Below are 57,213 nucleotides of genomic sequence, written 5' to 3' on the forward strand. Positions count from 1 at the left end.
TCTTTGAGTAATACCGAACCGTCTTCCCGGTTCTTTCAGCATACTCAATTTCTTTTTTTGTGCTGCTCCCAATATAACCTTCGACATCAATGACAAAGATTTCATCGGACAAATCAATTTTTTTAAATGAAGATCGCCAAGCAGTTCTGCCTGTTCTGTCGTCAATTCGATTCCTTCACTTTGCTCAAAGAACGCTAGACTTAGCACAATATTTCCCTTAAGCGTTAAATAAGCGTTGACCTGTTCGAATTGCCTTTTGAATTTAGTAGACCCGCATAAAGTAATTACTCGCATCATTTCACCCTCTCAAACCCAAAGAGCAAGCTTTCTATTCGTCATCATACCATTTTAACCAGACTTCAAATAGACGCCCTTCAGATGCTGTGTTAGAATTCCTTCATGTGGAAAAAGAGGAGTGAAGCAACGTGCCAAAAGACCAGCTGCAGCAATTAATTGCTCTCCGTGAACAGGGGCGCGCCAACCAGGATCAAGAACTTCTGGCCGATGTGCGCGCCCGGCTGTTGGAGCTGCTGAACGAAGATCCGAATGATGCGCAGGTGAACTACCAGACCGCAATCGCCCATGACAACTCGGGATTGGGGAAAGAAGCCATCCCCTACTACGAACGCGCCCTGCAGCTCGGCCTTTCCGGTAACGATCTGGAGCGCTGTCTGCTCGGTCTGGGGAGCACCTACCGGTACTGGGGCCAATATGAGAAGTCGATCGCAACGCTCCGCAGGGGCGTTCAGGAGTTCCCTGACAACCGGGCACTCCGGGTTTTTCTGGCCATGGCGCTGTACAACGGCCAGCAGTATAAAGAAAGCGTCGAACTCCTGATTACCAATCTCATGGAATCGACTACGGATGAAAAGCTGCTTTATTTCAAGCGCGGCATTTTGGCCTATACGGAAGACTTGGACGAAACCGCAGAGTAGGCAGCTTTTTCGTAAAATCCGGGGCGGTTCAGCATCTAACCCTCGGCGTTCTCATGAATCTCGCACGTTAGCAGAACAGCCTGCCGGCTTAGGCCGACAGGCTGTTTCATTGCAGAAACCATGCGGATATTCTGTTTCTTTTTACTTTTTAGCAGCAAAGATAAAGGAATTGGCATGGAGCCCCGCCTGCTGGAATTCCCAGTCTCCGTATATATTCACCTGCTGAAAGCCTGCAGCAAGCAGATCCTGCCTGAGCGTCTCCCTCTCCCTAAAAATCAGCGTGTCGTCTTCGCTCCGAACCTCATGGGTATCCAAATTTTCATAAAAAGTATCGTATGCCACCAGGGGCAGATGAACCGAGGTCGTCTCATGCCAGGTTCTGATGTTCGCCTTCGTTGCCGGATCCACGACTTCACTAAGAGAGTGCTCCTTGGTCCAGCGTTCCCAAGCGCGTGCGAGAGGATTTCTGGTGTCGAACAGAAGATACCCTCCCGGCCTCAAGGACTGAGAAATGTTGTGCAGCGTGGCTGTCCATTCCGCGTCCGTCACAAAAACCTGTGCCACGTTGGACGTCATCATCACCACATCAAACCGCTCCGCCCCCAGTTTCTCGGACGTTCCAACCTCCCATAGTACGGCGTTCTCTGTGTCCTTCTGCTTGGCAATCCGAATCGACGCCTCGTCGGGATCCAAACCGGTCACGTGATAACCCTTACCCGCCAAATGCAGCGTCAGCCTTCCGGTTCCGCAGCCTAAATCGGCTATTCCGTCAGGCTTGATCCGCTCAATGATGCGCACGAAAAATGTGTCGTCCTTCCCCCATCGGTTCAATTGATCGTAAATCGATTCGAACATCTTTTCCCTCCCGATTCGCTTCCTGAATTTTCGCTATTCTGATCATAGTTCATTGGCCTTTAGGGGGATAGGGAAAGAAAAAATATAGCCGTTTAATATCCATGTAAGGGATGGAATGCATAGACGCAGACTGGAAGTTGCATCCTAATGATAAATGGATTTAAGACAAGGGAGGCATCGAAACGAAATGGAAAAGGATAACCACTTAGCCAACGAAGCGGAAGCGAAGGAACAAGCGGCCAAAGCAAACCGCAACAAGGGTCCGGAAGCCCCGGACACCGAATTCGCCGGAGAACTCAGCCGCAGCGATATCAAGTCCGCGTTCAAAAATCCGGTAACCGGCGAAGAACGGTTATATTAATTCCGCTTAACGTGAATCAACATTCGGTGCAAGAGCTCGGACAGTCGTAACCAAGTAACAAAAATAAGGTTAATCTTAAAGCGCAAGAAGCGCCCTTAAGGTTAACCTTATTGCATTTGGATTCCGGCTCTGCGGCTGTATCAACAGCAGGTCACGACCTCCCGCTTTCTTTAGATTACTTCTGTCCCGCCCATCTCACTGCGCTTTTTCAGGTGCTATACGGGTCAGCCAGAAAGTCGTTCACCGCTTGAGCATAACCGTTTAAATCATCGGAGTGGACACCGTGACCGCATTGTTCGAAAACGACAAGCTTGGTGCCCAGTCTTCTTGCCTGCATGCGTCTCGCCTGATCGGTATCCAGGATAAAGCTCTTGCCGCCATGAATCAAGAGGATCGGGCAGCTTGAGCCCAGCCAGTCGTCCCACCACACCCCGTTGGATTGGGGGACGGATACCTGCAGCCCTTTCAAATCCGTTCGAAAGCCCCAGCCCCGTTCATCCTCCAGCACGCTTTCGGCAAAGTAGTCGATCGCCCGGAGTCCTGCGCTTGCAAGCGATTCCCTCAGCTGCTTCAAAGAAGGAGACCGGAACGGAAGCTGTTCAGCAAAGGAAAAATCCGCGTTAATCTCCGCGCCAATATCCTCAACGATCAAGGAGCTCACCAGTTCAGGATAACGGGCCGCGAATTGATAAGCATTTAATCCACCCAAAGAATGCCCCAAAATCGTAACCGGCTGTCCCCCGAGCTCCGACTGGACCAGATTCCAAATATCCATTACGTAATCTTCCCTGGCGTATTCCTGTCCGGGAGGATGATCGCTCCATCCATGTCCCCGCTGGTCCAGAGCAATCACCCGCCAATCCTTGAATCGGGCCGCCAGCTCCGAGAAGGTCCTTGCATTAGCCATGTAACCATGCAGCATCACCAGCACCTGCCTGCTGTCTCCGCCAAAATCAAGATAGGACAACTGAAGATTTCCCGATTTAAAATATTTCCTTTGTGCCAATGGAGTATGCTCCGTCATTGTACTGTTCCTCCTTTTTATACGATTCAGGCGCCAAGATGCAGGTCGCGTGTTTTCGTTTTTCGCTGCTTCTGTCCATACAAGCCCGCCAACCCGGCGGAAATTCCCATAAAGATCGCGCCTGACGCCGCGCCGAATTGCAAACCGTACTGCTGCACTCCTACCCCGCCGACGATGGGTCCCATCATTTGTCCTGCCGCGAAAAAGGCGGTGGCGATGCTGAGGCATGCCGCATAGGCGCGATGTGGAACGTGGCGCCGAAGCAGCGAAGTCGTCATCAGCGGCGGAGTAATAAAAGAAACAAGTCCGATCATCACTGCTCCTAGTGCGGTAAAGAACAAATTCCCGGTCGTTATACCGAGCACCCCGACGGTTCCCAAGGACAGCCCCGCCGCCAGTGTATACCCGCTCGGCCACCGGTCGATAGCCCTGCCGCCGATCCAGCCGTTAAACATGCCCGCCAAGCCGATACCGGACCAGATCAACCCGGCGAAGAGGGCCGGTATGCCCCTGCTTACCAGACAAGGGATCAGATACGTGAAGTAAATAATGTATCCCGCACCAAAGAAAAAATAAGAACCGATTAGGAACAAGAGCTTCTCGGGGTGAAATAGAAGCCGGTATACTTCGACACGTTGTTGATCCGGGGTTTTCACTTCTGCCTGGGACGATGAACTTCCCTGTCTCCGCTTGCTCGTGACCACCGCAAAACCGAACGCCGCCGCGATGCCGAATACGCCCATGGCTGCCCAAGCATACCGCCACCCCTGCAGATGGGACGGGTCAATCGTAAGGGGAGCGGATAAACCCGTGAGCAGAATGCCGGCGGAGCCGCCCAGCCAAATCAAGCCCGAAGCCGCTCCCTGCTCAGCCGGCCGAACGGCGTCCATTGCAATAGACAAGACGAGCACCGTGGCGAGAGCTGATAGAAATCCTATGGCAAAACGCCATAAACCGAGTTGGGCCAAATGATCGCTGAATGCCGAGCCGATCATGGCCAATCCGAGCAAAAAGCATGTCGCTTGATTGATGGCATGCTTCCGGTCCGGAAACCGCGAGATCAATGGAGGCAGGCACAAGGTCCCCGCCAAGTAACCGATAAAATTGATCGTCCCCAACATACCCAATTGACTGTAGCTCCCCCCGATTTCCCGCTGAATTCCCGGCAGAAACATGCCATAAGAGAGCCGGGAAAAACCGAGGATCACGACAAATAACAGCGATGCCCACAAGGTGATCCCGTTCCATGCCGATTTTTGGCCCATCATTTGATTTCCCTTCCATTGTTTGGCTTGAAATTAGTTTAAAAGAGTGTGATTATTTTGTAAAATTGAATTATATGAATGAATTGTTTAATTATCTTAAACTAAGGAGGGGACGAAGATGGATTTGCGAGCCTTAAAAACGTTCGAAGCCTGCGTACGTCTCGGACACTTTCAGAAAGCTGCCGAGGAGCTTCAGTATGCACCCTCCACCGTAACCCTTCAGATCCAGCGTTTGGAGGCTGATTTGGGTGTTTCTTTATTTATTCGGGATGGCAAACGTGTGATCGCCACCGAGGCTGGCCGGTGGCTCCATCAAGAAGCCGGGATATTGCTGAAGTCCGTCCAATCCATAAGGCAGACCGTCTCCGAAATTGCTTCGGGAGAAGGAGGGACCGTCCGTTTTGCCGCAATCGAACCCATCGCAAGCCAAAGATTGGCGGCGGTCGTTGCCGATTTTTGCAGGCTGCATCCGAAAGTGCAGTTAACGATGGAAGTGAGCGGCAGCCAGCCGATTGCGGAAAGGGTTCGATCCGGCGAACTGGACTTTGGGATATGCTCGGTTCCCTCGGCGAAATTCATGCTGGATTTTGAACCGCTGTTCGAGGATCGACTCGGGGTGATGATGCATGTGGATCATCCGCTTGCCAAACGGGATGAGATTGCGGTAAGCGACCTCGCGGGACTTACGGTTCTGGTCAAAGAACCGACTTGTATCTATCGGAAGCTTTGGGAGAGGGCGGTGAGCCAGACGGAACCCCATCCTTTTTCCTGTATGGAGGTAGGAAGCTTCTTTGTCATTCAGCAAATGCTTAAGGAAGCATTCAGTGTGGGGGTCGTTCCGATGTACAGCGGACTCGAATTGGAGGGTTCTTTGATCATCCGTCCATTTTCCGACATCCACCCTATCGTTCCGCTAGGCATCGTTTATAAAGATAAACACCTCTTGGGCAAAGCGACGTTATTATTAATGGATGCGATTAGAACAAAGAGATGACATTTATAACTACATGGCAAAAAATTCCGATGATACGATAGGAGTGTGATCAAAAGAAAGCTGGTGAAGAAATGAAAAGTATTTTAAAGGTGGGCTTGGGCGTAGGAATTGTCACAGGGGTAGCGTGTTCGATGTTGTATTATATCTTGTGCGCCGTTCTGCATCTCCGCTTTGTCCTGCTGAACCCCGTTTCCATTATGGTAATGTCGGTGGCAGTCAACCTCATAGGTGCGGCGATTTATAATAAGCTTCTGCATACAACGACCAGACCCAGAATTTATTATGGTATGATAACCGTCGGAGCGGCACTCCTGCTGTCGCTATTTGACTGGGCTTACCCACCTGAACCCGATATTGCAGGCGTGGCGAATACACTTCATGCATTGGTGGCCGCACTGTCGATTGCGTGGGTCCCGGCATGGATCCGTAAGAGGCGCTATCCTAATTAAAAATGGCGGGAATGTGATATGAATCGTATGGCAACGAAATGGCTGACCTTCGCGCCATTGTTTCTACCAGCAGTCTACTTATTTTTCACACCGTTTCCTCAGGCATGGCTTGATATCGGTCTGTTTGTGCTGCTTGCTTTGTTTTATTGGAGGGGCATGCTTTGGCCAATGCACCGGGAAATGAAAATCGTTATTCAACTGGTTATCGTATCATTCTTCATCTTCCTTCATACCCCTTGGCATATGTGCTTCGGTTTTTACCCGGCCATCACGATGTCGCTGCTTGCTTCGTATCGCCGCATTTCCTGGATGGTCGGTTCGATGATCGGCTGTTTTGCCGCAGCGGTCACCCTGTCTGCCTACCTAGCAGCCGAACCTTTGAGGTTCGAATGGCTCCCTGTCTCCATTGCACTCATTGCCGTACCCTATGTGGCCAAAATGTACCAAGTCTCTTGCGAGGTACACGCAAAGCTTTCTGAAGCCCACGCTGAAATCATTAAAATCGGGGAGCGGGAGCGAATCGCCAGAGATTTGCACGATACGCTGGGCCAGACGTTGTCCATGATTACCGTTAAGAGCGAGCTGGCGGAGCGGTTAATCGAGCCCAGCCCCGATCAGGCGGTGCTGGAAGCCCGAGATGTCCAGCGGATATCCAGAATGGCTCTGCTGCAGATCCGGGAGCTGGTCAATGATATGCAGTCCATCGATATCCGGGAGGAGCTTCGCCGGGCCGAGCAAATCCTGGTAACAGCCGGCATTGAAGCCGAAACGTCTATGCGGATGAACGCGGGCAGGATGATGCCCATCGAACGGAATATTCTTGGCATGTGTCTGCGGGAATGCATAACCAATGTCGTCAAGCACAGCGGGGCCGGGAAATGTTCCATTCAAATCCTTGAAGACAAAGAGCAGTATGTACTGCTCGTGTGCGATAACGGGATCGGTATCACCAGAGGGCCTCTGCAGGCGCGTCAATATGGGGCGGGATTGTTAGGGATGAAGGAGAGATTATCGTTAATCCAAGGAACACTGAAGCTGGATACGGATCCGGAGAATCGAACGAAAGTGACGATAGCCATACCTCATCACCGAATGTAAGACCAAGGAGGAAGAACGGATGAAGATCGTCATTGCAGAAGATCAAGGGATGCTAAGAGGCGCTATCAGCCGGCTGCTCGGAATGGAGCCGGACATCGAAATCGTCGGGGAAGCGGATACCGGCGAGCAGGCACTGGAGCTGATCCGGAAGCAGTCGCCGGACATCGCTGTACTGGATATTGAAATGCCGTCACTAAGCGGACTTGATGTCGCTGAAGCGCTCAAGGCTGAGGGCAGCGCATGCCGCGTCGCAATCGTGACGACCTTTGCGAAGATCGGATATTACCAGCGTGCGGTCCAAGCCGGCGTGATGGGCTATTTGCTGAAAGATGCCCCGGTCTCGGAGCTTGCGGTGTCCTTGCGCAAAATCTACCAGGGCATACGCGTGTTCAGTCCCCATCTCACCTTTGCCATGAACAAGGAGATGAACCCGCTAACAGAGCGGGAATCGGAACTTCTGTCTTACCTAAAGGACGGTTACTCCGTGAGCGAAATCAGCAAGCTGCTGTATTTGTCGCCAGGTACGATCCGCAACTACATTTCGGAGATCCTGCAGAAACTCGAAGCCAAAAATCGAATCGACGCTGTTGCCATTGCCCTGAGCAAGGGCTGGATTTCGAATTAACGTTAGGTCACGTTACCAGATCCGACAGGTTTTGAAGGTTTCTGAGGCAAATCCATTCCTATATCATTAAAAGGTTAATCTTATAGCGCGGAAAGCGCCCCTTGAGATTAGCCTTTTGTTTTTGGATGCCCTCCCCGTGCCCGCGTTAACTTGCCTGCCCCAATAAACTTTGATATTATTTAGATGTCTAAATATTAATGTTCTAAACAAAAAGGCGGGTGTTCATTTCATATGGCAAGAGTAGAAGGAAAAGTTGCCCTTGTAACGGGAGGTGCTTCAGGAATTGGGTTGTCCTCCGCAAGACTGTTGGCTAAAGAGGGAGCCAAAGTGGTGATTGCGGATTTTAATGCGGAAGGAGCGCAGCAGGCAGCTGCTGAGATCAACGCACAAGGCGGAGAAGCCTACGGCCTGTTCCTCGATGCAGGCGACGAGAGCTCGATCCGGGAAGCTGTCGAGTTTACCGTCAAGCACTTTGGCACAATTACGGTGCTGTTCAATAATGTAGGCTTAACCAATCTTCAGAAGGATTTGGATGTTGTGAACATGGATCTGATGGAGTGGGACCGGCTCATGAATGTCAATCTGAAAAGCGTGCTGCTCGGCAGCCGCTTCGCAATCCCCCATATGATCGAGGCGGGCGGCGGATCCATCATCAATACGGCATCCATGGCAGGCTTTACGGGTGATTCCATTCGTTCGGCATACGGTGCTTCCAAAGCCGCGGTCGTGAATCTGACGAGATATATCGCCACCCAATACGGCGCCTCTGGCATCCGCTGCAATGCGGTTGCACCTGGCTTAATTCTCACTCCCGCCGCTAAAAATAACATGCCACCGCAAGTGCTGGACATTTTCGCCAAGTACAACAAGCTCCCGTACCACGGAGAACCGGACGATATCGGATACACCGTCCTATTCCTGGCTTCGGATGAATCGAAATTCATTACGGGCCAGACCATTCAGGTCGAAGGCGGGCACTATATCGCGAATCCGAGCATTCCCGATTTTGCTGACTTCATGCAATAAAAACCCAAACCTCCGAAGCGCATACTTTCATATATCTACAAAAAACGCCGGTCAAGACAACGTCTTGCCGGCGCTTTACGTTTGCAGGCTGAACAGCCTGTTCAATGATATTTCAAAATCTGTAAATAAATTGGACTACCTTAATCCCCCCGCCGGTAGGCATGAGGGGACGCCCCTACGATCGCCCTAAAATCTTTGCTGAAATGCGCTTGGTCAAAATAACCGAGCTCCAAGGCCACTGTGGCGATATCGGCTCCATTTTCAATCGCGTCGCTGGCCTCGTGCATGCGGTATCGCTGAATGACCCATTTGGGGCTTACCCCTAAGTACTGTTTAAACATGCGCTGCAGCGTGCGTTTGGATGCGTTGAACCGGTTCACCAACAAATCTACGCTGGTCAACGAACGATCCTCCATGATCGCCCTGACGATCTTGTTCAGCTCGTCCACTTTGTCATCCGGCTCCGGAATGTAACTGGACAGCAGTCCTTCAATAAAGGCAACCTTCTCTTCCAGACTGTTTGACGCAAATATCCCCTTCTCTGCAGCTTCCGCATCGAACGGAAAATACCTGGAGATATCCACCTTACGGTCCACCAGTTCCGACATAGGCTCTGAACTATATCCGTAAAAGGCCCCTGGCCGATAAAGAATTCCTACAATCATCCCCTTTCCCTGCAGCGTATAAGCCGCTTTCCTGCTTTCGATTCCGCAGACGTACGAGCTTCCTTGTTCAAACACGATGTTGACCCCGGGATGCTGCAATACTTCCTGTGTATACGGCGGCTGCCCCTCTAAATTCCATTCGACGAACCAGTAATGCTGGATCAAATGCCGAAGCTGTTCTGATGGCAGACGACGTGTAATTCTGACGTTCGTTTGTGCCGGGTCAAAATGCAAAATCCCTCGGTTAGGGTTCACCTGATGACGCATCGAATTCCCCCTAATGGCGCGTTTTTACAAGAAACCTGAAAGTCGGAAATGGTACGTTACATGTATACAACGTAAATATTTTTGTTTCAAGGAGGATTCGACATGCAGTTAGAGTACACCTTCTACATTGGAGCCAGCCCCGAAGAGGTTTGGGACGTGCTGTTCAACCCTGAGAAATCGTCCCGCGCTTTTATGGGAGGCGTCATTCAATCGAGTCTGCAGGCAGGCAACCCGATCCGGTTCGTCGGCCCTGGGCCTGACGGGGAAAACACGGTGCACATTTACGGAGAAATTTTGGCCTATGAAAAATACAAGGTACTCAGCTACACCGACCATCCCGGCCCCTCCCACTTCGCCGAACACGAGACGATGCAGAGCCGGGTGACGATCCGGTTAGAGCCGGTGGGATCGTGCACCAAGCTGCACCTCATCAATGATCAGTGGACCGACAGCAACCCTTTGTTCCTGAAAACCGAGAAGTTCTGGTGGATGATTCTAAGCAACATCAAGTCCATCGCCGAGACGGGCAGCTCCCTCGATTTCGGTTTTTAAACGCGCATCCAGCACCAAAAGACGATCGCCCATTAAAGGGGATGGTCGTCTTTTTTGGCTGTCCGATTGGTTCTCGCAAACGGATTATAAGCGTTCATTAATTTTGACCAGCAGTCCCTTTAACAGCTGCTTCTCCTCTTCGGTCAGGGTCTGAACGATTTCATCCTCAACCTTCTGAAAGGATTCGTTAAAGGCATCAATCAATTCAACGGCCTTTGGCAAAACATAGATGTTTTTCTGCCGTTCATTATTGGCCGGAATTTTCCGCTCAATATATCCCTTTTTCTCGAGGCCTTGGAGCATGCTTGTTATGCTGGCCCCCTGCAAATGAAACCGATCGGCTAAATCCCTTTGAATGATATCTTTATCCTGGTTTTTATGAATATAATCAAGGACTTTGCCTTGCTGCGCGTTTAATCCCAGCTCTTTAATGCTTTCATCTGCCTTTTTCTTCAACTTCAGGCCGATAATCTGAAACAAGTCCAGATAGAGTGTATCCTTGCGAGGTTTCATGATCGTTCCTCCTCAAAATGTTAGGAGACTAATTTTTAACATTTAAACTATACGGGGATTCCGGAAGCTTGTCAATTTAAATATTAGTTTATTGACTGTTAGAAAACTAACTGTTATACTCCGAATTGTTATCAAGCACATATCCAAGGAGGAATAACGAAATGAAGAATACGCTGGACAAGGTTACGGCCATTATAAATGCACGAATTTTCGACGGGGAACAAGTGATTGAGGCAAGAAATGTGCTCATTCAAGGGGAGACCATCATTGCCGTGGGCACTGACGTTCCGGAGGATGCAGTCATCGTGGATGCAAACCATGCGACATTATTGCCGGGCTTGATTGATGCCCATGTTCACACTTCCATTGGAGGATTACGGGATGCTGTAAAATTCGGTGTGACGACCGAACTCGAAATGAACGGAGATTTTACGGAAAGAGGACGGGCGATTCAGCTGAAAAATGTGGAAGGCGCCGCCGATGTCCGTTCCGCCGGAACCGCGATCACCGCTCCGGGTGGTCATCCGGATGAATTGCTGCCCGATGGGGACGAGATCCCCGAGTTCGTGTTAAAGGAATTGGAGAAGTTATCGAAGGAAGACCGGGAAGCGATGCTGGCGGCTTACGCCCACGATCACGAAGAAGTGCCCCAGGTGACGACAGTGGAAGAAGCGATCAAACACGTGCATACCCAGGTCGAGAATGGCGCGGACTATATTAAAATCATGATTGAAGAAGGCACGGTCATGGGTGCCCCCGGCCTGCCTGTGCTAAGCGACGAAATTCTTAAAGCTGCTGTGGAAGAGGCCCACAAGTTTGATAAAATCGTCATCGCCCATGTCCTGACGGCTCGTTCTTCGCAGACCGCCATCGCTCTCGGAGTGGACGGATTGGGCCACCTGTTTATCGACAGACCTGAACTCACGCCCGATTTGGTCCAATCTATTGTCGATTCTGGCGCGTTTGTAACGCCGTGCCTCGTATTGAACTCGTCCATCCTTGGAAATCCGGCATCCGATTTGGCCAATGATCCGCGGGTGCATTCCAAATTAAGCCCGGAGTGGATCGATATTCTGAACTCCAGCTTCAATACGTTCCCGCAAGGTGATATGGAGAACAGCTTTAAGAACGTGATGGATCTTCATCGGGCCGGCGTCGACATTCTGGTTGGAACGGATGTCTCCCCTGTTCCCGTTCCGAATCTCGGCGGCCTTGCGCACGGTGCCAGCGTCCATCATGAAATGCAGCTGCTCGTTCAAGCCGGGTTCACTCCGATCGAAGCGCTTCAGTCCGCCACCTCGAAACCGGCCCGCCGCTTCGGGCTTCACGATCGTGGACGGATTGCTGCAGGTTCGGGCGCAGACCTCATTCTGGTGAATGGCGACCCGACAAGTCATATCTCGGATACCCTGTCGATCGAAGCCGTGTGGCTCAGAGGCGCGCAGCAGCAAAGCTAACCTGAAGGAGCATACGATACCTGAAGCTTGTTATGCGCCGCGCTGACCCGTAGAAAAAAGGCTTCCCCTTATTGGGAGAAGCCTTTTTGGACTTACAACACTAAAAACTGCGTCCCAAAGCCCTTGCCGGAAACATAGGCTTTTTCCAGTTCTTCTGGATCGCCGTTGTCTAATATAACTACATTTTCGGGATACAGCTTACCAAGTAATGCCCACCGAACAAGCTCGTTTCCATCGGTTGGAATGAAGTGGATTCCGTCTGTACTTGTCACCAATCCGGAAAGCGCAAGGATATCCGCTGCCGAATGCAGGCTGACAGAGGTACGCTTCACAATAGCGACATCGTTGTTGTCGTTTCCTTCGGGCCGATACATAAAGCGGTGCCCCCTAAAGAGCTGACCGAGATCCACCGAAAATTCACGTCCGTCCACTTCCAAGCTCAATCGCAGGGTCGTTCGATCAGAAGCAGTAATCGGCAGTAAGCGCGCGACGTTCAGACCAGTGATCTCCCCTAAAGAGACAGGAAGCGTATCTTTATTCCCTGGTGTACCGCTTCCTGCTTCGGTGCGCGGTGCCGCATAATAATCCTCATATTCGTAATCGAACGAGATCGCAGCCAAATCCTGCGTTTCTTCTGCCTGTATCGTTTGTACCGGATGCCATTTCAGCAGGTACCGCGCCGCCGTCCCGGCCGGCTCTCCCAGCCCGGCAGGCAATACGGTGCCCAGACGATATTGGAATCCGTAACCGGCTGCGGACAGACCCGAGCTGACCACACTTTGCGCATACTGGACAATCGATTTGTGTGTCAACTTTTTCCCAAGCAGCTGAGTTAAAAAGACCTCCCGGGCCGGTTCCAGAAAACGGAGCCCTTTAAACTCCTTATGTTCCTTCACTTCAAACGGAACCTGCTCCCAATTGGCAAACGGAAGCAAGGCATCCCGCAGCAAAACCATTTGGTGCAGATATTCATTATAGATCTGCATGATTCTTGGGCCGCCGAACGGTCCCCAAACCTGTGCAACAGCGTCCGGAATCAGGGCATGACCATAGCAGTGGCTTCTAAATTCCAGCTGGCCAAGCGTTTCCGGCCCATATTTCGCGAGCGTCCTCTTCTCGGCATTCATTTCCCGCGCCCAGCTTACCAGCTGCTCGCCGATGCGTACCGCCTGGGCAGTCAGTTCGACGCCGGCTTTATCTTCTAAAGCCAGGGGACCAAGCGGCAGAGATGACACGCGTCCGGAAATCGCCAAGTTGGCCTGAAGGCTGTCCAGCAGCACCGCCGGATCGCCGTTTACCGGTTCGCCAAGCTGGACCAGCATCGCCTCAAGCAGGGGATCGAGCTCCCTGACGACCTCTTTTGCCCGATATATACCGGCAGGCAAGTTCCAGTCCAAGGCGCTGCCCGCCCCCTGCCGGAACGAGTCATTCGAAGAGTTTCCAATTCGCTGCTCCACATCGATCTCATTCCCCCATACGATACGGTTGTCTTTCAAAGCAAGTTGATATTCAGTCATATTTTCACACCTCATTTAAAAGTTTTGGTTGTATACGACAGCACAATGTTCTCTTTAAAGAATCCCTGCAGCATTCTTAAAGGTCAGGCATCCCCCCTTTCACGGTGAGTTCCAGAGGTTAATTGCTCAGTACCGATTCTTTTCTGCCTTTAAGCGAAAAAGAGTACAGCGCAGTGATCGCGCTAAGCAGAATGCTTACCGCTCCTACCCAACCCAGCTGCATCAGAGACGTCTGATTGGCCACCCATCCGCCTACCCCGGCGCCTACCGCCATTCCAAGCTGCAGCATGGAACTGTTCAATCCCAGCGCAAGACCCGAAGTCTTCGGGGAAAGGGAGATGAGGTAATACTGCTGAGCGGGAGTCGTCATCCAAGCCGCTCCGAACCAGACCGCCAGAATGATCAGCGCGCTCACCATCGTGGCTGCGGCAAACGGAAGTACGGCCAGTGCGGCTGCATGAAGAAGCAAGCTGACGAGCAGCGTTTTGCCAATTCCCCACTTATCCGCGCCGTACCCGCCAAGGCGTGATCCCATGACAGCGAACAGGCCGCATACGAAGAGCGCCGTGCTGATCATCGTCGTATTCATGCCCACGGCTGTCTCAAGAAAAGGCGCAATGTATGTAAACATCAACTGATACCCGGCAATCCAGAAAAAAGTGATCATCAAGCCGCTGACCATTCGGCGATCCTTCAGCGCAAGCAGCTGGTCCCGAATCGAAGTCGGCTTCTGTTCTTGTACCTTCGGCATCCACACGGCGATTCCGATCATGGCAAGCACACTCAATGCCGCAATGAGCATAAACACCGGACGCCATCCCCAATATTCGCCGATGATGGTTCCGAGCGGAGTGCCTGCAACCAAGGCAGTACTAAATCCCATATAAATGATGCCGATGGCATTCCCTTGCTTTTGGGGCTCCACCAGGCTGGAGCCGACCATGAGGGCCACCACCGTAAATACGCCTTGACTGGCTGCCAGAATCATTCTGGAAATCATCAGGACGGTAAAATCCGGACTAAAGAAGGCGACCAAATTACCAATGACAAACAAAGTAAAGGTCAGCAGCAGCAGCCTTTTTCTCTTCATTTTGCCGGTAAGCGATACAAGGATTGGGGTTCCGATCGCAAATACAACGGCATACAGCGTAACTAATTGCCCGGCTGTGCCTACGGATACGTTCAAATCATTCGAGATCATCCCCAAAATCCCCATGACGACCATTTCAGCCGTCCCCATGACAAAAGCTCCGAAAGCAAGCAAATAAACGAGTCCCATTTTATTCATTGAATCCTCTCCTTTTAGGTTATTAACATGAATTGCTTGATGTTTTTATATCTATCGAAATATTGATCATAAAAATACGTACATGTTAAACCACATCCTTCTTTCATTCTTATAGATTTAAAACTATCAATCTAATGATCAAAAAAGAAACTGCCGCTAATGACAGCACACTCATTTGGATCTTATCTTAATATATTTAAATTTATCGAAATATAGGACCGAAAAAAAATTAATCTGGCTGAAGCACAACATGACGATCTAATGTATCCTGATTGACCCGATAAAAATGATAGGTCCCTTCCTTGCGCGCCAGCCTCAACACCCCGCACTCCACCAGCTGTTTCAGATGATGCGACAGGGTGGAACCTTTATAATTCAGCTGCTCCTCAATCTGGCTGCAGCTTAATTCATCATGCTTGCATAAGAGTTTGACGATATGTAACCGGGTCGGCTCCCCGAGTGCTTTGTATATTTTTACAGCTTCCTGATGTGACTGCTCCTTGTTCATGGGGTTGCCCTCCTTCCATAGGTTTATAATTCTACATTTATCGATATACTAAGCGATGAAATTTCCTTTGTCAACAGCGATCTAGAATAAATATGATTCCTTCTGAACCAAATCCCTTTCCCTAGAACAAATGCCCCGCTGGCTGTGGTGTTTTTAAATGGAGCGACCGTTAAGTAAAAAAACAGCCGCAGCCGAAGAAGAGGACAAGCCTTGGACTGCTGCTGTATTTTCTGCTTTTTGGGCCTCAGAATACAGGTGGCAACGCTAACGGGCTAAACCAGGCTTAACTCGCTTTTCAACCGCTCCAGCTGCATAAAATGGTGCCGGTAATGCATCTCAACCAGTAAAAACCACTCCTTGGCGCTTAACGGCCCAAAACGTGGATGCGGGATCTTATATTGTTCAGGTTCCTGACTCAAAGCAGGCTCCGTCCGCTTCATCCGTTCCACTACACTCCGGAGCCCTTCGATAATCTGCTCCTTGCTCTCCGGCTGCTGCGGGGTGTACTGCGGCGAAGCCGGGACCCGGACCCGGACCGGCGGAAAGCTACCCAGCTCGTATACCTTCCTGCCAATCTCCGTCTTGTCCTCCGCGGTGGAGAGTGCCGGCCCGTTGCCGGCCAGACAGCTATCGACATGCTGAAGATGCATGAACTGCGCCGTTTGAATCAAATGGATATACATCTGCCCAATCGACCATTCTTCCTCGTTCGTTTTTATCAGCAACTGCTCCATATCAAAGTTCTTCAGTTCAATCAAATACCGTTCTACCGACGTCTCCAGATCCTGCAATGCGTTCGCTGTGCTTTTCAACATGGGAACAACTCCTCTTTATTTATGGATTTTCTCCCATTATAAAAAACCGCTCCTGACAACAGCGTGTCAGTAGCGGTTTAATATGTTTTTGGCCTCGATCTGAATTTGGCGGCGGAAGGATTCCGGCTCCAGCACGACAACCGCCCCGCCCCACCCGAGGATATAGGGGAGCAGCTCCTCCGGCTGACGCACTCGAAAGGTGACCCGCAGTCCGTCCTCCCGTTCTTCCATTTCCTCCATATAAAAATGCGTGGTCTCGGCGATTTTGTCGGCGATATCCGGATTCGCCCGAACCACCACCCGTAAGTTGCGGTCATCGGGCGGCTGGTAACGATTCAAATCGAATCCGGCCGGCATGGCAAAGCCCTCCTCGAGCACGGCAAGCTCCGTCATCCGCGACAACCGGAAATGGCGGATATCCTGCCGCAGGTCGCAGTGAGCGACCAATGTCCAATTCCCCTGAACGAGCGTCAGTCCGTATGGAGCCGCCTCCCTTATATTCATCCGGCTCCCGTCCGTTTCTGGGTATTTTTTTAAATACGCAAACCTGATTTTGCGGCGCTCCAGAATCGCACGCCGAATTTGTCCGAGATAGTCCTTTTCCTTCCGGCTGGTTACCGGCTCGCCGGCTTGGAGAAGGCGCATCGTTTCCCGCACTCGCATAGAATCAGCGCGTACCGGCTCCGGCAGAACCGCTTCAATTTTGCGTTTGGCCGCCTCCGCCACCGGGCTGTAGTCCGCATCCAGTCTTTGCTCGATAAAGTCCGCGCCCATCAGCAGGGCCACGGCCTCTTCCGCCGTGAAGCTGACCGGAGGCAGGAAATAGCCCTCCATCAGGGAATAGCCCTGCCCGGGAGCCCCGGCAATCGGAACCCCCGCTTCGCTTAGTGCCTGAATATCGCGGTAGATCGTCCGGACGCTCGTTTCGAACCGGGCCGCCAAATCCTCTGCTCTGACCAGCTTGTTTCGCTGCAGCTCCAGCGTAATGGCGAGCTGCCGTTCCGTTTTGTTCATGTTCTCTCCCCCGCTGCTTTCATCAGACGATTTGTATTCCTTGTCATCCGTTTTTTCGAGACAGGGCATCCCAGATGCTCATCAACTGAGTGATGGCTGCATCAATTTGTTTGAACGGGATACCGTCTCTCGCCTGCGTCGATATGCCAAGGAGAAAGGTGTCGAACAAAGTCACCAGCATGGGAACATCCACTGTATCGGGCAGCTCACCATTGGCAACTGCCCGTTCGATGCAGTCCTTAATCCCGTCCCGGTTTTTTTCCCGCTCCTTGGCCAGCATTTCTTGGATATGCTGGTTCTCGGGCGAACAGCTTATACCGGATAACACCACCAAACAACCCAGTGGATGAGAGACTTCGGTCTGCATACGCGCCGAGCGGCGCAGGCCTTGTTCGATGGCGGCTTTCGGTGCCAAACGCGGATCATGAAAGCTCTCCATCACCCGGCCGTAAGTTGCTTTATACCGCTCCACCGTCTCGCGGAACAGTGCCTCTTTCGATTCAAACGCAGCGTAAAAACTCGCGGCGGATATATGCCCCATCGCCGCGCGCAATTGGGCCAGCGAAGTGGATTCAAAGCCGTGCTCCCAGAACAGAAACATTGCGGCAAGTACAGCCTCGTCCCGATTAAACGCACGGGGGCGTCCTGTCCGTGGCATACGATTACCCCCTTCATGAATTTTATACTAATCGATCCAGAAGTTCTTGACAAGTCAGCCGGGCTGAACTTAATATATGGAATGATCGATCCGGAAATTATGTTGCCATTCGAAGGAGGTCACTCACTTGTCCCATATGTCATCTTCCACGGAAGTGGTCCAGCCGGCATCCGTCCCAGCCAGGCTTCCCTGGCTGGCGCTGCTGGCGCTTGCCATGACCGGTTTTATCTGTATTCTCACGGAAACCATTCCGGCCGGGCTGCTGCCGCACATCGTGGAAGGGCTGAATATTTCCAAAGGAATGGCGGGTCAGCTCGTCACCCTGTATGCCATCGGCTCGCTTGTTGCAGCCATTCCGTTTGCCATGTTTACCGCCGGTATGAGGCGGCGTCCGCTGCTGCTCGCCATTATTGCCGGTTTTTTGGTATTCAACACCATTACCGCTATTTCGAGCAGTTATGCCCTGACACTTGTAGCCCGTTTTTTTGCCGGTGTGGCCGCCGGTGCGGCGTGGGGCATGATCGCCGGGTACGCGCGGAGGATGGTACCGGATGCTTTAAAAGGCCGTGCTCTGGCAGTCGCCATGGTAGGGACGCCGATTGCTCTTACCTTCGGCGTACCGGCCGGAACCTTGCTCGGCGACCTGATCGGCTGGCGGGCCGTATTTGGGCTTATGTCCCTTCTGACCCTTGTTCTCATGGTTTGGGTGCTGTGGAAGGTGCCGGATTATACCGGGCAGCCCGCAGACGAGCGCATGACGATGGGTCAAGTGTTTGTATTGCCCGGCATCCGCCCCATTCTTATGGTGGTACTCACCTGGATGTTGGCCCATAATATCCTATATACGTATATTGCGCCGTTTCTCGAGCGTTCCGGGCTGGGCAGCCGCGTTGATCTGGTCCTTCTGATCTTTGGTCTCGCGGCGATTGTGTCTATCTGGATCGTCGGTTTGCTCATCGACCGCAAGCTGCGCCTGTTGACGCTGCTCAGTCTGCTTGGTTTTGCGCTGGTTTCGGTCGCATTGTGGGTTGGCGGCACATCGGTACCGGTCGTCTATGCCGCGTCGCATTGTGGGGACTTACCTTCGGCGGAGCAGCTACGCTGCTGCAAACCGCCCAAGCGAATGCAAGCGGCGAAGAAGGCGTGGACATCGTGATGCCCATCAATACGACCGTATGGAATCTGGCCATCGCCGGCGGGGGCATCGTCGGCGGGGCCTTGCTGGAGCTCATCGGCGTCCAGTCGTTTCCGGCCGTGCTGCTGATTCTGCTGCTGATCGCTTGGATCATCGCATGGAGCGCGAAGCGGCATGGCTTTCCAGGAAAAAGATAATCGTCTTTGTCCTATCCCACTGTTAAAGGAGAAATACACGATGAAAACTTTTCAGTTAAAAAACATAACGATCCCGGCTGTAGCCCTCGGTACCTGGTCCTGGGGGAACGGCGCCAACGGAGGAGATGCGGTTTTCGGGAATGACCTGACTGCCAAGGATCTGAAGCCCGTATTTGATGCGGCGATGGATGCCGGATTAAATCTATGGGACACAGCCGCAGTTTACGGCATGGGCGCTTCGGAGACGATTCTGGGCCAGTTCATCCGCGGGAGAGATGACGTCCTGATCTCAACAAAATTCACGCCCCGCGGCGAGCAGACAGACGAGGCTGTTGAAGAATTTCTCGCCGGGAGCTTGCAGCGGCTTGAAAGGGATCATACCGACGTGTATTGGATCCACAATCCGAAAGACGTCCAGCGGTGGACCTCTAAGCTGATCCCGTTGATGAAGAGCGGAAAAGTTAAATACGCAGGGGTTTCCAATCATAATTTGGAGGAAATCAAGCTCGCCGCGGACATTTTGGCTCAAGAGGGGCTTCAGCTCTCAGCCGTTCAAAACCATTACAGTCTGCTCTACCGTTCCTCGGAAGAAGCCGGCATTATTGAATACTGCAATGCCAATGATTTGATCTTCTTCTCCTATATGGTGCTGGAGCAAGGGGCGCTGACCGGGAAATATGATACAAAACATCCTTTTAAAGCAGGGACCCGCCGAGGAGATGCCTTCGATGAGAAGGTACTTGCCAAGCTGGAAGCTCTGATCGGGGTAATGAGAGAAATCAGCCTCCGTCACCATGTTGAACCTGCTGAAATCGCCATTGCCTGGGCAATCGCCAAAGGAACGGTGCCGATTATCGGCGTGACGAAACCGTCCCATATCGTCAGCGCCGTGTCGGCTATGGACGTCCAATTATCGGATGCTGAAATCGAAGAACTAGAACGGGCCGCCAAGTCAACCGGCGTGGAAATTCGGGGTGCATGGGAAAAGAGCATGATATAATTGATGGTCTAGACTCTACATGGCTGTTGTCGGCCTACTTGGAAACGCAAGGGTGGTGACGTACATGAAAATGAAAACAAATCGTTCTTCATCTCCATTGGGTGATTTCATCAAATCGCGCAGGGAACGGCTGCAGCCTTCTGAAGCGGGGATCCAGCCGCTGCCCGGAAGAAGGCGTACCCCAGGGCTTCGGCGGGAAGAGGTCTCGTATCTTGCCAATATGAGCGTGACTTACTACACCTGGCTGGAGCAAGGCAGAGAAGCTAATCCTTCGCCGGAAGTGCTGTTAAATATCAGCCATGCGCTGCAGCTCGACGAAGACGAGCAGAAGCATCTGTTCGATTTGGCCAATGTGGACCCGGCAAGCGCCGGCGCCGTTCCGATCAGCGAGGAACCGGATCCCGATGTGCTGCAGCAAATCGTCGATCAACTGTGGTACCCTTCGTTCATCACGGATGCGGGCACGGATGTGATCGCCTGGAACCGCGCCGCAGAACTGGTCATCGCCGACTTCGGCCGTATGCCGGAGAATGAAAGATATATGCTGAACATTATATTTTTCAAGGAGGATTACCGTAAACGGCTTGTGAACTGGGAAAGCTTCGCCCGTTACTCGGCGGCGGTGCTGCGGGCAAGCTTTGACCGAAGCCAAGACAACCCGTTGTATATGGAACGTTTCGAACGCTTGAGACGGGAAAGTGAGGAATTTGAGCACTTCTGGAACCTCTACGAAGTCAAGCAAAAGCGTGTAACCACCGCTTTGTTTCGCCTTCCGGACGGTCAGGAAATGGAGTTTATGCTCCATTCGGCGGCCGTCATAGACGGCGACCCGGACCTGCACTGGTGTTTCTTCGTGCCGGTACCCGGTTCAGGCACGGAGGAGAGGTTAATGTCTCTGCTGGAACAAGACTCGCTGCCTCAATAGAGCAGATCCTATCTCGTCTGGATTGCAGGTGGACATTCGGCTCATGATCGTAGACTGTTACTCCCGTTAATAGTATAAACATGCTGTGGCTAGCGCCCTTCCGCTGCTCGTATGATACAAAGGAATACAGCGATTGGAGGGCATTTCGCATGCAAACATGGTTTATTACAGGAGCGTCAGGAGGCTTGGCTTCGCGCATCACCCGCCGGTTGCTTGAAAGAGGCGACCGTGTAGCCGTAACGGTGCGCAAGCCGGGCGTGCTGGACGATCTGAAAGCTCAATATGGTTCCCGATTATGGCAGGCTCATTTGGATCTGACGAACCCGCAGCAAATTGTTGAGGTGATCGAACGGGCATGGGAGGAACTCGGCACGATCGATGTGTTTGTCAATAACGCAGCCTATGGATTGTACGGTGCAGTGGAGGAAGCAAGCGACGGGCAGATCGAGCATCTGTTCAAGACCAACGTCCTCGGATCACTGCGCGCAGCCCGTGCCGTCCTGCCTTTTTTCCGCAAACAGGGCAGCGGGCACATCGTGCAGATATCGAGCATGGCGGGGCATTATTCCACGCCGGGAATGGGGCTGTATTGTTCTTCCAAATGGGCGGTCGAGGGCGCCTTTGAAGCGCTGGCCAAGGAAGCCGCGCCGTTCAATATTAAGACGACTATCGTGGAGCCGGGCGGAATCCGTACGAATTTCATTACGAGCAATGCGGTATTCGGAGAACGGATGGACGTATATCGGGACAAGGAGGCAGGCCAATTCGTCAGCTTGATGAAAGGGGAACTGCCGGGCATCGATATGAGCATGTTTAATCAAATGGTTGTCGGCGATCCGGATAAAATGGCGCAGCAGATCATCCGCCGCGTCGATCAGGGAGACGGTCCGATCCGGATGGCTCTGGGCAGCGATGCCTATGAGCAAATCCGGGAAGCTCTGCTGGACAGATTGGCCGCGCTTGACGCGCAGAAAGAACTCGCTTATTCCACGGACGCGGATGATGTGGTACGGCAGACATAATGATGAAAGCCACTCCAGACCCTGGGGTGGCTTTCATGGTTTTATCTGTTATCCTACTCTCTCTGTTCCGCAGGAACATGCTTTTGGATTAATTCTTCGATGTTGATCCCATTGATGACCAATCCTGATATGTCGCAGTTTTGAAAATTGGCGTTCGTAAAATCACAGTCGGTGATCCGCCCGTTACGGAAGCTGCAGTCTGAAAAACGGACGCCCTCCTTGTTGTGTTCTGCATCAGGATTGCTTGGATCTCCGTAGCCGATGGATTGAAAAAGTGCGCCGCCCCATTGAGCACCGTCAATGGCGAGTTCGCTCAAATTCGCATCGGAAATATGCATTCCCGTCAAATTCACATCGTTCATGCTCATCCCGCTGCCATTGCAGCATTGAATTTCCGTTTCACTGAGGTCGCAGCAATTGAAGCTTGAATGGCTTAAATTTTGTTGTTCAAATTTCAAAATGCATACCTCTTTCCCACCTGGAATTTTTAACCATATGGGATATTCTACATGTTGTTTCCGAAACCCTTTTTATGTCTGCCAAAAAAAGCCGTTACGGGGTCACATGCTGCAGTTTATCCGGATTCGTGACCATAAACATACGGACAGGCCGTGAGTCGTTGTCAAACTGGAAGGACAGCACCGCAAAGAGCTCGTCGCCTCGGTTCAACCGCAGGCCGGGCTGCCCGTTGACGTCGATCAGCAGCTGATTCTCCGGCTTGATATTTCCCGGGGCAATCCCTTGAAGGAAGGCCAGGATGCGATTGCTGCCGATGATCGGGAAGATCGCCGAGCGAACCTTGCCGCCGCCATCCGTGTACAATCGGGCATCATCCGCAAGCATGCCGACAAATTCCCTGAAATCGCCGGAATTCGCCGCTGCCATAAAAGCGCGGGATAGCATTTCCGCATGCTTGGCCTGGTCGGAAGTGACGCGAGTGCTTTCTACAGGCACAGCAATCGGCGGCTCGGCGGCCGCTTTCTCCTCCCGCTCCGAAACCGGCGCGGTGCTGACCTTCTGCTTCGCCCGACTGTACAGCTTCCGGCAGTTCGCATCGCTTTTATCCAGCAGCTCGGCGATATCCCGGTAATCGTAATCGAGCGTTTCCCGGAGAATGAAGACGGCTCTCTCCACCGGCGACAGCTGTTCCAGAAGGACGAGCAGCGCGTAGGAGACCGATTCGGCTTGGATCGCTGCGGTTTCGGGAGTCTGACCTGCATCAGCCGTCTCAGGTTCCGGCAGCCAAGGGCCGGTATATACTTCGCGTGTTTTACGGGCCGACTTCAGCATATTGATGCTCCGATTGGTCACCATTTTAAGCAAATAGGCCTTCATGTTTAAAATATGATCGGTCTGCATCGTTTCCAGCTCAATGAAAATGTCCTGCACAATATCCTCGGCGTCCGTGAGCGACCCCAGCATTCGGTAGGCGATGCTGCTCAGCAGCGGCTTATACTCTACATATAAACTGGATGTATCTGTTGTCATCTATCCATCTCCGTCCCCGCTCTTTTCCGCTTATTGTAACATAGCCTACGTGAATCCGGGGCTGACGCCCTTACGATGAATTACTTGCTCCCTGCCTGATTGGACACTTGCATTCCCTGATGTGCCAAAGAGGCCGCCGCAGATTCGGCTTCTTGAAATGCCTTGGCCAGCACCTCATCCCTCTTCAAGGAATGATTGCCCTGTGCCCGGATGATTTGATAGTCGACGCCCATAAAATTAAACATCGATTTCAAATAACGATGGGAGTACTCAACCTCCGTGTACCAGTCCTGGTTCGTATAAATCCCGTCGCTTGCCTGAATGACGACAACGTTCCGGCCGTCGGTCAACAGACCGATCGATCCCTTGTCTGTATAGGCGAAGGTCTCTTTGGCAATCAGGATGTTATCCATATAATCTTTGAGCTTCGAAGGAATATTAAAGTTATGCAGCGGCATGGCGATGACGTACCTCTTGGCGCTCTTGAACTGCCGAAGGATATCCGACATCCGGGAAGTGAGCCGCTGCTCTTCTTCCGTTAAGTGCTCATTTTTTTGCATTTTTTCCTGTGCGCTGAAAAATAATCGATCAATGCAGGGCACATCTTCCGAATACAGATCAATTTGTTCGATAGGCCCCTCCGGATTTAGATTTCGATAAGCTTCTAAAAAGTGCCGGAGCACGGTCAAGCTTACGGATGAAGCGTCCTCCACTTTCGGATGCGCATTAATGACAAGCAGCTTTTCCATAAATTCTATCTCTCCCTCCTGGTTTCAACACTATTGAAGACAATTCACAATTTGATTTTGTGACAAGACGGAGAAATTATTCAAAAAAAAGCGGCCGGTCACAAAACCGGCTGTCTTCGCACTTTCAATATAGAGTTTCCATGAAACCGGTCACAGACCCAGCGCTTTCCCTTTTTCCAGACGCTGAATGTGCTTCTCCCCCTCATCGGACAAGGCACGGAACTGATTGATCGTATCCCGCATTTTCGGAAGCGCCGCCTGTTTGTAAGAGCTGATCGCTTCAAAGGCGGAGATGGCATCGGAGAAAGCCTGCTTGAGCGTGTCGACGGAGACGCTGGTTTCGATGGCCTGCTTCTGGATCGCTACGCCTTGGTCCTTTAACATCCGGGAGGTGCCGGCAATGATATTGTTCGTCGTTTGATTCAGCAGCTCGATCTTCTTGAGCACAATGCCTTGGTTGTACAGCGCACTGGCCACGGTCACTGCGATTTTCAGCGCCGAGATCGTGACGGTTTTGGCCCGGTCCACGCCCCGGATCAGCTCGCGGTTGTTGCGGATGACCACTTCATAGGCCATGATGCCCTGCTGGTTGACCACCAGCATCTGCTGAAGATCCATCACGCGCTGCCGCATCGGAAAGAGGACTTCCTCCGTAATAAAACGGACTTTTTCCGGATCTTCTCCCCTTTGCTTGGCCGCTTCGATTTGGGCCTCGATCGATTCGTCCATCATCGTCCCCAGCTGAATTTCTTTCTTCAGCGTCTTCGTCAGCTCACGGATCGTTTGCTGCTCCAGCTCCAGCGTCGTATTGTCGTTTTTGAGCGTCGTTTTCCCTTTGTCGAGAGATACGACAATGTCAGCAATGACGTCGTCTGCCTTCTCAAACTTCAAAAAGTATGCCCGCAGCGGGTTGAACAGCTTGCCGAGGAATCCCTTTTTGGCAAAGTCGATCAGACTGGGGTCCAGATCCTTCAGCTGCGTATGCAGTTCCGTCAGCCCTTTGGCAACGGCTCCCCCTTCGTCCCCGCCTTTGGAAAGATTGCCGACGGACACCTGCAGCAGGTTGTTCTTCTCGGAAGAAAGCTTCATCGTATCCAGCCCGAAGCTGTCGATCGATTGCAGAATCTTCTTGCGTTTGTCCAGCGACTCCACATCCAGCTCCATAATGGAAGCCACATTGGCATCAGCGATTTCTTTCAGCTTCGCTACCTCTTCCGGTACCGGCTTGACTTCCTCCTCGATCACAGCCTGGATCTGCTCCGCACTTGAGACACTCATCGTAAACGCCATATCTCATCCTCCCCCTTTGACTTCACCCTTACATTTGAACGTTGAACAGATTTCCGATCTTGTACACGACGTCATCGGTATCCGCATTGATGCTGGCGGCTTCGTTAATGCTGGAAATGCTTTGCAAAGCCTTAATGTTGGCGTTATAGCCAATGGTATAAATCGGAACTTTGTAGTTCTCAATCAGTCCTTTAATGTCGCTGAGCGAATTGCCTTTGTTCGTTTCACCGTCGCTTAGTACGAAAATAACGGGTTTCATGTTCGGATCGGCCGCCAGCTGATCCTTCAGCATCTTGAGCGCAACCACGATGCCGTCAAACGTCGCGGTCTGGCCGCTGGCCTGAAGGCTATTCACTGCGCCCACGAACATCGACTGCTGATTAACGTCGTATTTTCCGATCGGGAGCTGGATGGTCACGTCGTCGGAATAAGAAACCATGCCGATGCTGTTGTCTTTGCCCAAATATTTCTGGCCTTTGATCAGCGATTCCTTCAGGCGGTTCAGCGGCTCACCATCCATGCTGCCTGACGTATCCGCCACAAATACAGCCACAATCGGCTTGCTTCCGTTCTTCTTCTCTTTCCATACCTTCTGGGCGGATGTCAGCAGCTTCCCGTCAATCGGGGCCATCTCGGATTTGTAATCCTCCAGCCCGTTGAAGCCTTTGTCTTTCGCTGCTTTAACGTACTTATCCTGGGTTACGAATTCTGCGAACTTTTTCAAAATGGCCAGCTTCTCCGGCGTAGTATCGCCAAGCGCGTAGAGCGGGCTGTCGTGGCGCACGCCAAATGGAGTGAAGACATAGCCGCTTTTCAGGTCAGGTGCGTTGACGAACGTCTGGTACTCCAGAATGAACCCGTCGAGGGAGCCCGATGTGGCCGCATCCCGCATCTGGATCGTCGTCGAGGCAATGAACGGTACGTTGGCTTGGAATTTCTCAAACCCTTGAACCGCTTTATCGCTTAAAATATTGGAGCTGTCGAACGTATTCAGCGAGGTCACCAGGAAATTCAGGCCGGTCGAACTGGCAAAAGGATCCGTATAACCCATGACAAGCTCGTTGCTTGCGATCGCATCCGTTACCGTTTTGACATTGATGGAACCGTACTTTTCGACAAGTGCATCATATTTAGACTTCTTGATGACGATCCCTGGAACGTTGCCTACGAGGCGCTTAGACACCAATTGGGTTTTGACGCCGCTGGACTTAACCATCTCTCCCCATAATTCGTTGGAGGGCGTAAAGGCATCCGGTACGTATTTACCTGACATGATATAGTCCGCTGCCGTGCCGGAAGCGATGTTGCGGACCTTAACCGATACGGGAGTTCCGTTTACAGCCACATTCGCTTTATTGAACTCCGTCGCCGCCTCCGTGAGCCAGCCGTCCACGCCGGTTCCCGACTTCTCGGTCGATGAGAAGATCTCGACATAATGATCATTCGTGTTCGGCACCGTAATCGGAAATTTGCTGATATCCGGAAGGGATGAGGCCACATCCACCGGGTCCAGGTCAATTTGTCCTTTTACAGGCGTTGCCGTTGCGGGTGAAATCTTCGAATATAATTTATCCAGCCGTTTGGCTGCGTCTTCCGCGGTCACCTGGCCTTTCGATTTCCCGAGATTCGAGGTTACCGTAATTCCCCCGTACACGAGCGCAAATACAAAAATCAACACGATCACTGAAGTCAGAATAAACCTGCCCTTCTTCACATGAACACCTCTAATTCTTATAATATTTGGTTTGATTAATTAACAGATCGATTTCCTGCATGCAGGGCATCTTCTCGATGTCGCCGGCTTCGAAGCTGTCCAGGCGGGATATTTCCAGCAGGAGCTTATCCAGCTTGAGCAGGATCTCTTCATTAGTCGCCAGGGAGTTCTTGGTGAATGTTAAATACTCGTTGTAGATCTGCTTTCTTTCTTGGAGTAATTCTGGAGGTAGATGAGAGGCTTTAGATCCATTAAGACTTTTAAACTCGGATTCGTCGAATGCGCCCAGCCGGTTCAGGATGCTTTTGAGGTTGAGGTAAAATACGTTTTCTACCGCCTGGACCGTCGACATGAATTTTTTGTAGCTAAGCTCGCTCGGATCGAAACGCTGGGTCAACACGCCGACCAGTTTGTACTTCTTGCGTGCGATGCGGTCGAGCTGATTTAGAGCAATGGATATATCCGCTTCTAACGCTTTGACTTTCTTGTAGTACTGCAAGGCATTTACGTAGTCATCATGCGTCTGGATCTGTTTGACCGGTACGGCGGCCGGAGTCTTGGCGTTAACACTGTAAACCGAATAAATGAGGACCAGAACACTCGCCAGAAGGAAGGTAATCCCGAATGCCGTCGAAAAGGCGTTGCCGCCGATGTTAAGACCGATAAACCCCGGGGAGAACAGAACGATGTTCACGACGATGACCCCCAGAGTGATACCCAGCAGTTTTATGTATTTCATTCCCAATTAGGTTCGCACCTCCTTCATCACTAATCTCATCCTTTACCATATTCTACATGATGATGTTTTGGGATGTCATTTTTTGTAACGATTTATTTTTAATACGGTTTGTTCTCCGTTTTGGCTTCATTTATATAGATTCAACTAAAGTTTGCATTGAGCTTCCTTTTACAGCGGCTCACTAGAGGCCTATAACACGTTCATTTCTTTAGTTCATTCTATGTTAACGGGCTACTTATTTTCCTTATGCTCGGCAAGGTGGCAGTATGAACGAATGGAAGGAGATAGACTGGCGAAGAAAGCAGGGTCGGCATTTCGCTGGCCGCAAAAAGACAGCCGCTTAACAAGCCGGCTGCCTTTATTTTGGACGGAGCTATCGCACTTTCGCTAGATGCTGAATCGTTCAAGTGGATGATGGGGCAAGTACGTAAAATGTTCCTACGATCACTCTTGTTGAAAGCCAAGGCACATGCTTCCAGCTCTTCTCATGCAGCCCGGCGGCGCATTGTCAAAGAATACACGGCCGGGATCAGCGCAAGGGCGACCCCTATTCCACCCAGCCAGCCGGCTGCTGTCAGAGAGATGCTGTCCACAATAACGCCTCCGATAGCAGCCCCTGCAGCCATCCCCAACTGCACAATGGAGGTGTTCAAGCTTAAGATGATCCCCGAAGCCTGGGGAGCCATACCGATTAAGTACACTTGTTGAACCGGACCCATCGACCAAGCAAAGAAGGACCACAGCATCAGCAATGGGAGGACAAGCATAGAGTAATGGGAGAAGGCCGTCAGCAAAAATAAAATGCCCGAATGAAAGATCAGACCGCCTACCATCGTACGGGGGATCCCCCATTTGTCTGTACCATAGCCGCCAACTTGGGAGCCCAGGAGACTTGCCAGCCCAAATGCAAACAGCCCGATGCTTACCATCCGTTCGCTCATCCCCGTAATGGTCAGAAGAAACGGTGTGATATAGGTATACAGAATCGTATATCCCAATATCCAGAAAAAGCTGATGGACAACGCAACGAAGATCCGGGGCGATGTGAACAAGGCGAGCTGTTCCCGAATGGAAACAGGAGCCTCTCCCTCTGATTTGGGAATCGCCAGCAGAAGAACCAACATGGCGAGCAGGCTGAGCACCCCGATCCCCGTGAAAATGACCTTCCAGTCATACGAGCCCGCAACGACCCTTCCCAGAGGAACCCCCAGAATGAGCGCGAGATTAAAGCCCAAGAGAACGGTGGCGATCGAACCACCCTGCTTACCGGGACTTGCCATCTTGGCCGCTACGGTAAGGGCGACAACCATGAATACCCCGGTACTGATGGCCAAAATGATTCTTGCCCCCATCAGCGTGCCGTAACCGGTAGATGTGATGGTGATCAGGTTACCTATGAAAAACAAGCCCAAAGCCGACAGCATCAGCTTTTTCCGATCCATCCTTGCCGTGAGCGCAACCAGAATCGGAGTACCGATCGCATAGGCAAGCGAGTAGACGGTAATCAGCTGGCCGGCCGCCGCTACCGACACGCCAACGTCCTTTGCAAGCATATCCAGTATGCCGGCAATCACAAACTCAGAGGTTCCGACTAAAAAGCTGGCAATCGCCAATATATAAATTTTCCATCTCATATCGTATCTCTCCTAATCCAATCAATTTCATAGTTCTAAATCTGTAGAAATCATGGTTAAAAAAATAATATCTCTGCCCTTAGGCATCTAACGCCCCGATCGGGTCACTGCGCTCCATCATTACCGCTTGATGCTTGACGGTCGAGCTCTTGACGGACTATCGGTGCTACCTTGGTGCCGAGCAGCTCAATCGTTCGCAGCAACTCGCGATGAGGGAGCGTGCTGAAATCTACGTACATGAGGAATCGGGTCAGGCCCAGGTTTTTGTGCAGCAGTAAGATTTTCTCCGCTACATATTCAGGGTCCCCGACATAAAGAGCGCCATGAAGGCTGCAGGATGCATCGTATGAGTCACGTGTATAAGGAGACCAACCGCGTTCCCGTCCGATTCGGTTCATTTGGGCCGCCATCACAGGGTAATACCGCTCTGACGCCTCTTGTGTCGTATCGGATATAAAGCCATGCGAGTGCGTAGCAATCTGCAGCTGATTTGGATCATGCCCGGCTTTCACAGCCGCTTCCTTATAGAGCTCCACCAAGGGTGCGAATCGCTGCGGAAGTCCGCCAAGGATTGAGAAGACGATCGGAAGTCCCAGCAAGCCGGCCCGAATGGCCGATTCCGGGCTGCCGCCCGTGCCGATCCAGACCGGTAAAGGCTGCTGCACAGCACGAGGATAGATGCCCATATTGTCAATCGCAGGACGATGTCCGCCGCGCCATGTCACCCGCTCCGAAGCTCGGATCTTGAGCAGCAGTTCCAGCTTATCTTCGAACAATTCCTCGTAATCCTTCAGGTCATAGCCGAACAGCGGGAACGATTCGATGAACGAGCCTCGTCCGGCCATGATCTCAGCCCTCCCGTTCGACAGTCCGTCAAGCGTCGCAAAGCTCTGGTATACCCGCACCGGATCATCCGAAGACAACACCGTCACCGCGCTCGAGAGCCGGATGTTCTTTGTTGTCGCCGCAGCAGCAGCCAATATGACGGCTGGCGACGAGCTTGTATAGTCGATACGGTGATGCTCACCGATGGCAAAGACGTCAAGGCCGACTTGATCGGCCAATTGGATCTCTTCGATGGCTTGACGCAGACGCTCGGCATGTGAGACACCCCCTTTTTCGGGATCTGCGTGAAGAAACGTACTGATTCCAATCTCCATCGTATTTGCTTTGTCGCTCATAAGAGTGCACTCCTTCTTCATAGGGTATAGAGGATGACTTGTACAACCATCAATTCCTCAGTTCTAGAACTATCGAAATGTTGGTTAAAAAAATTACGCCATTAAATAAGGCGCAAATTTTTCCGCCACTTCCCGATTGACGTTATAGTGAATATACGATCCGCTTTTCCGTGAATCAATCAGACCGGAATCCGTCAGCTGCTTCAGATGATGCGACAGCGTCGAACCCGCAACTGAATCAAGCTTTTCACCGATGGCCGTGAAGCATAAATCGCTTTCTTTCGAGAGCAGCAAGGCGATCTTCAGCCGGGTTGGTTCCCCCAGAGCTTTATATACCTTAACGGCCTGCAGATCTGTTTGATGATCACCCATGATGATGCTCACCTCCTCCATCTATTCCGCAGTTCTATAACTATCGAAATCCAGTTTAGCATGATGCCGTTGGAAAGTAAAGGGCTCCACCTAGGAGCTGCAAATGGCCTGCTAGATCAATGAAAGGCAGCCGGTCCTTGGGCCGGCTGCTGCTTGGTTTTAGGTTTGGTTTTGCGTTTGGCGCATCCTTAGACACAAATAATAGAAGGTCGCGAATTGAGCCGCAATACCGTGATTTGCTCGTCTCCGATCACTTCACCACTGTCACGGAAGCCGAAGCTCTCATACAGCTTTTTGGCGGGCGTGTTATCAGCCTTGTAAGAAATCCAGCAGTATTGTGCAGGACCTGCCGGAAAAGTGCGGATAAACTCCAGCACTTTTTTCATGGCTTCCCGGCCGTAGCCTTTGTTTTGGTGCCGCTGATCCATCATCAGCCGCAGTATACAATAGCCGTCGTCTGCGATGGACGGGGTATCGTAACCGGTAATTTTATACGTAATCATCACAAAACCGACGGGCTGCTCATCCGCGTAAATGGCAAACGGAAAAGGATGCCCTCCATTGGTGGTAAGGACGTAACACGAAGCTACGCTGGACAAATTGGACGCAACGAAGCGGCGCTGATCTTCCGAAACTTCCAGTTTAAATATTTCGCGTCTGTTTTCGAGCGTGATTTTTCTGAGTGTAATCATGCAGGATTTCTCCCTTCCTTATCTTCGGCAAGATCACCGATTCGTTTTTGCGCCGCGGTCGCTTTAATAACATACAATCTATGCAAAAAAAGTAATAGACTTATATTGAATTTTTTTATAGACTATTATGTATCCATGGCATTTTTAGGAATATGTCTGTATGGCATTTAGGTTAACCGGCGCATCGTTGTGCCGGTTTTTTATTTTTATAACAATAATAAAAAATTAAAACCATTCATTATCCCCAGAATTAGCTTCTACGAACGGACTCATCATGTTTACGATTGAAACATTACATGGAGAAAGTATCGGTGGAATCAATTTAAACAGCATCGACGAGAGAAACGGAACGTTTAGTATCGGGATCGTGATCGATAAAGAGCACAAAAGCAAAACGAGAAACTCAACATATAAACGGAGAAGGGGCTGCCTAGCGCAGCTCTTTTTTTTTCTATAAATTCACCAAAGAAGAAAAGTACAGAGCCGTCGATTTTTCACAATACTCCTGATGGTGTTCTCTGTTATGATCTCGTTAGAACTTCCATAAATGAAGACACCTAAATACAAGTGATCTTGTATGTGTGAAGCTATTTCCAAAACCCGTTCTCGTTGAACACATGAGGAGGTGAGTTGCACGATGGAAATACCCGGTACTATTTATCCAAAACAGATGTCATTGCTTGATCAGAAGACTATGCCGCTCTATGTCCCACGTGATGGAATTTGGCTCCGCCTTGCCCTCACATTGGAAGGAACGGTACGCCGGAGTTCTTATGCCAAGCAAATCCTTTGCTCACAGCAATTTAACGCCGCACGAACGCGCTGGACTCTTGCCGATTTGACTTTTCTGCAATCAGCACTTGAGCTGCTTTACAATACACAGGGACAGATCCGTATGAGTACCCTTGCCGCTGAATGCGATCTTTCATTGCGCCAATTTGAGCGGCGATTTAAGCAGTGCATAGGCGTTTCGCCCAAGGTGTTCGCACGTCTCCTCCGCTTCGAGGCGCTGCTTATCTCATTGATACAAGGGCCAGCCACTTCTCTCGCTGACGTCTCTTCCCATCTTGGCTATCATGATCAAGCCCATGTCATCCATGAATTCAAGACATGGGCAGGCTGCACGCCAACGGCGTTTCTCGCACGGGCTAAACAGCGGATGATGCAAAAGCCTATTGTTCCCGACCCTCGTAGTGCCCCTATTCCCTTATATATCGTCTAGAAAAAGAAGGAGCTGATGTAGTATGTCTCACACAGAGCAATCTTTTCAAATTCCCTGGCAAGGTATTCATCACATTGCCTTGAATACAGCGGATCTGGACGCAACGATTCGCTTCTACCGGGATGTGTTGGGGATGCAAGCCAGTGATATCGCCCCGTCCCAAGAAGGGCGCGGCAGGCATTGTCTTATTTTGGTTAAACCCAACGACGACAACGTATGGGGCTTCCATTTCTTTGAACGAACGATAGCAAGGACAACGCTGGGCGCTTCAGATACCCATCCGCAGAGTTTCGTCCCCCATGTGGCCCTGCGGCTCCCGAACGGGAATGCAGTACAAGCCTTGCGCGAGCGTTTGAGCTATGCTCATGTTTCCGTTACAGAGATTCCCGAACTGGGGACATTTGTGTTTTTTGACAACAATGGTCTATGTTTAGAAGTCACTTGGCCCAAAGGCGAACATGTCTCTTCGTGATGAGGCTTTGTTCGTTTTTTCTGCCTTTTAAAAGCAAAAAAGTCACAGCCACGGATCGTGGCTGTGACTTTTCGCGCTAAAGATCAATAAGCACGCTTCGGCTGGCATTGTCCCACGCTACGGAGATGCCGAAGGCCGCAGTAAGCGCGCGGATCGGCACGTAGGTCAAGCCTCCGATCAGAATGGGCTGAAGCTCCGGGGAGGCCAGCTTGCCGTCGATCCACAGCTGCGGCCGCAGATACGAAGAAACCGACTTCTGGGGCGGTTTAGAGCGGATCAAGACGCTCCATGAGGAGGCATCCCAGACGACGGATTGACCTGCGAGCTTCGCCGCTGAACGAAGAGGAAGCATCGCACGGCCTTCCCTCAATAACGGCCGCAAATCCTCGCTAATGGACGGCACACCGTTCACTGACAGAAAAGGCTTGCTCGACGGCAGCAGCTCCATATGATCAAAGTGGCTGCCTCCTTCTCCCGGCCCGCCTGACACATGGAGACTTCCTTTGCTCCCCACAGGCTTCATGCTGCCGTCGGCTGCCTTTCCAAGGGCCGGCAAGAGGAACGAAACGTCGTAATAACCGAATTGCTGCTTGCCTTCATACAACAGCAGAGCCGAGTCAACAGGGTAAGATGGCGTCCTCGATGATATTGAAGGAGAGGATGTGTACGAGTCGCTCTCTGGAACCCAAAAAACATAAACGGAGTCTGAGAAAAACATAGGCTGATGGCCCTTTAGATGCACTTGCTCGCCAAAGCGGGGTGTCTCCGGAGCTATGGACAGAAATTCCGTTCGTTTGAAGAAAGAGTTGTAATCCTGTATCGCCTTCATGTCCGTCAACTTGAGAAACTGGTCTCCGCTCTCCCAATAAATAGCATCCAAATAAACAAAGACAGAAGCACTGCTGCCTTGGGCAAAGGTTAGACCCAGTCCGTAAAAGAATGCCTCTGGCGCAGGATTGAACGGTTTTACCGGCTTGCCTGCGGCCGCGAATTTCTTGACAATGCCGCAAATTTTGTTCAGGCGCGGACGGTCTTCCTTGCGAGCACCATATAGTGTGTCATACAGCATATCTCCACCGGCAATGATTGCACGAGTTAGCGTATCCGGGCCGCAAGAAGCTGCCAGCCGGGAAAAAGAATCCGAGGGCGAAGCGCTCGATTGCGGATTGGTGGAAGCCGAAGCGGGGGGCACGGCCAGCGTAAACAGCAGACTTGTAACAAACAGCAGGACGCAAGCCCTGCTGGTCAGGTGCTTTCTCCAGCCTAAAAATTTGCGGATCAAATCGTGTTTTCTCATCTGCTCCCCCCCTCAAGATCTGAAGTCATGTAATTCCTCCTTGTTTCTCCCAATGAAACTTCATTCCAGATATTCCATAGTTCCATTTTATGGGATTACTATCTGAGATTCCAGCACATCTTCGGCATCACCTAACATGATGCCGGCAATCGTCTGGAAATCCTCATAACCGATCTCAAATTGCCCATAGCGGAATGCATATCCCCAGTTGCGCTTCCCGCGGGTAAAGGTAAGCCGGTCCAATAGAGGGGCAATCTTCACTTCACGGCATGGAAGGTAACGGATATCCCGGCGAAAAGGCACAAAGGATTCGGACATCGGATACTCGTAGACCCTGTCACCGGTCACCTGCCCAATGGCGGTAAACGCTTGAAGCGGTTCCCCTTTCGACCTGTCGGTTCGTGGAGAGTAGTATATGAGCCAATCGCCGGGACTCATCCGGCGCAAAGGCGCTGCTTTTCCATGACAGAGCTGGGCAAAACCGCCTTGAACCCCTCGCTTCACATGAGAGGCAGATACAACACCGATCCAGTAGCGGCTGTTTTGCCGATTTGCGGTAACCGGCATGGTTTGATCTTCGAATTTCTTTTCCAATATGGGTGCCTCCTTAATAAATCATCTCCTATGACTATATAAAAACGCTGCTGACAACTGTCTGTCAGTAGCGTTTTAGCATTCGGGTACAAACCTTTGTTCTGGCGCACGAACCGGAATGACATATCGATCTAAGACATCAACCTATTGAGCAAGGGTCCAAACTCTAACTAGGAATCTAAAAAGGTAACAAATTGATATAGTTCCAAATACCCTATTGCTTTTGAACTATTTTCCATTATAATCTACTAAATAAAGGTATTTTAGACTAGGAGGTTTTTATTGAAAAAGCTTATATTTCTTATTAGCGCCATACTGCTCTTTGGTGCCCTAACAGGGTGTAGCAAAACTGATCCGGTAACAGAAGAATTACTATCTTACATTAATGAACAGATGTCTCCTTTGGGCAAAGAGGAGCATGAGTTAGTTAGTACCTATGAAAGTATAACCGGAGCTAATTATACAGATGACGAAACATCTTACAACATTTTGATAGACGAAGTAATACCTGGTTACAACCAGTTCATTAAGAAAGTAGAAGGAATCAATATTGAATCAAAAGAGTTGAGAGAAGTACATAATATTTATATAGACGCATTAAATCTTCAGAACTCAGCGTTCACAACGATAGCTTCTGCTATAGAACAACAGGATATGATGACTGTTACTGAAGCGAATGAAAAACTTTCAGAGGCTAGGAAGATGATGAGAGAATATCAAGCCGGATTAAAAGAACTAGCTGAAAAATATAATGTAAAACTAGAAAATAACGAAAATAACTCCTAACCTTTTGGGAGTTATTTTTTATTAAAAAGGAGCTGCGTTTTAGGTGAAATCATCCAGATTATTTATTCCTGACTAATCCTGAGAAAAACGAAAAAACTTGCTAAGCGGAATGGTGTGAACCTCCGGGTATCCCTTGGCTTGCAGCAAACAGCTTAAAGCATGATCATAATCCTCCTCTTGCTGAAAGAGTACCGTGATATGGCAGTGTGCTAGTGCCACATGATCCGTCAGATGTTCGGCGATGTGGTACAACATGCGTTCTTCGCTTTTCTCCAAACTTGTAGATGAAAATACATGCGCCGTGATATGGTTTTCTCTTTTGTCCTCTCCTATTCCATCCTTAAGCCATGGAAAATCCTCATCACGGCTTGGCCGCCCCTCATCCACAATGATAATCCGGCAATCTTTACCGTTCATGGCAACATCCCATGCTTCCAAATCTTTTAACCTCAGGATTCTTTGAAGTTGTCTTAAAAAATTGATGTTCATATTAGGCTCCTTTCAAAACGGAACTTACACCTGATTGACGACTACTTGATTCAGTCTATACCCTTCCTATCGTCACAGGTCCCTATGGTATACTTGTATCGTAAATCAGCCTCAATGATCATGCTGATACCTTGAACGAAACCCAATCCTACAGGTGGTGATCGACATTAATGACGGTACATAACAGCAGGGCGAAAACGATGGGAGCGTTCCTCAAATCGCGCAGGGAACGTCTCTCGCCAGAGGATGCGGGATTAAACTTCTCCAGCGGTCAGCGCAAAACACCCGGCCTTCGGCGGGAGGAGGTAGCCATCCTGGCAGGCGTAAGCGCCACTTATTATACGTGGCTGGAGCAAGGAAGAGAGCTATCCGCCTCCAGGGAAGTCATCGAGAGCATTGCCAATGCGCTTCAACTGTCTCCGGACGAGAGAGGCCATTTGCTTCAGCTGTGGAATCCTTATGGGCCCGATTCAAATTCTGCGAGTTCGGCGCCTCCCGTTGCCGTGGATCTACAGCTGCAGAAGATCATCGATCAAGTAGCCTACCCCTCATATATCACCAATAAGAGAACTGAAGTTCTCGCTTGGAACGAGGCGGCCAGCAGAATGTTAACCGATTTTGCTTCCATTCCAGCCGAGGAGCGTTCATTAATTCGGTTGGCTTTCGAAAATGAAGAATTGCGCCGACGGATCGTGAATATCGATGAATTCGCGAGTTATGGGGTCGCCGTGTTCAGAACCCATTATGATAAACACCGGGACGATCCTTGGTTTGAAACAACGGTAGAGCATCTGATCCAAAGCAGCGAGGAATTTAACCGCTTGTGGAAGCCGTATGAGATTCGACTCAAGAAATTAGACCGGGTTATTTTGCAGCCCTCGGCCTCTGATACCCCTGTGGCTTATGACATCCGGCCGCTCGCGAATCTGTCCGACAGCCCGGATCTGCACATCTGCGTCTATATGCCGGCTGCAGTGGATAAGAAAGACTGACGGGTAATATTTTTACTAGTAAAAACGCTGTGTGGTTGCCTCAAGTTGGTTCGCTTAGAATTAGTTCATATTCGAGCGATACTAACGCAGGAAACGAGGGAATCTCTATGGTACTGAAAAGAAAACTAGGCAAAGAACTTGAAGTGTCGGCCATCAGCCTTGGCACGATGACGATGCCGAATAACGAGGAATCCGTTCGCACAATCCAGGGAGCGTTGGATCTGGGCGTAACGATGTTCGATACGGCCGATTTTTACGGCGACCCGGAATTCCGCCGGTTCGGTGAGAACGAGAAGCTTGTCGGACGCGCCCTGAAAAGCCGACGCTACGAGGCGATTATCGCTACCAAATTCGGGATCACACACGGCCAAGGTCCGAAAGGCGACCCCGCCTATATTAAAAAATCCATCGATGCCAGCCTCTACAGCCTGGGCCTCGATTACATCGACCTCTATTACCAACACCGGCCCGATCCCAATTTCCCCATCGAAGAAACGGTCGGAACGCTGGCCGATCTCGTTCAGCAGGGAAAGATCCGTTACATCGGGTTATCGGAGGCGCCCGTGGACATCATCCGGCGAGCCCATGCCGTCCACCCTATCACTGCCGTCGAAACCGAATATTCGCTATGGAGCCGGGAAGTTGAGGATGAAGTCCTCCCTGTTCTTAAGGAGCTGGGTATTGGCCTTGTCCCTTACAGCCCGCTTGGCCGCGGCTTTCTAACCGGTCAGATCAAGAAACCTGATGACTTGCCGGAAGACGATTATAGGCACCATTACCCGCGGTTTCAAGGCGAGAATTTCGTCAAGAACGTCGAGGTTGCCTCCTTGGTCGAGAAGTTAGCCGCGCAAAAAGGCTGCACCCCCGCCCAACTAAGCCTGGCATGGCTCCTATCGCAGGGTGAGCAGATCGTTCCGATCCCCGGAACGAAACGGCTCGACCGTGTGCAGGAAAACCTTGGCGCGCTGAATGTAAAGCTAACGGCCGACGATTTGGCGGAGATCGAGCGAATCTCACCTAAGGGCATTGCCTCCGGCAGCCGCTTTCGTCAAGCCTGACTCATATAAAAACCGGTGAGATGTGATTCTTAAAGAGATGAAGGGCGCCCAACGGGGCTCATTCTTGCTCCCTCCCCTTCATTGAAAAGCGCATAACCCCTCCGCCTCCTCATTCTTTTCGAATGTGGAGGCTTTTTCCTTTGAACGATAATTCAGGCCAACAGATAACTATTTTATTTTTGTTATTATTTTATTAGTAAAATAGTATAACTTAATTATTGCCAGCCACATCCCGTTATGATAGTATATTGACTCGAAAAGGGATAAATAAAGCGGTTTCATACTTTTTAAATACGATATCCTGTTAGCTTAAAAACCGCTTTGTTAGCCCTTTATCTTCCATCAATCAAGGGGAGTTTTCATGAAAAAGTCATCCAAATGGCTGGGCACTACCTTATCAGCGGTATTGATCGCTTCACTATTGTCTCCTGCCTACGGATCGGCAGCTGTCCAAACGGACCGCAGCGGCATAACCGCCAAGGACCTTACAGGGCACTGGGCACAGGCCAGCGTGCAAAAATGGCTGAGCAGCGGGCTGATCCAGGGCTATCCGGATCACACCTTCCGCCCCAATGCAGAAATCACACGTGCAGAATTCGTATCTCTCTTAAATCATTTGTTCGGCTTTACGGCCCAGTCGAAGGAAGCTTATGCGGATGTCCCTGCCGACACCTGGTTTGCAAGCGCTTTCTCCATTGCCAGAGAAGCCGGCTACTACACCGGATATCCCGGCAACGCGGCCAAGCCCGGCGAACCGCTAACCCGTCAGGACGCTGCGGTGCTGCTGGCACGGGCGTTTGAATTCAGCGGAAACGGAACAGCCTCTTCCCTTAACTATCCAGACCAAGAGCACATCGGGGTGTACGCCCGCGAAGCGGTCCGGGCCCTCTCCGGTTACTTCCAAGGCTACCCGAACGGGACCTTCCGCCCCGAGGAACCTATTACCCGCGCGGAAATCGTTACCCTGATCGACAAGCTGGTCAGCGCATACTATCCGGCTGCGGGTACTTATACCGCCGGGAAGATTCAAGGCAGTGCCGTGGTGAACCACGGGGGTGTCGTCCTGAAGGACGCTGTCATCCAAGGCAATTTGTATCTAACGCCAGGGATCGGCGACGGCGAGGTCACCTTGGATCATGTCACGGTTCAGGGCACCACTTTCATCGAAGGCGGCGGCGCCCACACGGTCATCGTGAAGGACTCCGACCTCGGCAGCGTTCTCGTCAACCGCCGCGACGGCCAGGTGCATGTACAGCTGTCCGGTACGACCCATATCGGGCAGCTGGCGGCAAACAGTCCGTCCAAGCTGGACGCGGGCGACAGCTCGATCATCGACAGTGCCGAGTTCAACCAGCCGGTGCAGCTGGGCCTCGGCGCCGGCGCCTCCATCGCTTCCCTGAACGTGAAACCGTCGGCCGCAGGCACCGCAATCACGGGCACGGGCAGCATCAAGCAGGCGGTGATCCAGGGCAGCGGCGTCACGCTGAACGGCAAGGCGCTTCCGCCTGGAACGACCAGCATCTCAGGTGGAGCAGTCAATGCAAGCCCTGCGCCTTCCGGAAGCACAGGCACCACAGGCGCAGGCGGCAGCCCTTCGGGCAGCACAGGCGGCGGTTCCAGTTCCGGCGGGAACGGAAACGGCAGCGGCGGTGGCAACGGCGGCGGTCCGGTGGAAAACGTCACGACCGTCAACCTGACGGACGCAGCGGCAACCGACCGCACCAAATCGCTGTTCGTCTATTTGAACCAGCTCCGCGGCAAGAACATCCTGTTCGGCCAGCAGCATGCCACGACCGAAGGAATGTCCATCACGGCTAAGGACGGAACCCAGTCCGACACCTTCAACAGCGTCGGTGCCTATCCGGGGCTGTTCGGCTGGGATACGCTGAGCCTGGAAGGTAAGGAAAAGCCGGGCGTGGCCGGCAATGCCGAGCAGAGCCGCGATAACCTCGTCGCCGTCATGAAGAAAGCATACGCCGACGGCGGCATGCTGACGCTCAGTTCCCATATGCCGAACTTCGTCACCGGCGGGGATTTTTACGACACCAAGGGCAACGTCGTGTCCCACATCCTGCCTGGCGGGGACAAGAACGCAGCGTATAATGCTTTTCTCGATCAGATCGCCGACTTCGCCCTGCACCTCAAAACCGATGACGGCAGGCCGATTCCGGTCATCTTCCGGCCGTTCCATGAGCAGAGCGGAAGCTGGTTCTGGTGGGGGGCCGCTTTTACAACGACCGACGAATATAAGGAAATCTACCGCTACACGGTCGAGTATCTCCGCGACAAGAAAGGCGTCCACAACTTCCTGTACGCCTACTCGCCTGGCGGCGGGTTTGGCGACTCCGCGGATACCTACTTAAAAACCTACCCGGGCGACGACTACGTCGACATCCTCGGGTTCGACAGCTATTACAACGGCGAGGGCGACTCCTGGTTTAACGGCGTCAAGACGGAAGCCAAAACCGTGTCCAACATCGCGGACAGCCGCGGCAAGGTCGCTGCCTTTACCGAGTTCGGCTACCAGAAAATGAAGGTCACTGGCAATACGACGCCCAACTTCTACACGAAGCTGGCGGACACGCTCAAATCCGATCCGGACGCGAAAAAGATGGCGTTCATGCTGACCTGGGCCAACTTTGGACCGGACTCCATCTACGTCCCTTACCCAACCGGCAATCCAAATCAGGAGCATGAAATGCTGCCGGATTTTAAAAAGTACTACCAGGATGCGTACACGCTGTTCAGCGATGGGGTCATTGGCGCCTATAATAAAAAGGTCAACACCGCCTCCGAACAAGGCTTCATGCATATCGCCTCTCCGACGGGCCAAAGCACCATCAAGGAGGCTTCAACGACCATTCGTGTCCGCGTCCTGAACGAAACGCCAGGCCGCGTCGTCTACAGCGTGCAGGGCACGGATACTGAGTATCCGATGGGCCTGAACCCGGACAGCGGCTACTACGAGGCGCAGTGGACGCCAGCGGCGGAGCAGAACGGCAAAACCGCGGACATCACCGTCAAAGTGTATGGCAGCAGCGGGGCCGTGCTGCATGAGCAGACAAACACGGTGTTCGTGAAGATCGGCGAGGTGCTGGCTGGTGTCTACACTTTCGATACCGCCGCTGACGCGGAAGGCATCCAATACAACGGCGAATATACCAGTTCTTCGGAAGGAACGAATGACGGAAGCGCGGCGTACAGCGATTTTAACGGCGGATCCCTGAAGATCAGTGCGCCGCATTTGAACGGAACCGATTCATGGCAGGAGCTGAAGCTGGAGCTGAAGAACGCCAAGGCTAAAGCCGGCGCCGGCTCGCTCGCGGGTATCCAACGGGTCAAAATGGACGTATGGGTCCCCGCTGCAGCCGGGGCATCCAGCGAACAGGCCAGCTTGCGCGCCGTAGGGCAGCTCCCACCCGACTGGACTAATAAGTACGGCATGGACACGACGTATTCGTCGTTTGCGTCCCTGCCCAAAGAAACGATCGATGGCGTGGAGTACGTTAAGTTCAGCCCAACGATCGATTTTACGAACGCAGAGGCGCTGGCGGCCGCTGACGACATCGCCTTGTCCATCGTGGGCAGCGCGCTGCAATCGGACGGAGATACGCTTCCGGTCTACGTCGATAACATCCGGCTCTACAGCGCCTATGCCGAATCGGCGGGCGACCCGGCCGTCGTCGACGACTTCGAGAGCTACCTGGGCAGCAGCGAGGCCCTGGCCAGCAAGTTCGTGCACGCCGGCGGCGACCCGGCCGGCGCTGCGCTGGACGGCACGCACAAGCACGGCGGCAGCTACGGGCTGAAGTACACGTACACGCTGGCAAGCAGCGGCTACGCCGGCATCACCAAGGCGATGAACGGCGCGGATTGGTCCGGCTATAACGCCCTGCAATTCTGGTACCAGCCGGACGGCCAAGGCCAGAAGCTGGTGATGCAGATCAACGCGGACGGCAAGACGTACGAGTACTACCCGGACACCAAGACGACCGAGCCGGCGCTCATCACCGCTCCGTTCAACGAGTTCAAGCCCGCCAACTGGGCGACCGGCACGTTGACGAAGACGAACCTGAAGAACATCCAGGCGTTCTCCATCTATACGAACGCGGTGCCGGACGGCAACCGGCTGACGTCGTCGATGTATTTTGACGACATCCATGCCTTGCTCGATCCGAACGCTGGCACCGTGCCAAGCGGCAGTGCAGGCGGCGGCACCGCACCCGGCGTGCTGTTCGACTTCAACAGCTCCATCACCGGCTGGTCGCTGAACGACGACACGCTCGGAGCCGGCAACCTCGCCAATCCGGAGGATGGCGGCAGCAAAGTGCTCAGCGCGGACTTTCCGTCTGCGGGCGCAGCCGACAAGCATTTTGAGCTCGCCTACATGGGCGACCAGGACTTCAGCCAAGGCAGCACCCTGATGGTCCGCGCCCGAGTGGCCGGCGGCGCGGCCAAGGCGAAGCTGTTCATCAAGACCGGATCGAACTGGGCCTGGGCTTCCACTGACGAAGTGGAGCTGAACGGCGAATACCAGTGGATCAGGCTGAATTTGAACGGCAAAGACTCCAACGGCGCCACTATCGACAAGACACTGATCAAGGCCATCGGGCTGCAGATCGCTTCACCAAGCGGTGAAGGAACAATGACCGTGTATGTGGATGACGTGACGCTGGATGAGAAAACGCTGGATGCCGTGGTCAATGGCGATGCTGAGGTCAGTGGGGATGGCGCTGACAGCGACACAGGAAGTGACGTCGCCGGTTCCAACGAAGCCGGTAACGCCACTGGTGAAGGCACTAACAGTCAAGGTACTGCGAGTGAAGGTGGTGAGCATGAGGGAACGATGGATGAAAGCCTGTAACCATCTTCATTACTAAATTCTCCTTAATCAACGATACAAAAAGGACCCTCCGCTGAGGGTCCTTTTATGCGAGTTATAGAAATCGTATTGAATACTCGATTGTTACAAGGTGGCTATCAGGCCCCAACCACCGTCAACAGCATCGTCGATGCTTGAAAGCGGCCGCTTTCCGGAACGACGCAGACGATTTGCTGCCCCGCGGAGAGGCGTCCGGAATACAGCAGCTCCTCCAGCATGATGTAAATCGAAGCCGCCGCCGTATTTCCTTTGGTGTACAGATTCGTAAACCATTTTTCCTCAGGGATCGTCACACCGCCCTGCTCCAGCAGCTGGAAGATCTCTTCCCTGAACACATGCGACGAATAATGGACCACCATCCAATCGACCGCTTCCGGGTCAATCCGCCCTTCTTCCACCAGCTCCAAAAACCGCCGCGTCCCGACCTTCGTAATTTCATTGACCAGCCGGACATCCTGCTTCAAATTCAGCGCGCCGCGATCGGCCGCTTCATGAATCGAGGCGTAGTCCAGCCACGAACGGCCGCCATCCTCCTTGCTCATGCCGGAATACATGCAGGTCTCGTACTCATTGGCGTACGACTTGTTGTCGATCCACTCGATGCGCAGGGAGAGCCCCTGTGCGGAGGGTTCATTTTGCAATAGGGCTGCCCCCGCTCCGTCCGACAGCATGAACCGCAGAAAATCCGTGTCGAACGGCACCCGGCCATTGCTGTAAATGCCCTGTGCCTCGAACTTCGTATGTTTAAACTCGCGGCTCAGAAACTCGCTGGAACAAGCGATGGCCGTCCGGTGTTCTCCTGACTTGATATGTAAAAAAGCGTTCTTCAGCGCATGCATCCCGCTCGCGCATAATCCCGAGTGCGAAGAAATCTCCATCACCGGCAGTCCCGTCTCGGCATGCACCATACTCGCAAAACCCGGCAGCAGCAAATCCGCTCGTGTCGTACCGGTCGCCAAGAACTCGACGTCCTCCGGACGGATATCGGCGCTGCGCTCCAACGTCTCACGTATGGCCAGGGCCGCCATCTCCGCGTTGGTGTACAAGCTCTTCTGCTCCTTGTCCATCGCGTAATAGCGCTGCTTGATCTGATTCTTTTCCAAAATGATACGCTTCGTCTTGGAGGATCTGCCTCCGATTTTGCCAAGGTAATCTTCCATTTCCTCATTGCCCACCGGGGCGCCGGGAAGGAACTTCCCCATGCTCGTGATATAAACGGATTTCATATAACACCTCACTAAAGATATGATTACTAATTATGATATTAATCCCACTAATTGTAAAGTAGATGAAAAATTAGTAGATTCAATGCTCTTCAGGCGTGTTTTCAAACAACAAAAAAACCGCTTTATTCAGGCAGCGGCAGCCTCTGCGATCCACTCTTTTACCGTTGCAGTCACGGGATGAAGGAAGCCGGTTCGAATGCAGCGCAGACAATGGAGATAATCCAGAAAAGGCTCAATCAAGAATGGCATACCATATCTTATTGGAAAAGCGTCCATGCGTGTTGGGTAAAAGCGGGATTTAATAAAGTTGGTTGTATGCTGGATCGGAAAAAGAAGGGACGATCGGTGTATTTGCTTTATTTCAAGCATCATGTTATAGTCATAAATCTGCCTAGATATTTATTTACATAATCATGCTTACGAGGAAGGAATAGGACACGCATATTCAGTTGATAAGTACGATTCGTGTTCGATTAGGGAGCAAAGCTCTCGATTACTATATTCATAACAAACCGGTAGGAGTGATGAATGATGAATCAACACGAGTTTGATATTGTGGTCAAACCAGCCGAGGATTCTCAATTGGATTTGCTTGAGGAAGTGTTCAGCCCCGGGAATCTGACGTATCCCCAGCATCGCCGATTCGAAGTACAGAGGAAAGGTGAGGGCGTATTTCTGATCGCATGGCATACAAATCATCCAATTGGACATTTCTTACTGCGATGGAGTGGCCCTGAGGATCCTCGTGTAACTCAATATATCGATGTGACTCACAGTGCCTTTCTGGAGGGAGGACTCACGAAAGAGGGCTACCGCAAAAAAGGTGTAGCGACGGCGATCATTCGTGAGGCTGAGAAATTAGCAAGCGAAAGAGGCTGCACTCATATCGGTTTGGAAGTGAGCAGCAAAGACAATCCCGAGGCAAGAAGGCTATATGAACACCTTGGTTATATCGACTGGGGTTACGGTGAATTTCAGATCAGTTGGGAATACCATGATAAGCACGGAACAAGCACCCGCTCCGATATTGTTATTTTTATGCAAAAACCACTAGTCTATTGATCAGACGAAAAGTCCCCCCCATTCCAGCCAAGGATGTGGGGGGCTTTTCTATAGACTGATCTCATAACCTATCAAATTGTGCCTGTTTGTCCAGTCAAATCTATTCATAAAAGCATAGATTGTTAATATAGGAGGTGATCATTATGTGTTGTAATCGAAAAAAAGTAATCGTCGTCAAGCTGCACCCCGGTCAAAAAGCTGTAGTCATCTGTAAGAAAAAGAAAAAACATCGGCATGATCATTGGAAGTTCTATTAATTCTCTCTGAAAGAACGCTCTTCGAGCGTTCTTTTTTTGTTTCTCTCTCCCTTCGATGTTCCCTATGTACTGCTTAAGTACTCTTTGATGCCATCAACAATCGCTTGAGCTGCCTTATACTGGACGGTGTCCGAAAGCATGGCTTGTTCATCCGAGACATTGCTTAGAAATCCAACCTCTAATAGAACCGCAGCCATATCGGTTTCACGAATCACCTGCAGGCTGGTGTTTTTAACGCCCCGGTCTTTCAGACCCATCGCTTGAACTAAACGCTTGTGGATCGCGTCGGCCAGCTGTTTGCTGCTGCTCCGCTGATAATAATGCGTCTCTGTACCCGTGGCTTGCGGAGATTCCAGTACGCTGTTGCCATGGATCGATACAAAAACGTCCGCATTTAATGAATTGGCCAGCTGCACGCGTTCTGTCCGGGTAGGGTACACGTCGCTGTCACGGGTCATGATGACTTCAATTTCGGGTTCCTTAAGAAGAAGCTCCTGCACTTTCAGAGCAAGCGCGAGGTTAAAATCTTTTTCATGTTTGTTGCTGATGCTCGTCGTTCCCGGATCGCTGCCCCCGTGTCCCGCATCAATGACCACGATTTTTCTTTCATTCTCGTTGCCTGAAGACACGGGAGTCTGGGGATCGCTGCCCGTCCCAGATAGATCTATAATGAGCTGATCGCCGATAACCTCCTGATGGTAGGAAGCCGGGTTATCCTGGCTTAACTCTACCACGACCCGGACTTGCTCAGGGTCCCTGCTAAATAGAGAATATCTGACTTCGGATACATCCGGCTGCCCGCTCACGTCCAATTTCCCCGTCATGGCCGAATCCAGCGGCTGAGTCAGAGCCCCGAAGGTCGTATTGGGTAAGTCAACAACGATTCGGGCGGGGTTGGCTAAAGTTAAAATCTTGGGCGTCACTTGGCCATCCATACTAATGACGAGCTGTTGGTTTAAATAATTGATCTGACTCACATGCGTCAACGGCTCCGTATTGTCTGCTTCGGACTCGGAGATCGGATCTTTGCTTTGATCCGGGTTTTGAGGCGGGCTTGTCAGGTATACCGTTTTATTGCGGTTGTCCCAATTGACAGCCAGTCCCATTTGTTCGGTGACGAACCGGATCGGAACGACCACGCTTTGATTCATATTCCGGGGAGCCGTATCCAGCCGTACGAGCTGATCCGAGACCTTCGCCTCTTTTTTGCCGACGGTTAACAACATGGCTTTGGCGTTTTGCTGGATTGTAACGCTGTGGGACCGTTGATCCCAGTTCACCTGAAACTTTAAATTTTCCGCCACCACCCGAAGTGGAATCATCATGGATTGATCAATGATCGAGACCTTCACATCAGCCGGCAGGACCAGTTCCTGGCCGTCTAATACAATCTTGGATGGCTTAGATGCGGCACTGATTGAATTGGGGAGCAGGATCAGCAGGAATAAAGACAGGAACAGCAGAGACAAAAATTTCTTCATTATGCACCTCTGTTATGATTTGAACTTTCTATCGGATTCTAGTAAAAGCGACAAAATACCATTTACAATATATAACAATAAAAACGGAAAATAGTTGCGCTTGAAGTGAAAATGAAGTGAGTTCCTTCTATAGATAAAAAAGAGATGACCCTCGAGAGAGTCATCTACCTGTAAATCTATTTAAAAACTCTAGCAACCGTAATGATATCTACTTCTGAACAAACTATTCCTTAATAAACACAATCTTCACGCCAACTACCTGATTGTCCGCATTTACAGCCTTGTACACTCCATATGCCCCGTCACCCATGCCTGTCCGTGATACGACGCCGCCATCCAGGACGCCTGCTTCCTCCCCGCTCTCGGTGAGATCGCAGCAGGCGAAATACCATTCGGTATCTTGGTCCTGTTTACCGTCAGGCGCATCCGCATCCGGAATCCGGTGCTTGTCGATATCAAAAATCCCGGCCTGCCCGCTGTCCACTCCCGCCACAAAAGAGCACTTGATCCATTCCAGCGACGCTGCCTGTTCCGCCACGGAATGGTGGTAAGCTGTCAGCTTGGCGTTGGCTTCGCCCCAGTCGCGGACCTCGATCTTCTCTACTTCTCCTACCCATGTGCCAGCTAAGGCGGATTCCAATACGCCCATAATAATCGTATCCCGATCCAAATCGTAACAAGGATCCGCTACGACCAATTGCCCGGAATTCACTTCAAAATTGCCTAGTTGAATGACCACTGAGGATACCTCCAATAAGTGTGATGATTTGGGTTTATTGTAACATGTGTGGTGGAAAAAGCGTCTGTACTGATAGGATTTGTCCAAATGAAGCGTCCTATTTGATGCTATTAAACTTAAAAAAGGAGATGGTATTTGATGAAACGCCGTTCTTTTCTATTCCTTGCTGTGCTGACTGTTTACATCTTAGTCTTTGGTGCACAAACTGTGCTTGCTTCAGCGGGCCCGGATTCCCGCGGAGTATACCGTCCTACGATATACATTAATGGGGAAAAACAAGCCTTAACAGCGGCAATCCCTCCGAGTGGATCAACCTTAGTTCCTTTCAGGGCATTTTTCTCGGCGTTAAAGATGGACGCTCAGTTTGATAATCAACCCAAAACCGTTACGGCTAAAAATAATGATACAACGGTTACTTTAACTGCTGGAAAAAAGATTGCTACTCTAAATGGCAAGGAAGTACAGCTTTTACAAGGTCCAGAACTTGTTGATGATGGTCTTATATACGTAAATCTTCGCTTCATCGCTGAAGCTTTTGGTGGAAAGGTACAATTTGATAAGGCCAACCTAACGATACAAATCGATTTCCAGAATAAATGAACTCGTGGGCAAGACCTCTGAATGAAAAACTAATCGTTTCCCTACCAAAAAAGTCTTGGCCTGTTCCCAATACTTCCATGAAAGAGGTACTGAGTCACAAGCCAAGACATATTTACTCTATGTTACCGTCAGACGATTTCATTGGTTAACCTTTAAAAAACCTCTTCATTCACCCAATCCATCAATTTTAGTGGTTGAAGTAGTGCCCCTGTTCCAGATCCGCGATCAAACCAGGGTTCACGGGCTGCCATCCTAAGCGTTCCTGGGTCAGTGCGCTCGATGCCAGATTGTCGGTCGACGCGGCGAAGGCGAGCCAACCGAAGTAAGCCTCTGCCTCTTCGCGGGGAATGCTGCGCACCGGTAGGTTCAGGTGGCGGCCGATGACCTCAGCGATCTCCCGGAAGGGCACGCCCTCATCGCCGACCCCGTGATACACGGCACCTGCAGCCCCTTTTTCCAACGCCAGTCTGAACAGGCGCGCCGCATCAAGCTGGTGAACCGCCGGCCAGTGGTTAAGCCCCTCATCCACGTACGCCGCAAAACCTTTCTCCCGCGCGATACCGATCAGAGTCGGAACAAAGCCCTGCTCGCCCGGGCCATGCACGGACGGTGACAGGCGGACGACCGAAGCTCTCACTCCGCGTCCAGCCAGCGCGAGCGCAGCCTCCTCGGAGCGGCGCGGCGTAGACTGTGTCGACGCCTCTTCTTCCGTCCCGAGCCGCCCCGGCGTAAGCATCAGCGTTCCCGAGGTCGCTACGAATGGCTTTCCAGTACCCTCAAGTGCCGCCCCGATCGCCTCGATCGCCTTGCTATCCGCCTCAGCGGCTGCCGCAAAATCCGCGAAGTCGTGTTTAAAAGCCAGGTGAATCACGCCGTCCGCTGCGGCGGCGCCTTCCTTCAGGCTGTTAAGGTCGTCCAGGGAACCGCGCTGCACCTCAGCCCCGGCAGCTGTCAGTGATGCGGCAGACTTATCCGAGCGGGCGAGCCCGACGACTTGATGCCCCGCGGCAATGAGTTCGCGAACAACAGCGGAACCGACGAACCCCGTTGCTCCTGTTACAAAGACGCGCATATTTTTTGCATTTTCCATTGATGACATATGGATCCGCTTCCCTTCCTTGGTTCATTTATAACATATTGGTTGGCCAGCTAACCACGGGTTTAGACGGAACTTAGATTTGCGAGCCGCCGCCGTCAACAGGGAACTCTGCTCCGGTTGTGTAAGTCGCTTCGAACGCAAGGAATGCGACGGCTTTGGCCACCTCGCTGGGCTCACCGAAACGCAGCATCGGGTTCTCTTGTCTCATCTGCGCCTTGGTCTGTTCCGCGGCTTCGGCCGGCATCGATCTGTCCAGAATGCCTGTGTCGATCGGACCGGGACTGACTGCGTTCACACGGATTTTCCGAGGCAGCAGCTCGCGGGCGAGACTGCGCGTCATGGAGCGGAGCGCTGCCTTGCTGGCAGCGTACGCGCTGATCATCGGAATTCCAAGCACGTTCGCGACCGAAGTCGTCAGAACCACGCCGCTCCCCTCGTTAAGCAGCGGGACGAGCTTCTGCACGGTAAAATAAGGCCCCTTGGCATTGATGGCGAGAACTTCGTCGTACTCCTCTTCGGTAACGGACTCAAAAGGAACGAAGCGCGTCACGCCAGCGTTTACGAACAAGGCGTCGATCGTACCAAACTCCGCCTTCACCCGGGTTGCCAGGGCTTCAATATCACGCAACGACGAGGCGTCACTCACGACAGCAACGGCATTGTACCCCAGTTGTTTCAGAGCCGAATCGAGCGTGGACTGGGTGCGGCCGGTAATCAATACACGCGCTCCTCCATCCACCAGCATCTTCGCCGTCTCCAGGCCGAAACCGCTGCTTCCTCCTGTAATGACGACCCGCTTGCCTTCGTATTTCCCTTTTTCCACAGTACTCATCTTTTATTTCCTCCCTTGGCTTAGAAGCTCATTTATTTTTGCAAGACCGATTATAACTCCACAAATTAATAAAGTAAACAAAATTAATAAAAATAGTTAATTTATTAATTTTCGTAAAAAACGTTTGTGATCACATCGAATTCGTTATAATATGTTGTATAAGCACAAAGGAGGCTTCATTTCGTGAGAAAAGCCGTAAGCGCCGATCATTATATCGAGAAAATAAAACCGGTCATCCGAAAGAACAAGTTCAGCCAACTCAAAATAGACGATATCGCCAGATATATGGACATCAGCAAGGTGACGCTGTATAAGCATTTTTCATCCAAAGATGACATCATTCAGCAGGTTGTAGAGTATGAGATGAACTACTTGCAGCAGGCCGATGCCGTGGTGAACGACGAAACCGTCTCTTATATCAAGCGTTTTCAGCAAACGTTCCTGCAATCGCTGATCTGCGTCATTTATATATCCGATTTGTTCCTGGAGGATCTCAAGGAATTCTATCCGCGGTTATTTGAAAGTCTGGTTATTGCCCAGCAGAATCGGAATAAAAATCTGGAGAGCTTTTTTGAAGCCGGGATGGATCAGGGAATTTTTAACCGGATGAATGCAGTGCTGTCTTTGGTTCAAGACGACGCTACGCTGCGACGGATCATGGAACCGACGTTCAGCATCCAGTGGTACGACCTCACCTTGAAACAAGCCGTTATGGAGTTTTACCGTATGAAAAAATATCAAATGATTCGCCCTGAGCATTGGGACAAGGTTGATGAATCCCAGATTGAGGATGAGGTCGTTAGAATTTTGCAAACCATATAATTAATCATTTTGTTCATCGTTCCAGCACGGCCTGATCCATGAACGCCAAAAACCCCGCTGGCTCGCGCCGGCAGGGTCTTTTTCACATATGCTGCTCTTCAATTATTCCTCAATAAACTTAACGACGATCGCGGGGATGCATAATCGTTTGGACGGTTAGCTGCGCCTATCATGGCGTGCCCGGCTCATTACCTAGCGGATCGAGTGCCGGTAGGTGCCTCAGCTTCTCCGGATTTCCTAAAGCGTAAATCGATTGGATCTTATCATCTTTAAAAGAAAAAGAATACACGAACTGATCCCCGTTATCGATCGCAAGCCGGAAGCCCGGTATACCGTTGACGGAAACAAAGGAATACGTATATTTCCCCTCATACATTTTGAGCAGATTAAGCAGCAGCTGGATGACCCGCTCGAATCCAAGGACAGGCACCCGTGCCGCCGTAACCTTGCCGCCGCCGTCGGAGATCATGGCCGCGCCATCGCTGACCAGCTCCAGAAGCCGGCTTGTATTCCCTTGCAGCAGGGAACTGACGAAATCCTTCAGCTTCTCTTCGGCAATGTGAGCCGGGAGAGTCTGCTCGGGATCGGCCTGGATGCTCTTTTTGGCCCGGTGGAAAATTTGCCGGCAGTTCGCAGTGCTTTTGCCAACCATCCCGGCAATCTCGTCGAACGAATAATGAAAAATTTCGCGGAGGAGAAAAACGGCCCTTTCGACGGCACTAAGCTGCTGCAGGAGCAAGAGGTACGCCGTCGATATGGATTCGCGCCGCAAGTAAATCTCGGACGGATCGGCTTCGGCAGCATCCAGCGAACCGATCAGCGGCTCAGGAAGCCAGGGACCGACGTAGAGCTCCCGTTTCTTCGCCGAAGAACGGAGCAGATCCAGGCAGCGGTTGGTGACGATTTTGTACAAAAAGGATCGCTCATTCCGTATCGCATCAGGCTCCTCCAGCCGTCCATAGCTTATAAAGGCCTCCTGCACGATATCCTCCGCATCCATAACGCTGCCCAGCATCCGGTAGGCATAGGATATCAACGGTTTTCTATAGGTTTCATACAATTCTTCTATGCTGCTCATGGTTCCCCCTTCCCTCACTCTCCAGGGAGAGAATATGCCGCACAGCCCTTTTCGCGCTCGCCGTCGCGGCGTCGGCTAGTAATTCCCCGTGCGAAGCCCAGTCTCCTGCCACGTACAGCCCTTTAATTTCCGGGACGGCAGGCCCCGGGTTCTCCAGACGGTTCAGGTGCATAAAATCGTGGCACACCGTAATTTTCGGCAGATACTGCCGGACGACCAGCTCATCCCTCCAGCCCGGCTGCACCAGATCCAGCGTTTGTTCAAGGTCCTGCAAATCCTGATTCGGATCGCTTTCCGGCCCCTTATATTTGATTACGGTGACGACCTGCGATCCATCGTCGCTAAGATATGCGGCGCGCGATTGGTTGGACAGAAAGACGGTCCGGTCGATGCCGTACACGAATTGCTGATCCGGCTTCGGCAGACGGCGGAGGGCGACATCCAGGCACGCAGCCGTAATTTCGACCGCCTGCTCCTTCCAGGTATGAAGGGCGGTCGTTTCAGCCCCGGGCACCAGTTGATGAGCGACCGCGGGCGAGGCGGCGACGATGACGGCATTCGCCTTGATCGTCGTTCCATCTTCGCAGAGTACATGCCGTACGGAGCCTTCAGCGTGCCCAACGGACACGGCTTTGCTCTTCGAGAGCAGCTTCACGCCGACATCTTCAGCCAGCTTGCCTAACTCGTCGACCATCACGCCCCAGCCCCGGTCCAAATACAGCACGCCCTTCAAGGAATTCTGCAGCTGCCGCAGCACCGGACCCGCCGCCTGCAGATCCGGCGCCACTACGTAGCTCGCCGTACGCAGAAGCGAATAAAATAAATGCCGCAGCATGGGGTCCTTGACATTCCCCTCCAGCCATTCCCGGAGACTGACCCGCTCGTAACGAAGCGTATCCATTTTGCCCAGCTTCGCCAGCCAGGAGGCGAGCTCCACCTTCCCTTTCCAGGACAGCAGCGGCGTGGTGAAGAGCGATTTGACCCCCATCGGCATGGTCACCAGCTTCCCGTTCCAAATGCCGAGTGCATCGGTGGAAGGCTGACCTCCCTGCAAACTTAGCCCCAGCTCGCGGAAGGTCGCAAACGCATCTCCGTGATACAGGGCGTGCCCGCCCAGATTGAAGTATGCTCCCTTCTTTTTCACCGTGATCGCTCGCCCACCGAGGCGCTCCTGCTTCTCGATCAGAATCGTCCGCTTCCCCGCCTTTGCCGCATACACCGCCGCCGTCAGACCTGCTATGCCCCCGCCAACTACCGCTACATCGTAATCGTATTCCATCTCCATCTCGATCATCCCTTTCGGTGATTTTACCCGTATGACGGGGAGTGAGGATGGGATGTGACAACATCGGCCGGGAAATTTCTTTAAATATTTTTTGGCTGTACTGGCATACTCCAAATCCTATATCACATTAAAAAAACGCGCCCTGGCGGGCGCGCTGGGATGAACTCCTATTTTAATTGGTCCGTACGGGATATGACCTCCAATTTCACGCTTTCAAAGACATATTTACAGCCTCGCAAGCATGGATGTAGGTTGTGTCAAACAGAGGAACTTCAGCGTCTTCCGGCTTCACCAATAGTCCAATTTCTGTACAGCCTAATATTATCCCTTCGGCTCCTGATTCGATCAAGCCTTGAATAACCTTCTTATAATAATCTCTGGATTCCTGATGAATCTTGCCCAAGCATAGCTCTTCGTAGATGATCTTGTTTACGGCCTCTCTCTCATCCCGATCTGGAACGATCACCTGAATCCCGTTCAGCTCCAGGCGTGATTTATAAAAGTCCTGTTCCATGGTGTACTTCGTGCCAAGCAGCCCAACTGTCTGAACCTGGCTTTCTTTGATTTGGGCTGCTGTAGCATCCGCTATATGCAAAATAGGGATGTTGATCTGGGACTGAATATCATCGACAACTTTGTGCATCGTATTGGTGCAAATGACGATAAAGTCAGCGCCCCCTTTTTCCAAAGCGCGTGCGGTTTGGCCTAGCACTTCTCCCGCCTTTTCCCAGGCTCCTTCCGCTTGGTAACGTTCAATTTCTTCAAAATCAACACTATATAACAGGCATTTCGCAGAGTGCAGCCCGCCTAACCTACTTCTTACTTCTTCATTGACCATTCGATAGTACAAAGCAGAAGATTCCCAGCTCATTCCGCCAATAAGACCGATTACTTTCATTTTATGCTCATCTCCATTGTCCTTGGTTTGTCTTTAAAAATCAGCTCCGATTAACCTTCAATTCTGTAAAGTGAATGTGGAAAAACGGCGGTCATCCCGCCGTTTTCAGTATACATTAGGCTGACTAAGGACAATAGGAATTTTTCCATTCGTTCTGTGTTCCTTACTCCTGCTCTAACCGCAAGGATTCGCCAGCCTTATTTCGCGGCGGCCGTCTTGGTTACCTCCACCGTGCGTGTCCCGGCGTTCCATTTCACCTGCACACCCAGCAGATCGCCGAAGTCCTTGATCGGCACGTAGAGCGAGCCGTTCAGCGTCGCCGGGGAGTAAGACAGTGCGGCTTGCTTCCCGTCTGTGAGAGCAAAAGGGGAGCCGTCGGCGATCGAGAAAACGCGCGTTCCGTAGGTCACGGTCGTCCGCTTCGTCTTGGCGTCGTAGGTGACCTTGGCTCCGAGCGCTTCCGTCAGCGACCGGAACGGGATGAACATCCGATTGTCTGCCGACATGACGCCCGCTCCAACCCGCAGCGGAAGTGCCTTCCCATCCAGCGTGACCTTGGCATCCGACTTTGCAAAGGCTCCCGCCGTACTGCCCCCAGCAGCGGGCTTCGCCAATTCGGAAGGCAGCGGGTACGCATACAGCTGGCTCTCCGCCTGGACGAGCAGCATGCTGCCCTCAACCTGAAAAGCTCCGTAACTGCGCGCCTTCGTCTGCGCACGGAACAAAGCCTTACCCGTCGAGACGTTCAGCGCATAGACGGTACCGTCACTCTGCCCGACGTACAAGCCGGATTGGATCATATCGACGCGGCTGGCCGGATTATCGGGGCCGTTATAATTCACATACGAACGATCCACGATTTTACGCGCATGAATCCCGCGGCTGTCCTCGTCCAGGAAAAACAGCTTGCCGTTATAGGGGCCCGCGATAAACTCCCCCCGATCCGGTATCAATTCCGGCTTCACAACAGCGGGATCGGCGTCGTAATTGAAGCGGAAGATACCCTCGCCGGCAACGGCCGCATAGATGTCATTCCCTTCCATCACCACTTTGGATGTGGGATAGACCGGACTGCCATCAGCCTTTAAGGCAACAAACTTCTTGCTTGCCGTAATCTTGCCGGTCTTCACATCCACCTCGTCGATGTTCGCCGCAGTCTCTACATAATCGGAATCCGGCCATTGGTCCTGGAAGTAAAGCTTATTCCCTTCCGACTTGAGAAGACCTGAATGGTCACCCGACAGCCGCCACAGCGTCTTGCCCGTGGCGGGATCAATCGCGTAAGTCGTATTGACGGTAATCGCTCCCGACTCCACGGCGCCCGAGAGCAGCGTCCCGTTGACGCGCTGAGGCAGGGACTTACCGTCCTGATTCCGCCATTTCACCTTGCCTGTAGCCATATCGACCGAGATGAGCGAACCGCCGGCAAAGACGTACAAGGTCCCACCGTCCACGGATATATCAGGCGCCTGCCCCGACGGAGCCCGGTAGATGCGTGCGCCTTTGCCGGTCGCCTTATCGACCCGGTAGACCGAGCCGTCTTTGGCGCCGACATAGAGTTTCGTTTCGTCGGTACTCGTGAGGGTTGCATGGCCAAGTCCCGTTCCGAATGACCACAGTGTCTTCCCGGTGGCAGCCTCCTTCGCGATCAGCTTGCCACCCGCGATGTAGCAGACCTTCCCCTGCCCCGCTATAACTACGGAAGGATTGGAGGCGGACGAGTCCTTCGGCGCATCGAGCGCCGCCGTCCATTTCGGCTTGACGAGCGGTATCGGATTGGTTAAATAAAATTCCGAGCCCGAGCTCGAATAACTTGCGTTCGGTCCGGAGGTTTGAGCCCACGCGGACGGGCCTGTCCAGGCACTCCCGAGCGTCCCGGCGAGCAGCAGCCCGGCAGCGGCCATAGTCCATTTTCGCATAATCGATATCCTCCCAGCTTTTAACGAAATTTACCTACTGTCTTATGGACGCTTCCAGCCGCGGCAAAGTTACAAGGTTGTAGAATTGAAAAAAGGCTG

Annotated in this window: 54 protein-coding genes and 2 pseudogenes (1 of these 56 only partly in view); 22 read left to right on the top strand and 34 right to left on the bottom strand. The window is 51.8% G+C overall.

The features are described 5' to 3' along the window. A pseudogene (locus GCU45_RS11405) lies at positions 1 to 294 on the bottom strand (hypothetical protein) (it extends 20 nt beyond the left edge of the window). Between the two features lie 131 nt (positions 295 to 425). Between GCU45_RS11405 and GCU45_RS11410 the strand changes: the two are divergent. Beyond that, on the top strand, positions 426 to 935 hold the full coding sequence (locus tag GCU45_RS11410; protein ID WP_145164789.1) for a tetratricopeptide repeat protein: 510 nt from the start codon (positions 426 to 428) through the stop codon (positions 933 to 935). Between the two features lie 141 nt (positions 936 to 1,076). On the opposite strand, the gene GCU45_RS11415 is transcribed toward GCU45_RS11410, so the two are convergent. After that, the gene (locus GCU45_RS11415) at positions 1,077 to 1,790 is read right to left on the bottom strand and encodes a class I SAM-dependent methyltransferase (RefSeq protein ID WP_152399013.1); all 714 of its coding nucleotides are present in this window, start codon (positions 1,788 to 1,790) and stop codon (positions 1,077 to 1,079) included. A 187-nt stretch (positions 1,791 to 1,977) separates the two neighbouring features. Here GCU45_RS11415 and GCU45_RS33765 point away from each other — a divergent pair, with 187 nt between their 5' ends. After that, on the top strand, positions 1,978 to 2,151 hold the full coding sequence (locus GCU45_RS33765; protein ID WP_167527123.1) for a hypothetical protein: 174 nt from the start codon (positions 1,978 to 1,980) through the stop codon (positions 2,149 to 2,151). 208 nt (positions 2,152 to 2,359) lie between these two features. On the opposite strand, the gene GCU45_RS11420 is transcribed toward GCU45_RS33765, so the two are convergent. Together GCU45_RS11420 and GCU45_RS11425 are read right to left on the bottom strand one after the other, a co-directional pair. Next, a complete protein-coding gene (locus GCU45_RS11420; RefSeq protein ID WP_152399014.1) occupies positions 2,360 to 3,175 on the bottom strand; it encodes an alpha/beta fold hydrolase in 816 nt (271 codons plus the stop codon). 26 nt (positions 3,176 to 3,201) lie between these two features. Continuing rightward, positions 3,202 to 4,443, bottom strand: coding sequence for a YbfB/YjiJ family MFS transporter (locus GCU45_RS11425; protein WP_244364528.1), 1,242 nt, complete (start codon positions 4,441 to 4,443; stop codon positions 3,202 to 3,204). Positions 4,444 to 4,558: 115 nt separating this feature from the next. Between GCU45_RS11425 and GCU45_RS11430 the strand changes: the two genes are divergently transcribed. The 5 genes from GCU45_RS11430 to GCU45_RS11450 all read left to right on the top strand — a co-directional run bounded on the left by GCU45_RS11430 (position 4,559) and on the right by GCU45_RS11450 (position 8,632). Further along, positions 4,559 to 5,434: a LysR family transcriptional regulator gene (locus GCU45_RS11430; protein ID WP_152399015.1), complete on the top strand. Its 876-nt coding sequence runs from the start codon at positions 4,559 to 4,561 to the stop codon at positions 5,432 to 5,434. Positions 5,435 to 5,505: 71 nt separating this feature from the next. Further along, positions 5,506 to 5,883, top strand: a complete 378-nt coding sequence (locus GCU45_RS11435) for a hypothetical protein (protein ID WP_152399016.1) — start codon at positions 5,506 to 5,508, stop codon at positions 5,881 to 5,883. An 18-nt stretch (positions 5,884 to 5,901) separates the two neighbouring features. After that, positions 5,902 to 6,981 (top strand): sensor histidine kinase, encoded by a 1,080-nt coding sequence (locus tag GCU45_RS11440; protein WP_152399017.1) that lies wholly within the window; start codon positions 5,902 to 5,904, stop codon positions 6,979 to 6,981. A 19-nt stretch (positions 6,982 to 7,000) separates the two neighbouring features. Further along, positions 7,001 to 7,606 carry a response regulator transcription factor gene (locus tag GCU45_RS11445; protein WP_152399018.1) on the top strand — a complete coding sequence of 202 codons (606 nt, stop codon included), beginning with the start codon at positions 7,001 to 7,003 and terminating at the stop codon, positions 7,604 to 7,606. Positions 7,607 to 7,837: 231 nt separating this feature from the next. Beyond that, positions 7,838 to 8,632 (top strand): SDR family NAD(P)-dependent oxidoreductase, encoded by a 795-nt coding sequence (locus GCU45_RS11450; RefSeq protein ID WP_152399019.1) that lies wholly within the window; start codon positions 7,838 to 7,840, stop codon positions 8,630 to 8,632. Positions 8,633 to 8,772: 140 nt separating this feature from the next. Here the strand turns inward: GCU45_RS11450 and GCU45_RS11455 are convergent, their stop codons facing one another. Next, positions 8,773 to 9,564 carry an AraC family transcriptional regulator gene (locus GCU45_RS11455; RefSeq protein WP_152399020.1) on the bottom strand — a complete coding sequence of 264 codons (792 nt, stop codon included), beginning with the start codon at positions 9,562 to 9,564 and terminating at the stop codon, positions 8,773 to 8,775. 102 nt (positions 9,565 to 9,666) lie between these two features. Between GCU45_RS11455 and GCU45_RS11460 the strand changes: the two genes are divergently transcribed. Further along, positions 9,667 to 10,116: an SRPBCC domain-containing protein gene (locus GCU45_RS11460; RefSeq protein WP_152399021.1), complete on the top strand. Its 450-nt coding sequence runs from the start codon at positions 9,667 to 9,669 to the stop codon at positions 10,114 to 10,116. A gap of 84 nt (positions 10,117 to 10,200) precedes the next feature. Here the strand turns inward: GCU45_RS11460 and GCU45_RS11465 are convergent, their stop codons facing one another. Beyond that, entirely contained in the window at positions 10,201 to 10,629 is a 429-nt protein-coding gene (locus GCU45_RS11465) for a MarR family winged helix-turn-helix transcriptional regulator (RefSeq protein WP_089548784.1), read from the bottom strand. 161 nt (positions 10,630 to 10,790) lie between these two features. On the opposite strand from GCU45_RS11465, the gene GCU45_RS11470 reads away from it, so the two are divergent. Then, entirely contained in the window at positions 10,791 to 12,086 is a 1,296-nt protein-coding gene (locus GCU45_RS11470; protein ID WP_152399022.1) for an amidohydrolase family protein, read from the top strand. 92 nt (positions 12,087 to 12,178) lie between these two features. On the opposite strand, the gene GCU45_RS11475 is transcribed toward GCU45_RS11470, so the two are convergent. From GCU45_RS11475 to GCU45_RS11500, 6 genes are all read right to left on the bottom strand, one after another. Then, positions 12,179 to 13,603 (bottom strand): hypothetical protein, encoded by a 1,425-nt coding sequence (locus tag GCU45_RS11475; protein WP_152399023.1) that lies wholly within the window; start codon positions 13,601 to 13,603, stop codon positions 12,179 to 12,181. A 118-nt stretch (positions 13,604 to 13,721) separates the two neighbouring features. Further along, the gene (locus tag GCU45_RS11480; protein ID WP_152399024.1) at positions 13,722 to 14,891 is read right to left on the bottom strand and encodes an MFS transporter; all 1,170 of its coding nucleotides are present in this window, start codon (positions 14,889 to 14,891) and stop codon (positions 13,722 to 13,724) included. Positions 14,892 to 15,120: 229 nt separating this feature from the next. Then, on the bottom strand, positions 15,121 to 15,399 hold the full coding sequence (locus GCU45_RS11485; RefSeq protein ID WP_105444212.1) for an ArsR/SmtB family transcription factor: 279 nt from the start codon (positions 15,397 to 15,399) through the stop codon (positions 15,121 to 15,123). Positions 15,400 to 15,671: 272 nt separating this feature from the next. Beyond that, entirely contained in the window at positions 15,672 to 16,214 is a 543-nt protein-coding gene (locus GCU45_RS11490) for a DinB family protein (protein ID WP_152399025.1), read from the bottom strand. Positions 16,215 to 16,280: 66 nt separating this feature from the next. Beyond that, positions 16,281 to 17,228, bottom strand: coding sequence for a helix-turn-helix transcriptional regulator (locus GCU45_RS11495; protein WP_152399026.1), 948 nt, complete (start codon positions 17,226 to 17,228; stop codon positions 16,281 to 16,283). 43 nt (positions 17,229 to 17,271) lie between these two features. After that, positions 17,272 to 17,886, bottom strand: a complete 615-nt coding sequence (locus GCU45_RS11500; RefSeq protein ID WP_152399027.1) for a TetR/AcrR family transcriptional regulator — start codon at positions 17,884 to 17,886, stop codon at positions 17,272 to 17,274. 136 nt (positions 17,887 to 18,022) lie between these two features. Here GCU45_RS11500 and GCU45_RS11505 point away from each other — a divergent pair. The 4 genes and pseudogenes from GCU45_RS11505 (at position 18,023) to GCU45_RS11520 (ending at position 22,165) form a co-directional block, all read left to right on the top strand. After that, positions 18,023 to 19,218: pseudogene (locus GCU45_RS11505) on the top strand (MFS transporter). A 40-nt stretch (positions 19,219 to 19,258) separates the two neighbouring features. Further along, positions 19,259 to 20,218 carry an aldo/keto reductase gene (locus GCU45_RS11510; protein ID WP_152399028.1) on the top strand — a complete coding sequence of 320 codons (960 nt, stop codon included), beginning with the start codon at positions 19,259 to 19,261 and terminating at the stop codon, positions 20,216 to 20,218. 70 nt (positions 20,219 to 20,288) lie between these two features. Beyond that, a complete protein-coding gene (locus GCU45_RS11515) occupies positions 20,289 to 21,143 on the top strand; it encodes a helix-turn-helix transcriptional regulator (protein WP_152402985.1) in 855 nt (284 codons plus the stop codon). A gap of 149 nt (positions 21,144 to 21,292) precedes the next feature. Further along, positions 21,293 to 22,165, top strand: coding sequence for an SDR family oxidoreductase (locus tag GCU45_RS11520; protein ID WP_152399029.1), 873 nt, complete (start codon positions 21,293 to 21,295; stop codon positions 22,163 to 22,165). Between the two features lie 53 nt (positions 22,166 to 22,218). On the opposite strand, the gene GCU45_RS11525 is transcribed toward GCU45_RS11520, so the two are convergent. The 10 genes from GCU45_RS11525 to GCU45_RS11570 all read right to left on the bottom strand — a co-directional run bounded on the left by GCU45_RS11525 (position 22,219) and on the right by GCU45_RS11570 (position 32,024). Then, entirely contained in the window at positions 22,219 to 22,623 is a 405-nt protein-coding gene (locus GCU45_RS11525; protein ID WP_152399030.1) for a pentapeptide repeat-containing protein, read from the bottom strand. 94 nt (positions 22,624 to 22,717) lie between these two features. Beyond that, positions 22,718 to 23,653 (bottom strand): sigma-70 family RNA polymerase sigma factor, encoded by a 936-nt coding sequence (locus tag GCU45_RS11530; RefSeq protein WP_152399031.1) that lies wholly within the window; start codon positions 23,651 to 23,653, stop codon positions 22,718 to 22,720. Between the two features lie 80 nt (positions 23,654 to 23,733). Beyond that, positions 23,734 to 24,402 (bottom strand): FMN-dependent NADH-azoreductase, encoded by a 669-nt coding sequence (locus GCU45_RS11535; RefSeq protein ID WP_152399032.1) that lies wholly within the window; start codon positions 24,400 to 24,402, stop codon positions 23,734 to 23,736. Positions 24,403 to 24,552: 150 nt separating this feature from the next. Further along, positions 24,553 to 25,692: a toxic anion resistance protein gene (locus tag GCU45_RS11540; protein WP_152399033.1), complete on the bottom strand. Its 1,140-nt coding sequence runs from the start codon at positions 25,690 to 25,692 to the stop codon at positions 24,553 to 24,555. 28 nt (positions 25,693 to 25,720) lie between these two features. After that, positions 25,721 to 27,406: a vWA domain-containing protein gene (locus GCU45_RS11545; protein ID WP_152399034.1), complete on the bottom strand. Its 1,686-nt coding sequence runs from the start codon at positions 27,404 to 27,406 to the stop codon at positions 25,721 to 25,723. Positions 27,407 to 27,416: 10 nt separating this feature from the next. After that, positions 27,417 to 28,145: a hypothetical protein gene (locus GCU45_RS11550; RefSeq protein WP_152402987.1), complete on the bottom strand. Its 729-nt coding sequence runs from the start codon at positions 28,143 to 28,145 to the stop codon at positions 27,417 to 27,419. A 485-nt stretch (positions 28,146 to 28,630) separates the two neighbouring features. After that, positions 28,631 to 29,779: an MFS transporter gene (locus tag GCU45_RS11555; RefSeq protein ID WP_152399035.1), complete on the bottom strand. Its 1,149-nt coding sequence runs from the start codon at positions 29,777 to 29,779 to the stop codon at positions 28,631 to 28,633. Positions 29,780 to 29,883: 104 nt separating this feature from the next. Further along, a complete protein-coding gene (locus GCU45_RS11560; RefSeq protein ID WP_152399036.1) occupies positions 29,884 to 30,960 on the bottom strand; it encodes an LLM class flavin-dependent oxidoreductase in 1,077 nt (358 codons plus the stop codon). Positions 30,961 to 31,053: 93 nt separating this feature from the next. Beyond that, positions 31,054 to 31,332: an ArsR/SmtB family transcription factor gene (locus tag GCU45_RS11565; protein ID WP_152399037.1), complete on the bottom strand. Its 279-nt coding sequence runs from the start codon at positions 31,330 to 31,332 to the stop codon at positions 31,054 to 31,056. A gap of 188 nt (positions 31,333 to 31,520) precedes the next feature. Next, positions 31,521 to 32,024, bottom strand: a complete 504-nt coding sequence (locus GCU45_RS11570; RefSeq protein WP_152399038.1) for a GNAT family N-acetyltransferase — start codon at positions 32,022 to 32,024, stop codon at positions 31,521 to 31,523. A 637-nt stretch (positions 32,025 to 32,661) separates the two neighbouring features. On the opposite strand from GCU45_RS11570, the gene GCU45_RS11580 reads away from it, so the two are divergent. Further along, positions 32,662 to 33,246, top strand: coding sequence for a helix-turn-helix domain-containing protein (locus GCU45_RS11580; RefSeq protein ID WP_152399039.1), 585 nt, complete (start codon positions 32,662 to 32,664; stop codon positions 33,244 to 33,246). 22 nt (positions 33,247 to 33,268) lie between these two features. After that, positions 33,269 to 33,718, top strand: a complete 450-nt coding sequence (locus GCU45_RS11585; protein ID WP_152399040.1) for a VOC family protein — start codon at positions 33,269 to 33,271, stop codon at positions 33,716 to 33,718. 76 nt (positions 33,719 to 33,794) lie between these two features. Here the strand turns inward: GCU45_RS11585 and GCU45_RS11590 are convergent, their stop codons facing one another. Both GCU45_RS11590 and GCU45_RS11595 read right to left on the bottom strand, forming a co-directional pair. Further along, positions 33,795 to 35,015, bottom strand: a complete 1,221-nt coding sequence (locus tag GCU45_RS11590) for a copper amine oxidase N-terminal domain-containing protein (protein WP_152399041.1) — start codon at positions 35,013 to 35,015, stop codon at positions 33,795 to 33,797. An 87-nt stretch (positions 35,016 to 35,102) separates the two neighbouring features. Then, entirely contained in the window at positions 35,103 to 35,582 is a 480-nt protein-coding gene (locus GCU45_RS11595; RefSeq protein ID WP_152402989.1) for an EVE domain-containing protein, read from the bottom strand. Positions 35,583 to 35,891: 309 nt separating this feature from the next. Between GCU45_RS11595 and GCU45_RS11600 the strand changes: the two genes are divergently transcribed. Further along, complete coding sequence (locus GCU45_RS11600) at positions 35,892 to 36,395, top strand: hypothetical protein (protein WP_152399042.1); 504 nt, start codon at positions 35,892 to 35,894, stop codon at positions 36,393 to 36,395. 72 nt (positions 36,396 to 36,467) lie between these two features. Here GCU45_RS11600 and GCU45_RS11605 read toward each other — a convergent pair whose 3' ends face one another. Continuing rightward, positions 36,468 to 36,884: a hypothetical protein gene (locus GCU45_RS11605; protein ID WP_152399043.1), complete on the bottom strand. Its 417-nt coding sequence runs from the start codon at positions 36,882 to 36,884 to the stop codon at positions 36,468 to 36,470. A gap of 170 nt (positions 36,885 to 37,054) precedes the next feature. On the opposite strand from GCU45_RS11605, the gene GCU45_RS11610 reads away from it, so the two are divergent. The 3 genes from GCU45_RS11610 to GCU45_RS11620 all read left to right on the top strand — a co-directional run bounded on the left by GCU45_RS11610 (position 37,055) and on the right by GCU45_RS11620 (position 43,798). After that, entirely contained in the window at positions 37,055 to 37,876 is an 822-nt protein-coding gene (locus GCU45_RS11610; protein ID WP_152399044.1) for a helix-turn-helix transcriptional regulator, read from the top strand. A gap of 107 nt (positions 37,877 to 37,983) precedes the next feature. Next, positions 37,984 to 38,934 (top strand): aldo/keto reductase, encoded by a 951-nt coding sequence (locus GCU45_RS11615; protein ID WP_152399045.1) that lies wholly within the window; start codon positions 37,984 to 37,986, stop codon positions 38,932 to 38,934. Positions 38,935 to 39,295: 361 nt separating this feature from the next. Beyond that, on the top strand, positions 39,296 to 43,798 hold the full coding sequence (locus GCU45_RS11620) for a glycosyl hydrolase (RefSeq protein ID WP_152399046.1): 4,503 nt from the start codon (positions 39,296 to 39,298) through the stop codon (positions 43,796 to 43,798). Between the two features lie 116 nt (positions 43,799 to 43,914). Here the strand turns inward: GCU45_RS11620 and GCU45_RS11625 are convergent, their stop codons facing one another. Further along, complete coding sequence (locus GCU45_RS11625) at positions 43,915 to 45,042, bottom strand: beta-ketoacyl-ACP synthase III (RefSeq protein WP_152399047.1); 1,128 nt, start codon at positions 45,040 to 45,042, stop codon at positions 43,915 to 43,917. 528 nt (positions 45,043 to 45,570) lie between these two features. Here GCU45_RS11625 and GCU45_RS11630 point away from each other — a divergent pair. Next, complete coding sequence (locus tag GCU45_RS11630; protein ID WP_152399048.1) at positions 45,571 to 46,104, top strand: GNAT family N-acetyltransferase; 534 nt, start codon at positions 45,571 to 45,573, stop codon at positions 46,102 to 46,104. Between the two features lie 319 nt (positions 46,105 to 46,423). Here the strand turns inward: GCU45_RS11630 and GCU45_RS11635 are convergent, their stop codons facing one another. Further along, the gene (locus GCU45_RS11635) at positions 46,424 to 47,842 is read right to left on the bottom strand and encodes an N-acetylmuramoyl-L-alanine amidase family protein (RefSeq protein ID WP_152399049.1); all 1,419 of its coding nucleotides are present in this window, start codon (positions 47,840 to 47,842) and stop codon (positions 46,424 to 46,426) included. A gap of 223 nt (positions 47,843 to 48,065) precedes the next feature. Then, positions 48,066 to 48,581, bottom strand: coding sequence for a DUF4241 domain-containing protein (locus GCU45_RS11640; RefSeq protein ID WP_152399050.1), 516 nt, complete (start codon positions 48,579 to 48,581; stop codon positions 48,066 to 48,068). 138 nt (positions 48,582 to 48,719) lie between these two features. Between GCU45_RS11640 and GCU45_RS11645 the strand changes: the two genes are divergently transcribed. Further along, on the top strand, positions 48,720 to 49,181 hold the full coding sequence (locus GCU45_RS11645) for a copper amine oxidase N-terminal domain-containing protein (RefSeq protein ID WP_152399051.1): 462 nt from the start codon (positions 48,720 to 48,722) through the stop codon (positions 49,179 to 49,181). Positions 49,182 to 49,368: 187 nt separating this feature from the next. On the opposite strand, the gene GCU45_RS11650 is transcribed toward GCU45_RS11645, so the two are convergent. Together GCU45_RS11650 and GCU45_RS11655 are read right to left on the bottom strand one after the other, a co-directional pair. Next, positions 49,369 to 50,253, bottom strand: a complete 885-nt coding sequence (locus tag GCU45_RS11650; RefSeq protein ID WP_152402990.1) for an SDR family oxidoreductase — start codon at positions 50,251 to 50,253, stop codon at positions 49,369 to 49,371. Positions 50,254 to 50,353: 100 nt separating this feature from the next. Then, the gene (locus GCU45_RS11655) at positions 50,354 to 51,112 is read right to left on the bottom strand and encodes an SDR family oxidoreductase (protein WP_152399052.1); all 759 of its coding nucleotides are present in this window, start codon (positions 51,110 to 51,112) and stop codon (positions 50,354 to 50,356) included. 183 nt (positions 51,113 to 51,295) lie between these two features. On the opposite strand from GCU45_RS11655, the gene GCU45_RS11660 reads away from it, so the two are divergent. Beyond that, positions 51,296 to 51,934, top strand: a complete 639-nt coding sequence (locus GCU45_RS11660) for a TetR/AcrR family transcriptional regulator (protein WP_152399053.1) — start codon at positions 51,296 to 51,298, stop codon at positions 51,932 to 51,934. A gap of 169 nt (positions 51,935 to 52,103) precedes the next feature. Here the strand turns inward: GCU45_RS11660 and sigJ are convergent, their stop codons facing one another. From sigJ to GCU45_RS11680, 4 genes are all read right to left on the bottom strand, one after another. After that, positions 52,104 to 53,012, bottom strand: coding sequence for an RNA polymerase sigma factor SigJ (gene sigJ / locus GCU45_RS11665; protein WP_152399054.1), 909 nt, complete (start codon positions 53,010 to 53,012; stop codon positions 52,104 to 52,106). Continuing rightward, positions 52,987 to 54,297 (bottom strand): phytoene desaturase family protein, encoded by a 1,311-nt coding sequence (locus tag GCU45_RS11670; protein ID WP_425281276.1) that lies wholly within the window; start codon positions 54,295 to 54,297, stop codon positions 52,987 to 52,989. The genes sigJ and GCU45_RS11670 overlap by 26 nt, the downstream gene beginning before the upstream one ends. Before the next feature lie 205 nt (positions 54,298 to 54,502). Next, entirely contained in the window at positions 54,503 to 55,195 is a 693-nt protein-coding gene (locus GCU45_RS11675) for an aspartate/glutamate racemase family protein (RefSeq protein WP_152399056.1), read from the bottom strand. A 197-nt stretch (positions 55,196 to 55,392) separates the two neighbouring features. Further along, complete coding sequence (locus GCU45_RS11680) at positions 55,393 to 57,114, bottom strand: outer membrane protein assembly factor BamB family protein (RefSeq protein ID WP_152399057.1); 1,722 nt, start codon at positions 57,112 to 57,114, stop codon at positions 55,393 to 55,395. Between the last annotated feature and the right edge of the window lie 99 nt (positions 57,115 to 57,213).

This window comes from Paenibacillus cellulositrophicus (assembly GCF_009363095.1).
GTDB lineage: Bacteria > Bacillota > Bacilli > Paenibacillales > Paenibacillaceae > Paenibacillus_AQ > Paenibacillus_AQ favisporus.

What these genes read in the sequence shown, in the direction of transcription:
- GCU45_RS11570 (WP_152399038.1), bottom strand. Translation starts at nt 32,024, where the DNA reads ATGATTACACTCAGAAAAATCACGCTCGAAAACAGACGCGAAATATTT.
- GCU45_RS11565 (WP_152399037.1), bottom strand. Translation starts at nt 31,332, where the DNA reads ATGGGTGATCATCAAACAGATCTGCAGGCCGTTAAGGTATATAAAGCT.
- GCU45_RS11580 (WP_152399039.1), top strand. Translation starts at nt 32,662, where the DNA reads ATGGAAATACCCGGTACTATTTATCCAAAACAGATGTCATTGCTTGAT.
- GCU45_RS11615 (WP_152399045.1), top strand. Translation starts at nt 37,984, where the DNA reads ATGGTACTGAAAAGAAAACTAGGCAAAGAACTTGAAGTGTCGGCCATC.
- GCU45_RS11435 (WP_152399016.1), top strand. Translation starts at nt 5,506, where the DNA reads ATGAAAAGTATTTTAAAGGTGGGCTTGGGCGTAGGAATTGTCACAGGG.
- GCU45_RS11500 (WP_152399027.1), bottom strand. Translation starts at nt 17,886, where the DNA reads ATGCCACGGACAGGACGCCCCCGTGCGTTTAATCGGGACGAGGCTGTA.
- GCU45_RS11590 (WP_152399041.1), bottom strand. Translation starts at nt 35,015, where the DNA reads ATGAGAAAACACGATTTGATCCGCAAATTTTTAGGCTGGAGAAAGCAC.
- GCU45_RS11675 (WP_152399056.1), bottom strand. Translation starts at nt 55,195, where the DNA reads ATGAAAGTAATCGGTCTTATTGGCGGAATGAGCTGGGAATCTTCTGCT.
- GCU45_RS11490 (WP_152399025.1), bottom strand. Translation starts at nt 16,214, where the DNA reads ATGTTGAAAAGCACAGCGAACGCATTGCAGGATCTGGAGACGTCGGTA.
- GCU45_RS11610 (WP_152399044.1), top strand. Translation starts at nt 37,055, where the DNA reads ATGACGGTACATAACAGCAGGGCGAAAACGATGGGAGCGTTCCTCAAA.
- GCU45_RS11630 (WP_152399048.1), top strand. Translation starts at nt 45,571, where the DNA reads ATGATGAATCAACACGAGTTTGATATTGTGGTCAAACCAGCCGAGGAT.
- GCU45_RS11470 (WP_152399022.1), top strand. Translation starts at nt 10,791, where the DNA reads ATGAAGAATACGCTGGACAAGGTTACGGCCATTATAAATGCACGAATT.
- GCU45_RS11420 (WP_152399014.1), bottom strand. Translation starts at nt 3,175, where the DNA reads ATGACGGAGCATACTCCATTGGCACAAAGGAAATATTTTAAATCGGGA.
- GCU45_RS11515 (WP_152402985.1), top strand. Translation starts at nt 20,289, where the DNA reads ATGAAAACAAATCGTTCTTCATCTCCATTGGGTGATTTCATCAAATCG.
- GCU45_RS11440 (WP_152399017.1), top strand. Translation starts at nt 5,902, where the DNA reads ATGAATCGTATGGCAACGAAATGGCTGACCTTCGCGCCATTGTTTCTA.
- GCU45_RS11535 (WP_152399032.1), bottom strand. Translation starts at nt 24,402, where the DNA reads ATGGAAAAGCTGCTTGTCATTAATGCGCATCCGAAAGTGGAGGACGCT.
- GCU45_RS11555 (WP_152399035.1), bottom strand. Translation starts at nt 29,779, where the DNA reads ATGAGATGGAAAATTTATATATTGGCGATTGCCAGCTTTTTAGTCGGA.
- GCU45_RS11430 (WP_152399015.1), top strand. Translation starts at nt 4,559, where the DNA reads ATGGATTTGCGAGCCTTAAAAACGTTCGAAGCCTGCGTACGTCTCGGA.
- GCU45_RS11560 (WP_152399036.1), bottom strand. Translation starts at nt 30,960, where the DNA reads ATGAGCGACAAAGCAAATACGATGGAGATTGGAATCAGTACGTTTCTT.
- GCU45_RS11585 (WP_152399040.1), top strand. Translation starts at nt 33,269, where the DNA reads ATGTCTCACACAGAGCAATCTTTTCAAATTCCCTGGCAAGGTATTCAT.
- GCU45_RS11455 (WP_152399020.1), bottom strand. Translation starts at nt 9,564, where the DNA reads ATGCGTCATCAGGTGAACCCTAACCGAGGGATTTTGCATTTTGACCCG.
- GCU45_RS11595 (WP_152402989.1), bottom strand. Translation starts at nt 35,582, where the DNA reads ATGCCGGTTACCGCAAATCGGCAAAACAGCCGCTACTGGATCGGTGTT.
- GCU45_RS11635 (WP_152399049.1), bottom strand. Translation starts at nt 47,842, where the DNA reads ATGAAGAAATTTTTGTCTCTGCTGTTCCTGTCTTTATTCCTGCTGATC.
- GCU45_RS11520 (WP_152399029.1), top strand. Translation starts at nt 21,293, where the DNA reads ATGCAAACATGGTTTATTACAGGAGCGTCAGGAGGCTTGGCTTCGCGC.
- GCU45_RS11620 (WP_152399046.1), top strand. Translation starts at nt 39,296, where the DNA reads ATGAAAAAGTCATCCAAATGGCTGGGCACTACCTTATCAGCGGTATTG.
- GCU45_RS11625 (WP_152399047.1), bottom strand. Translation starts at nt 45,042, where the DNA reads ATGAAATCCGTTTATATCACGAGCATGGGGAAGTTCCTTCCCGGCGCC.
- GCU45_RS11530 (WP_152399031.1), bottom strand. Translation starts at nt 23,653, where the DNA reads ATGACAACAGATACATCCAGTTTATATGTAGAGTATAAGCCGCTGCTG.
- GCU45_RS11550 (WP_152402987.1), bottom strand. Translation starts at nt 28,145, where the DNA reads ATGAAATACATAAAACTGCTGGGTATCACTCTGGGGGTCATCGTCGTG.
- GCU45_RS11655 (WP_152399052.1), bottom strand. Translation starts at nt 51,112, where the DNA reads ATGAGTACTGTGGAAAAAGGGAAATACGAAGGCAAGCGGGTCGTCATT.
- GCU45_RS11540 (WP_152399033.1), bottom strand. Translation starts at nt 25,692, where the DNA reads ATGGCGTTTACGATGAGTGTCTCAAGTGCGGAGCAGATCCAGGCTGTG.
- GCU45_RS11480 (WP_152399024.1), bottom strand. Translation starts at nt 14,891, where the DNA reads ATGAATAAAATGGGACTCGTTTATTTGCTTGCTTTCGGAGCTTTTGTC.
- GCU45_RS11645 (WP_152399051.1), top strand. Translation starts at nt 48,720, where the DNA reads ATGAAACGCCGTTCTTTTCTATTCCTTGCTGTGCTGACTGTTTACATC.
- GCU45_RS11485 (WP_105444212.1), bottom strand. Translation starts at nt 15,399, where the DNA reads ATGAACAAGGAGCAGTCACATCAGGAAGCTGTAAAAATATACAAAGCA.
- GCU45_RS11465 (WP_089548784.1), bottom strand. Translation starts at nt 10,629, where the DNA reads ATGAAACCTCGCAAGGATACACTCTATCTGGACTTGTTTCAGATTATC.
- GCU45_RS11510 (WP_152399028.1), top strand. Translation starts at nt 19,259, where the DNA reads ATGAAAACTTTTCAGTTAAAAAACATAACGATCCCGGCTGTAGCCCTC.
- sigJ (WP_152399054.1), bottom strand. Translation starts at nt 53,012, where the DNA reads ATGAGCAGCATAGAAGAATTGTATGAAACCTATAGAAAACCGTTGATA.
- GCU45_RS11605 (WP_152399043.1), bottom strand. Translation starts at nt 36,884, where the DNA reads ATGAACATCAATTTTTTAAGACAACTTCAAAGAATCCTGAGGTTAAAA.
- GCU45_RS11680 (WP_152399057.1), bottom strand. Translation starts at nt 57,114, where the DNA reads ATGCGAAAATGGACTATGGCCGCTGCCGGGCTGCTGCTCGCCGGGACG.
- GCU45_RS11475 (WP_152399023.1), bottom strand. Translation starts at nt 13,603, where the DNA reads ATGACTGAATATCAACTTGCTTTGAAAGACAACCGTATCGTATGGGGG.
- GCU45_RS11415 (WP_152399013.1), bottom strand. Translation starts at nt 1,790, where the DNA reads ATGTTCGAATCGATTTACGATCAATTGAACCGATGGGGGAAGGACGAC.
- GCU45_RS11445 (WP_152399018.1), top strand. Translation starts at nt 7,001, where the DNA reads ATGAAGATCGTCATTGCAGAAGATCAAGGGATGCTAAGAGGCGCTATC.
- GCU45_RS11670 (WP_425281276.1), bottom strand. Translation starts at nt 54,297, where the DNA reads ATGGAGATGGAATACGATTACGATGTAGCGGTAGTTGGCGGGGGCATA.
- GCU45_RS11650 (WP_152402990.1), bottom strand. Translation starts at nt 50,253, where the DNA reads ATGCGCGTCTTTGTAACAGGAGCAACGGGGTTCGTCGGTTCCGCTGTT.
- GCU45_RS11495 (WP_152399026.1), bottom strand. Translation starts at nt 17,228, where the DNA reads ATGAACAAAACGGAACGGCAGCTCGCCATTACGCTGGAGCTGCAGCGA.
- GCU45_RS11460 (WP_152399021.1), top strand. Translation starts at nt 9,667, where the DNA reads ATGCAGTTAGAGTACACCTTCTACATTGGAGCCAGCCCCGAAGAGGTT.
- GCU45_RS11450 (WP_152399019.1), top strand. Translation starts at nt 7,838, where the DNA reads ATGGCAAGAGTAGAAGGAAAAGTTGCCCTTGTAACGGGAGGTGCTTCA.
- GCU45_RS11425 (WP_244364528.1), bottom strand. Translation starts at nt 4,443, where the DNA reads ATGATGGGCCAAAAATCGGCATGGAACGGGATCACCTTGTGGGCATCG.
- GCU45_RS33765 (WP_167527123.1), top strand. Translation starts at nt 1,978, where the DNA reads ATGGAAAAGGATAACCACTTAGCCAACGAAGCGGAAGCGAAGGAACAA.